This is a genomic window from Micromonospora sp. NPDC004540 (genome assembly GCF_040610095.1).
GTDB lineage: Bacteria > Actinomycetota > Actinomycetes > Mycobacteriales > Micromonosporaceae > Micromonospora.
Window position 1 is genome coordinate 1 of record NZ_JBEXLR010000032.1, and the last position, 56,160, is coordinate 56,160.

General features: G+C 73.9%; 49 protein-coding genes and 1 pseudogene. 30 read left to right on the plus strand and 20 right to left on the minus strand.

Features of this window, described 5'->3' with window-relative positions:
- Positions 1-1,679, plus strand: a 1,679-nt coding sequence (locus ABZV78_RS13625; RefSeq protein ID WP_355638352.1) for a sulfatase-like hydrolase/transferase, incomplete at its 5' end; no start/stop codon positions are given.
- Positions 1,680-1,873: 194 nt separating this feature from the next.
- Positions 1,874-3,157, plus strand: coding sequence for a citrate synthase (locus tag ABZV78_RS13630; protein WP_355638354.1), 1,284 nt, complete (start codon positions 1,874-1,876; stop codon positions 3,155-3,157).
- A gap of 72 nt (positions 3,158-3,229) precedes the next feature.
- On the opposite strand, the gene ABZV78_RS13635 is transcribed toward ABZV78_RS13630, so the two are convergent.
- The 7 genes from ABZV78_RS13635 to ABZV78_RS13665 all read right to left on the minus strand — a co-directional run bounded on the left by ABZV78_RS13635 (position 3,230) and on the right by ABZV78_RS13665 (position 12,333).
- Positions 3,230-6,046 carry a M14 family zinc carboxypeptidase gene (locus tag ABZV78_RS13635; protein WP_355638356.1) on the minus strand — a complete coding sequence of 939 codons (2,817 nt, stop codon included), beginning with the start codon at positions 6,044-6,046 and terminating at the stop codon, positions 3,230-3,232.
- A gap of 89 nt (positions 6,047-6,135) precedes the next feature.
- Entirely contained in the window at positions 6,136-6,651 is a 516-nt protein-coding gene (locus ABZV78_RS13640; RefSeq protein WP_355638358.1) for a fasciclin domain-containing protein, read from the minus strand.
- Between the two features lie 262 nt (positions 6,652-6,913).
- Positions 6,914-9,016 (minus strand): M14 family metallocarboxypeptidase, encoded by a 2,103-nt coding sequence (locus ABZV78_RS13645; RefSeq protein ID WP_355638360.1) that lies wholly within the window; start codon positions 9,014-9,016, stop codon positions 6,914-6,916.
- A gap of 108 nt (positions 9,017-9,124) precedes the next feature.
- Positions 9,125-9,781 carry a response regulator transcription factor gene (locus tag ABZV78_RS13650; RefSeq protein ID WP_355638362.1) on the minus strand — a complete coding sequence of 219 codons (657 nt, stop codon included), beginning with the start codon at positions 9,779-9,781 and terminating at the stop codon, positions 9,125-9,127.
- Positions 9,782-9,876: 95 nt separating this feature from the next.
- Positions 9,877-10,305: an NUDIX domain-containing protein gene (locus ABZV78_RS13655; RefSeq protein WP_355638363.1), complete on the minus strand. Its 429-nt coding sequence runs from the start codon at positions 10,303-10,305 to the stop codon at positions 9,877-9,879.
- A gap of 93 nt (positions 10,306-10,398) precedes the next feature.
- Positions 10,399-10,593 carry an AlpA family phage regulatory protein gene (locus tag ABZV78_RS13660; RefSeq protein WP_355638364.1) on the minus strand — a complete coding sequence of 65 codons (195 nt, stop codon included), beginning with the start codon at positions 10,591-10,593 and terminating at the stop codon, positions 10,399-10,401.
- A gap of 342 nt (positions 10,594-10,935) precedes the next feature.
- Entirely contained in the window at positions 10,936-12,333 is a 1,398-nt protein-coding gene (locus ABZV78_RS13665; RefSeq protein ID WP_355638365.1) for a glycosyltransferase family 4 protein, read from the minus strand.
- Between the two features lie 318 nt (positions 12,334-12,651).
- On the opposite strand from ABZV78_RS13665, the gene glgX reads away from it, so the two are divergent.
- From glgX to ABZV78_RS13685, 4 genes are read left to right on the plus strand one after another with little or no spacing between them, the layout of a single operon-like run.
- Positions 12,652-14,772 carry a glycogen debranching protein GlgX gene (gene glgX, locus ABZV78_RS13670; protein WP_355638367.1) on the plus strand — a complete coding sequence of 707 codons (2,121 nt, stop codon included), beginning with the start codon at positions 12,652-12,654 and terminating at the stop codon, positions 14,770-14,772.
- A 3-nt stretch (positions 14,773-14,775) separates the two neighbouring features.
- On the plus strand, positions 14,776-17,109 hold the full coding sequence (treY, locus tag ABZV78_RS13675) for a malto-oligosyltrehalose synthase (protein WP_355638369.1): 2,334 nt from the start codon (positions 14,776-14,778) through the stop codon (positions 17,107-17,109).
- Entirely contained in the window at positions 17,106-18,839 is a 1,734-nt protein-coding gene (gene treZ, locus ABZV78_RS13680) for a malto-oligosyltrehalose trehalohydrolase (protein ID WP_355638371.1), read from the plus strand. The genes treY and treZ overlap by 4 nt, the downstream gene beginning before the upstream one ends.
- Positions 18,840-18,892: 53 nt before the next feature.
- On the plus strand, positions 18,893-19,468 hold the full coding sequence (locus tag ABZV78_RS13685) for a GNAT family protein (protein WP_355638373.1): 576 nt from the start codon (positions 18,893-18,895) through the stop codon (positions 19,466-19,468).
- Here ABZV78_RS13685 and ABZV78_RS13690 read toward each other — a convergent pair.
- Positions 19,432-20,613 carry a hypothetical protein gene (locus ABZV78_RS13690; RefSeq protein WP_355638375.1) on the minus strand — a complete coding sequence of 394 codons (1,182 nt, stop codon included), beginning with the start codon at positions 20,611-20,613 and terminating at the stop codon, positions 19,432-19,434. The two genes, ABZV78_RS13685 and ABZV78_RS13690, sit on opposite strands and share 37 nt — an antisense overlap.
- A gap of 116 nt (positions 20,614-20,729) precedes the next feature.
- On the minus strand, positions 20,730-22,208 hold the full coding sequence (locus ABZV78_RS13695; protein ID WP_355638377.1) for a glutamate--cysteine ligase: 1,479 nt from the start codon (positions 22,206-22,208) through the stop codon (positions 20,730-20,732).
- Positions 22,209-22,370: 162 nt separating this feature from the next.
- Between ABZV78_RS13695 and ABZV78_RS13700 the strand changes: the two genes are divergently transcribed.
- Positions 22,371-22,709, plus strand: a complete 339-nt coding sequence (locus tag ABZV78_RS13700; protein ID WP_355638379.1) for a DUF3817 domain-containing protein — start codon at positions 22,371-22,373, stop codon at positions 22,707-22,709.
- Between the two features lie 9 nt (positions 22,710-22,718).
- On the opposite strand, the gene ABZV78_RS13705 is transcribed toward ABZV78_RS13700, so the two are convergent.
- Complete coding sequence (locus tag ABZV78_RS13705; protein WP_355638381.1) at positions 22,719-23,579, minus strand: alpha/beta hydrolase; 861 nt, start codon at positions 23,577-23,579, stop codon at positions 22,719-22,721.
- 37 nt (positions 23,580-23,616) lie between these two features.
- Positions 23,617-24,165 (minus strand): hypothetical protein, encoded by a 549-nt coding sequence (locus ABZV78_RS13710; protein ID WP_355638383.1) that lies wholly within the window; start codon positions 24,163-24,165, stop codon positions 23,617-23,619.
- Between the two features lie 142 nt (positions 24,166-24,307).
- Between ABZV78_RS13710 and ABZV78_RS13715 the strand changes: the two genes are divergently transcribed.
- From ABZV78_RS13715 to ABZV78_RS13730, 4 genes are all read left to right on the plus strand, one after another.
- Entirely contained in the window at positions 24,308-25,435 is a 1,128-nt protein-coding gene (locus ABZV78_RS13715; protein WP_355638385.1) for a Vms1/Ankzf1 family peptidyl-tRNA hydrolase, read from the plus strand.
- Entirely contained in the window at positions 25,428-27,188 is a 1,761-nt protein-coding gene (locus tag ABZV78_RS13720; RefSeq protein ID WP_355638387.1) for a thiamine pyrophosphate-binding protein, read from the plus strand. Before ABZV78_RS13715 ends, ABZV78_RS13720 begins: the two co-directional genes overlap by 8 nt.
- Before the next feature lie 270 nt (positions 27,189-27,458).
- Positions 27,459-28,868 (plus strand): hypothetical protein, encoded by a 1,410-nt coding sequence (locus ABZV78_RS13725; RefSeq protein ID WP_355638388.1) that lies wholly within the window; start codon positions 27,459-27,461, stop codon positions 28,866-28,868.
- 242 nt (positions 28,869-29,110) lie between these two features.
- Entirely contained in the window at positions 29,111-30,244 is a 1,134-nt protein-coding gene (locus tag ABZV78_RS13730) for a SigB/SigF/SigG family RNA polymerase sigma factor (RefSeq protein WP_355638390.1), read from the plus strand.
- Between the two features lie 81 nt (positions 30,245-30,325).
- On the opposite strand, the gene ctaD is transcribed toward ABZV78_RS13730, so the two are convergent.
- From ctaD to ABZV78_RS13755, 5 genes are all read right to left on the minus strand, one after another.
- On the minus strand, positions 30,326-32,332 hold the full coding sequence (gene ctaD / locus ABZV78_RS13735; protein WP_355638392.1) for a cytochrome c oxidase subunit I: 2,007 nt from the start codon (positions 32,330-32,332) through the stop codon (positions 30,326-30,328).
- 87 nt (positions 32,333-32,419) lie between these two features.
- The gene (locus ABZV78_RS13740) at positions 32,420-33,151 is read right to left on the minus strand and encodes an ATP-binding protein (RefSeq protein WP_355638394.1); all 732 of its coding nucleotides are present in this window, start codon (positions 33,149-33,151) and stop codon (positions 32,420-32,422) included.
- Between the two features lie 91 nt (positions 33,152-33,242).
- The gene (locus tag ABZV78_RS13745; RefSeq protein ID WP_355638395.1) at positions 33,243-33,707 is read right to left on the minus strand and encodes a DUF4383 domain-containing protein; all 465 of its coding nucleotides are present in this window, start codon (positions 33,705-33,707) and stop codon (positions 33,243-33,245) included.
- Between the two features lie 108 nt (positions 33,708-33,815).
- Positions 33,816-34,970, minus strand: coding sequence for a glycosyltransferase (locus ABZV78_RS13750; RefSeq protein ID WP_355638397.1), 1,155 nt, complete (start codon positions 34,968-34,970; stop codon positions 33,816-33,818).
- Between the two features lie 28 nt (positions 34,971-34,998).
- Positions 34,999-35,979: a glucosyl-3-phosphoglycerate synthase gene (locus ABZV78_RS13755; RefSeq protein ID WP_355638436.1), complete on the minus strand. Its 981-nt coding sequence runs from the start codon at positions 35,977-35,979 to the stop codon at positions 34,999-35,001.
- A 248-nt stretch (positions 35,980-36,227) separates the two neighbouring features.
- Between ABZV78_RS13755 and ABZV78_RS13760 the strand changes: the two genes are divergently transcribed.
- The 8 genes from ABZV78_RS13760 (at position 36,228) to ABZV78_RS13795 (ending at position 45,596) form a co-directional block, all read left to right on the plus strand.
- Positions 36,228-37,268 (plus strand): Gfo/Idh/MocA family oxidoreductase, encoded by a 1,041-nt coding sequence (locus tag ABZV78_RS13760; RefSeq protein WP_355638399.1) that lies wholly within the window; start codon positions 36,228-36,230, stop codon positions 37,266-37,268.
- Entirely contained in the window at positions 37,261-38,349 is a 1,089-nt protein-coding gene (locus ABZV78_RS13765) for a zinc-binding dehydrogenase (RefSeq protein ID WP_355638401.1), read from the plus strand. The genes ABZV78_RS13760 and ABZV78_RS13765 overlap by 8 nt, the downstream gene beginning before the upstream one ends.
- Positions 38,350-38,378: 29 nt before the next feature.
- Positions 38,379-40,127 carry an ABC transporter ATP-binding protein gene (locus ABZV78_RS13770; RefSeq protein ID WP_355638403.1) on the plus strand — a complete coding sequence of 583 codons (1,749 nt, stop codon included), beginning with the start codon at positions 38,379-38,381 and terminating at the stop codon, positions 40,125-40,127.
- A 108-nt stretch (positions 40,128-40,235) separates the two neighbouring features.
- The gene (secA2, locus tag ABZV78_RS13775; protein WP_355638405.1) at positions 40,236-42,530 is read left to right on the plus strand and encodes an accessory Sec system translocase SecA2; all 2,295 of its coding nucleotides are present in this window, start codon (positions 40,236-40,238) and stop codon (positions 42,528-42,530) included.
- A 214-nt stretch (positions 42,531-42,744) separates the two neighbouring features.
- Entirely contained in the window at positions 42,745-43,461 is a 717-nt protein-coding gene (locus tag ABZV78_RS13780) for a GAF and ANTAR domain-containing protein (RefSeq protein ID WP_355638407.1), read from the plus strand.
- 76 nt (positions 43,462-43,537) lie between these two features.
- A complete protein-coding gene (locus ABZV78_RS13785; RefSeq protein WP_355638409.1) occupies positions 43,538-44,041 on the plus strand; it encodes a DUF2231 domain-containing protein in 504 nt (167 codons plus the stop codon).
- A 43-nt stretch (positions 44,042-44,084) separates the two neighbouring features.
- Positions 44,085-44,843 (plus strand): class I SAM-dependent methyltransferase, encoded by a 759-nt coding sequence (locus ABZV78_RS13790; RefSeq protein ID WP_355638411.1) that lies wholly within the window; start codon positions 44,085-44,087, stop codon positions 44,841-44,843.
- 66 nt (positions 44,844-44,909) lie between these two features.
- Positions 44,910-45,596 carry a hypothetical protein gene (locus ABZV78_RS13795; RefSeq protein WP_355638413.1) on the plus strand — a complete coding sequence of 229 codons (687 nt, stop codon included), beginning with the start codon at positions 44,910-44,912 and terminating at the stop codon, positions 45,594-45,596.
- A gap of 73 nt (positions 45,597-45,669) precedes the next feature.
- Here the strand turns inward: ABZV78_RS13795 and ABZV78_RS13800 are convergent, their stop codons facing one another.
- Entirely contained in the window at positions 45,670-46,617 is a 948-nt protein-coding gene (locus ABZV78_RS13800; RefSeq protein ID WP_355638415.1) for a DUF3500 domain-containing protein, read from the minus strand.
- Positions 46,618-46,679: 62 nt separating this feature from the next.
- The gene (locus tag ABZV78_RS13805; protein ID WP_355638417.1) at positions 46,680-47,072 is read right to left on the minus strand and encodes an ankyrin repeat domain-containing protein; all 393 of its coding nucleotides are present in this window, start codon (positions 47,070-47,072) and stop codon (positions 46,680-46,682) included.
- 67 nt (positions 47,073-47,139) lie between these two features.
- Here ABZV78_RS13805 and ABZV78_RS13810 point away from each other — a divergent pair, with 67 nt between their 5' ends.
- The 9 genes from ABZV78_RS13810 to ABZV78_RS13850 all read left to right on the plus strand — a co-directional run bounded on the left by ABZV78_RS13810 (position 47,140) and on the right by ABZV78_RS13850 (position 53,208).
- Positions 47,140-47,517: a signal peptidase I gene (locus tag ABZV78_RS13810; protein WP_355638419.1), complete on the plus strand. Its 378-nt coding sequence runs from the start codon at positions 47,140-47,142 to the stop codon at positions 47,515-47,517.
- A 118-nt stretch (positions 47,518-47,635) separates the two neighbouring features.
- Positions 47,636-48,088, plus strand: coding sequence for a cysteine dioxygenase family protein (locus ABZV78_RS13815; RefSeq protein WP_355638421.1), 453 nt, complete (start codon positions 47,636-47,638; stop codon positions 48,086-48,088).
- A 50-nt stretch (positions 48,089-48,138) separates the two neighbouring features.
- Entirely contained in the window at positions 48,139-48,630 is a 492-nt protein-coding gene (locus ABZV78_RS13820; protein WP_355638423.1) for a rhodanese-like domain-containing protein, read from the plus strand.
- Between the two features lie 138 nt (positions 48,631-48,768).
- Entirely contained in the window at positions 48,769-49,272 is a 504-nt protein-coding gene (locus tag ABZV78_RS13825) for a winged helix-turn-helix domain-containing protein (RefSeq protein WP_355638438.1), read from the plus strand.
- 303 nt (positions 49,273-49,575) lie between these two features.
- The gene (locus tag ABZV78_RS13830; protein ID WP_355638424.1) at positions 49,576-50,184 is read left to right on the plus strand and encodes a winged helix-turn-helix domain-containing protein; all 609 of its coding nucleotides are present in this window, start codon (positions 49,576-49,578) and stop codon (positions 50,182-50,184) included.
- Between the two features lie 106 nt (positions 50,185-50,290).
- The gene (locus ABZV78_RS13835) at positions 50,291-50,920 is read left to right on the plus strand and encodes a uridine kinase (RefSeq protein WP_355638426.1); all 630 of its coding nucleotides are present in this window, start codon (positions 50,291-50,293) and stop codon (positions 50,918-50,920) included.
- A 246-nt stretch (positions 50,921-51,166) separates the two neighbouring features.
- A complete protein-coding gene (locus ABZV78_RS13840; RefSeq protein ID WP_355638428.1) occupies positions 51,167-51,565 on the plus strand; it encodes a TraR/DksA C4-type zinc finger protein in 399 nt (132 codons plus the stop codon).
- A gap of 45 nt (positions 51,566-51,610) precedes the next feature.
- A complete protein-coding gene (locus tag ABZV78_RS13845; protein ID WP_355638430.1) occupies positions 51,611-52,483 on the plus strand; it encodes a DUF72 domain-containing protein in 873 nt (290 codons plus the stop codon).
- A 296-nt stretch (positions 52,484-52,779) separates the two neighbouring features.
- A complete protein-coding gene (locus tag ABZV78_RS13850) occupies positions 52,780-53,208 on the plus strand; it encodes a DUF2267 domain-containing protein (RefSeq protein ID WP_091308935.1) in 429 nt (142 codons plus the stop codon).
- Here the strand turns inward: ABZV78_RS13850 and ABZV78_RS13855 are convergent.
- Positions 53,165-54,001 carry a DUF72 domain-containing protein gene (locus ABZV78_RS13855; RefSeq protein ID WP_355638432.1) on the minus strand — a complete coding sequence of 279 codons (837 nt, stop codon included), beginning with the start codon at positions 53,999-54,001 and terminating at the stop codon, positions 53,165-53,167. The two genes, ABZV78_RS13850 and ABZV78_RS13855, sit on opposite strands and share 44 nt — an antisense overlap.
- 9 nt (positions 54,002-54,010) lie before the next feature.
- Positions 54,011-54,754, minus strand: coding sequence for a PIG-L deacetylase family protein (locus ABZV78_RS13860; protein ID WP_355638434.1), 744 nt, complete (start codon positions 54,752-54,754; stop codon positions 54,011-54,013).
- A 203-nt stretch (positions 54,755-54,957) separates the two neighbouring features.
- On the opposite strand from ABZV78_RS13860, the pseudogene ABZV78_RS13865 reads away from it, so the two are divergent.
- Positions 54,958-55,179: pseudogene (locus ABZV78_RS13865) on the plus strand (hypothetical protein); the annotation flags it as partial.
- 12 nt (positions 55,180-55,191) lie between these two features.
- Positions 55,192-56,160, plus strand: a 969-nt coding sequence (locus ABZV78_RS13870) for a cupin domain-containing protein (RefSeq protein WP_355638440.1), incomplete at its 3' end; no start/stop codon positions are given.

The following is a 56,160-nucleotide window of genomic DNA, read 5'->3' on the forward strand; positions in this document are numbered from 1 at the left end:
CGGAAGAACTTCTCCGCTCGCTGGCTGACATCCGAGGTCCGTGCCGCCACGATCTGCGGCAGGTCGAAGAGCTCGGTGAGGGCCTTGCCCTCGGCTGGGTGGCCGCGGTCGGTCCGCTGGTCTTCGTCGGCCTGTTCGTCTTCGCCTCGCCGGCCTCGGCCGTGGTGCTGCCCCGGGGGCACGGCGGCGCCGCGGGGGTGGCCGGCGCGGGCGCCCACCCGCCGGTGGTCATGATCGTCCTGGACGAGCTGCCGCTGGTCTCCCTGCTCGGCCCGGACGGCAGGATCGACGCCACCCGGTACCCGCACTTCGCGGAGCTGGCCGGCGGCTCGACCTGGTACCGCAACGCCACCGGCGTCAGCGGCTGGACCCCCTACGCTCTGCCGGCCATGCTCACCGGGCGCTACCCGGCCGAGCCGTTCGCCCCGCACTACTCGCAATATCCGGACAACCTGTTCACGGCCCTCGGCGGCCTCTACGACATCAAGGCCGAGGAGAGCATCACCCGGCTCTGCCCGCCCAGCCGCTGCGAGCAGCCGGCCAGCCCGGAGCAGGGGCTCGGCGTGCTGGTCCGGGAGAGTGGGAAGCTGCTGCGCCAGGTCACCGCCCCGGTGGACAGCCGGATCGACCCGGAGGACTCCTACCGGGAGCAGACCCGGGCCGAGGCGGGGCTGGACGCGGCCGAGCCGGTGCCGGTCGACCCGAAGTTCCGCTGGGACACCCTCGACGACAACCAGCCCGCCCGGTTCACCGCCTTCCTCGCCGGGCTGCGCCCGGCCGCCCGACCCACCCTGCACTTCCTGCACCTGCTGATGCCGCACTCGCCGTGGGCGTACCTGCCGTCCGGGGCGCACTACGCCGCCCCGGAGGACCTGCCCAACGACGGGGCCGGGTGGGTGGACCTGGCCCGGGCCCGGCACCTGGCCCAGCTCGGCTACACCGACCGACTGATCGGCGAGACGCTGCGCACCCTGCGGGCCACCGGCCTCTACGACAAGGCGCTTGTCCTGGTCACCGCCGACCACGGGGTGAGTTTCCGGAAGGACTGGCAGGGCCGGGGGCTGGACGCCATCAACCACGCGGCCGACGAGGTGGCCTGGGTGCCGATGTTCGTCAAGGAACCCGGCCAGCGAACCGGCCGGGTCGACGACCGGAACTGGGAGCACGTGGACCTGCTGCCGACGATCGCCGACGAGACGCACGTGCGGATCCCCTGGCGGATGGACGGCCGCTCGGCGAAGCGGGCCCCGCGCGAGCGCGCCGACAAGCGCTTCTACGACCGGCCCGGCCAGCCGCTGACGGTCACCGGCGGCGTCCCGTCCCCGCCCGGTGCGCCGGCCCCCGACCCGCTGGTCGGCACCCAGGTGGGTGACAGACCCCCCGGCGGTACGGCCACGGTGAGCGACCTCGCCGCGTTCCGCGCCGTCGACCCGGCGCACGGTGAACTGCCCGCGCTGGTCTGGGGGACGGTGCCGGACTCGGTGCCGGACGGGACGCGGCTCGCGGTGGCGGTCAACGGCACGGTCGGCGCGGTCGTCCCGGTGGTCCCGCCGGACTCCGCCGGCCGGCGCTTCGCCGCCCTCCTGCCCGACGACCGGCTCTTCGCCGCCGGGGCCAACCGCCTCGACCTCTACCGCGTGGACGCCGACGGGACGCTGCGCCGGCTCACCCTCTCGTGATCATCCACAGCGACGCCGGGTAGCCTTCCCAGCCCGGGGTGGTCGCGCTTCCACAGGGTTTCCGAGCCGGCAAGTCGGGAATCGGGTGACGCATACCTCACCACGGAACCATGACGAGCGGTGTCCTCCCCACCGTGATTACGGTAAAAGCGAAGGCAACTCAAAGAAGATCTTGCCGGCGAAGCGAGGAACAGATGACGGAAGTCAAGCTCGACCACCCCGGTGGGCAGCTGTCTATGCCGGTGCAGCCCGCGGTCGAGGGGCCCGCCGGAATCGGGGTGGGCAAGCTGCTGAAGGAAACCGGGATGACCACGTACGACCCCGGTTTCGTGAACACCGCGTCCTGCTCGTCCGCGATCACCTACATCGACGGTGACGCGGGCATCCTGCGGTACCGCGGCTACCCGATCGAGCAGCTGGCCGAGAAGTCCTCCTTCCTGGAGGTCTCCTACCTGCTGATCTACGGCGAGCTGCCGACCCAGGCGCAGCTGACCGAGTTCAGCGAGCGGGTCCGGCGGCACTCGCTGCTCCACGAGGAGATGCGCCGCTTCTTCGACGGCTTCCCGCGCGACGCGCACCCGATGGCCGTGCTCTCCTCGGCCGTGAGCGCCATCTCGACCTTCTACCAGGACAGCCTGGACCCGTTCGACTCCGACCACGTGGAGATGTCCACGGTGCGGCTGATGGCGAAGGTCCCCACCATCGCCTCGTACGCGTACAAGAAGTCGATCGGGCAGCCGCTGCTCTACCCGGACAACTCGCTGGGCTACGTCGAGAACTTCCTGCGGATGACCTTCGGCGTGCCGGCCGAGCCGTACGAGGTCGACCCGGTGATGGCCCGCGTGCTGGACATGCTCTTCATCCTGCACGCCGACCACGAGCAGAACTGCTCCACCTCGACCGTCCGGCTGGTCGGCTCCAGCAACGCCAACCTGTTCGCCTCGGTCTCGGCCGGCGTGAACGCGCTGTTCGGCCCGCTGCACGGCGGCGCCAACCAGGCGGTGCTGGAGATGCTCCAGAAGATCCAGGCCGACGGCGGTGACGTCCGCACCTTCGTGCAGAAGGTCAAGGACAAGCAGGACGGCGTGAAGCTGATGGGCTTCGGCCACCGGGTCTACAAGAACTACGACCCGCGCGCCGCGATCGTGAAGAAGGCCGCCCAGGACGTGCTCGGCCGGATGGCCAAGCCGGACCCGCTGCTGGACCTCGCCATGCAGCTCGAGGAGATCGCCCTCGCCGACGACTTCTTCGTCTCCCGCCGGCTCTACCCGAACGTGGACTTCTACACCGGTCTGATCTACAAGGCCATGGGCTTCCCGACCAAGATGTTCACGGTGCTCTTCGCCCTGGGCCGGCTCCCCGGCTGGATCGCCCAGTGGCGCGAGATGATCAACGACCCGGAGACCAAGATCGGCCGCCCGCGGCAGATCTACACCGGCTACGCCGAGCGGGACTACGTCCCCGCCACGGAGCGCTGAGCACGGTTCTGCCGACGAAGGCCGCCGACCCCGTGCGGGTCGGCGGCCTTCGTGTCGGTACGGGACGGGGCGTCAGCCCACCAGGGACCGGAGCGGGATCCGCGCGTCCCGGAGGGCGGCTACCAGGTCACGCAGGAACGGGTGCTCGTCGGCCTGCAGGCCGGCCGGATTCGGGATCACCAGGTAGGCCGACCCGTCCGCCACCGAGACGCGGGCGGTGTCGGTGTACCGGGCGACGACCGCTTCGGCACGACCGCGGTCGCCGGCCGCCACCTCGACGCTGATCGGGCGCCACTCGCCGCCCAGGTCGTCCGCCACCGGCTGGGCCGCCGCAGCCGCCCGGGCCGGGTCGACACCGGTCGTCCGCCGCCCGGCGCCGCGGTCCGCCGCCGCGCCCGACGGATAGAGCAGGGCGTTGGCCACCAGGTGCAGCCCGTTCTCGTTGTACGCCCGGAAGAGCGGGTTGAACGCGAACAGCACGGCCCGTCCGGCGCCGGTGGGCTCGTCCACCAGTGCGACCGTGCCCTTCAACACGTCGCTGCGCACGGTGTAGCCGTTCGCCCAGAAGGTGTCGTCGGACGGATAGCTGAGGACGTTGGTGCCGGTGCTGCTCGGGTTCAGGATCGAGTCGCTGTTGTTGAACTCGAAGTCCTCCGCCGGGCGGCCCAGCGCGACCGGGCTGCTGCCGTCGACGTCGACCCGCAGGTGCGAACCGATCATCCGGTAGTCCGCCGGCTTCGTCTTCTCCGTGGTGGAGGTGAGGCCGGCGGCCCGAGCCATCCGGGTGCCCTCGTTGCGCAGGCCGACGTAGGTGTGGCCCTGGGCGATCCAGTTCCGCAGGTTGGCCTGCCCGGCGGCGGTGAGCCCGCCGGTCGAGCTGCTGCCGTCCGGCACGAGCAGCACGGTGCGTCCGGTGAACGCCGGGGTGTTGTCGTTGATGTCGGCGGTGGTCACCGGCTTGAGGTCGAGCCCCCACCGCTTGCCGAGCACGTACCGGGCCTCGCCGTGTGAGCCGGAGGTGGTGGAGATGCCGGTGCCCTGGAACAGCCCGACATCCGGCAGGTCCATCGGGCTTCCGCTGGCCGCCGCGTCGCTCGGGCTCAGGGTCACCCCGAGCGACCGGGCCAGCCGGTCGATCTCCTGGGTCAGGCTCTTCGCGGGGAAGCCCACCACGCTGGTGTCGAGGTCACGGACGAGCGGCACGCCCTGGCCGAGCAGCCGGAAGGTGAGTTCGGCCGCCGCCGCCGAGTCCAGCGGGTACGCGTACGAACCCTTCGCCCCGGCCGCCGAGGTCGTGCCGCCGTTGATCTGCCGGACCAGTTGGGCGTGCGGGCGGACGTCGTCGCCGGTGTAGATGGTGTCCACGCCCATGAGCAGCGGGTTGCTCCAGGACGACACGTCGTAGAAGTAGGGGAACGGGACGTACGGGTCCTCGCCCATGATCGCCTGGATCCAGTGCTTCTGCGGCTGGTCCATCGGGATCCAGTACGCGCCCACCGGCACCGTGACGTCGCTCGCGGTGCGCCCGCCGAAGATCCGGGCGGTGGGCACCTTCGTCGGCTTGGTCACCTCGTAGACCTCGACGTCCATCCCGCGCAACCGCTCGACCAGCCGGCGCACGTCGCCGAGCTGCCGGTCGGGGAGCAGGAAGTACGAGCGGATCGTGACGTCCGGCACCGGGAACTGGACGGTGTTGGTCGGCTGGACCACCTCGTTCGGCTCCAGCGTCCCGGCCCTGCCCTCGGCGAGCGCGTCCGTCCAGATCTTGAAGTAGCTGGTCAGCACCTCGTGCTTGTTCGCGGCGGCCCAGCCGAGGGTGGACCACTGGGTGTGGAACTGCTGCTGGACCCGGTCGGCCACCGCCGACGCGCTGCCCTTCTCGAAGGTCATGCCGGCGGCGCCGAAGCCGGCGGCCGGGACGGTGTCGCCGTAGCCCATGAAGAACAGGTCGTACGTCGCGTAGTTGAAGTAGCACTCGGTGGTGACGGCGCCGCCACAGGCGCCGTTGAAGCCGAAGCCGGCCTTGTTGGCCTCGCCGATCCGGTTGATCCAGTCGACGTTCTCGCTGGAGATCTCGTGGTGGATCGGGTCGGCGTTGGGCGGGAAGAAGTACTGTCGGCCGCCCATCTCGTGCGCGTCGATGAAGACCTGCGGCGGGTACTGCCGCAGGAGTTCGATCTTGCCGTCGGTCTCCTGCTGGGTGCGGGCGAACCAGTCCCGGTTCATGTCGAAGCCGTACTCGTTCTGCCGGCGGCTGGCGTCGCGGCCGTCGGGGTTCTGGGTCGGCACGATGACGGTGACCAGGTTGTCGTTCCGCTCCGCGACCGCGCAGGACAGCCCGGATGCCAGCTCGTACAGGGTTTTGAGGGCGGCGTCCGTGCCGCTCTTCTCCCCGCCGTGCACGTTCGCGGTCACCCAGACGATGGCCGGGCGGTCGGTCGCGGTCTCGGCGGCCTTCTTCGCCTTGGTCCGGCGCGCGTCCCGCAGGTCGCGGATGTCGTCGGCGATCTGCTGCAACTCGCCCTGCCGGACGTGCCGCTCGTCGGAGACGATGGCGTACGGCAGCGGCTGGCCGAGCACGCTCGTCGCCATGACGCCGGTGACCACGCGGTCGGAGGCGGCGTCGACGGCCTTGAGGTAGCCACGGACCTCGTCGTTGGTGACGACCCGCTCCTGGCCGGTGCCGAGCGGGAACCCCAGCGCGGACTCGGGGCTGGGCACGGTGGACAGCCGGGCGGCAGGGTCGTTGCTGCAGCCGGGGGGCGTGGGGGCGGCGCCGGCCGGCGCGCCTCCGAGCAACGGCGTCAGGCCGGCGAGCAGGAGCAGCGCGGCGACGCCGGCCGTTCGTCTCGTGGGGACCGCCCTAAGCGGACGCTTCGACAGGCGCATCGGGATGCCTCGTTTCACTCGGGGGAGATCAAGTGATGAATCGAAACCTATGACCTGCGGTTTCGTGGGGCAAGCCTTGGTTCGTGCGGTCAGTGGGCGCGGTGCCCGCCCTCGCCGCCGGTGGTGGGCAGGCTGCCGAGCACGTGGTTGATGATGTGGATCCGCGCGTTCGCGACCCGGTAGTCGGCGCACACGGTGTCGGCCTGGTCGGCCAGGCGGGCGGTCCCCCCGCCCCCGGTGACCGTCACCGTGGTGCCGGCCAGCGTGGTGACCTTGCCGGCGGCCACCAGGTCGGACAGCGACAGCGACCCGGCGACCAGGTGTTCGCGGAGCAGGCCGCGGAGCTTGTCCCGGTCGGCCAGGAGCAGGTGGTCCAGGTCGTCCTCGGAGAACTTGGCCACGAACGCGTCGTCGGTCGGGGCCAGGATGGTCAACCCCGAACCGGCGTGCAGGTCGGCGGACATGCCGGACGCCCGCACCGCCGCCTCGAACGTGGTGAGGACGGGCAGCCACTGCAGGGCCGCCTCGGCCGGCTGACCGGTGAGCGCCGCCGGGTTGCCCGGGTCGCTGCCGGAGGGCAGCAGGTCGCACAGCGGGCCACTCACGACGGCCGCCGCCTTCGGTGCGGCGCCGCCGGCCGCATCCGGCGAAGCGGTGCCGGCGCCGGAGCAGCCCGTGCCGGTGAGCAGCAGGGACAGCGCGACCGCGGCGAGCGCAGCGGTCCGTCGCCGGCGGGCCGGCCACCGGAGCCGGGGGAGAGAGCGGGATCGCGGGGGGATGACGGGCCGTTCCATGGCGTTCTCCGGTCGAGTCGGGTCGTACCGGCAGGCCCGGGAGGCCGGACCTGCCGGTACGACGATCAACGGATCAGAGGCTCGCGCACTGGCCGCTCTTCGGGCCCTGCGCCGAGTTGCCCAGCCCGAGGTCGATCGGTACCTGGGTGTTGCCGCCGCAGCTCAGCGGGCCGGTCACGGTGTTGGCCGCCACCAGCGGCGCCTCACCGCGGTTGTCCGACACCTCGACCGGGCCGGTGACCTTCGTGTCGACGACCACCACCGGGCCACTGGACTGCGCGACCCGCACCGGACCCTCCACCGCGGTGTCGGTCAGGAAGACCCCGGCCGCGCCGTTGGCGTCCACCGGGCCGGTGATCGACGAGCCGGTGGCGATCAGCGTGCCGCCGGGCCGGACCCGGACCGGGCCGGTCACCGTGGCGTCCCGCAGGCAGGTGACGCCGGAGACCACCAGCGCGCCGTCGCGCGGGCCGGTCACCGTCGGGTACACCCGCTCGGCGTCGACCAGCTTCTCCACCGCCTGCCCGTCGAGCAGCAGCGGGATGAGCCCCCGCTCGGGCTGGGCCAGCGGCACCACGTACCCGTCGGCGACCTTGACCACCTGCCAGCCGTGCGCGGCGAGCCGCTGCGCCACGGTGGTCCGCTGGCCGGCCGGGCCGTCGGTGCGCTCCCCGTGGTACTGCTCCTCGGTGAGCCGGTAGGCGCACGGCGCCTCGGTGAGGATCTGGTCCTCGCGCGGGGCGTCCAGCGGCGGCGGGGCCTCGCCCGGGTGCGGCGCCGGGTGCGCCGCGATCGGCCGGGAGCCGCGGAAGACGATCCGCCCGGTGTTCGACACCTGGAAGGTGATCGCGTCGGCCCGCGCCGAGGTGATCTCCTTGAGGTTCGCCCGGTGGTAGTCGAGGAACTGGTGGAAGGTCCAGAGCGCCGAGTACGCCTTGCGCCGCCGGTTGTTCGCCGTGTTGCCCTCGTCCGGCCGGGTGGCGCCGCCCGCGCTGCGCAGCTCCAGCAGGGAGTTCACCACGTTCTTGAGCCCCAGCGTGTTGCGCAGGATGGTCTCCTCGCTGAGCCCCACGTTGCCGCCGCCGTTGCACCCGTACGGGCAGGGCCACCAGCCGTCCTTCGCGCCCTGGGTGTACATGTGACCCTCGATCATGTGCTGCGACTCGTCGAAGATCGACTGGGCGACGTTCTGGTGCCGCGGCGGCAGCATCGGCAGGTCGCCGGCGCTGGAGTTGCCGAACTCGTGCCCGTCGTAGCCGGCCACCGGCCGGTAGTCGCGCAGCATCCGCACCAGCGCGAAGGTCTCCGGCTGGCGGACCAGCGAGTAGTCCCGGTTGAGGTCCTGGCCGGTGGAGTTGCCCCGGGTGTTGGCCGCCCGGCCGTCCCCGTTGATGGTGGGCACGATCAGCACCGTGGTGTGCGACAGCAGGTCCAGCGTCCGCGGGTCGTCGCTGAAGGCCAGCTGGCGCGCCATGATGAGGCAGGCCTCCCGGTCACCGGGCTCGTTGCCGTGCACGTTGCAGTTGATCATCAGCGGCGAGGTCGCGGCCACCGCCGCCGGGGTGGCCGGCGGGGTGGGGTAGCCGATGACGAACATGTTGATCGGGCGGCCCAGCGCGGTCCGGCCGATCTCGGTCACCCGGACCCGGTCGCTCAACTCGTCGACCGCCGCGGTGTACGCGTACTCGTTGACGTCGCTGGTGTACTGGGCCGCGAGGGTGGTCTCCCACTGGGTCCGGAGGTTCTGGCCCGGCACCGCGGGGTCGCCCCAGGGGGCCCTGGTGGTGCCGGCCACCGGCGCCGAGTACGGCTCGGCGGTGGTGCCGAAGCGGGCGCGGACCCGCCACTGGAACCGGGCGCCCGGGTTGAACCCGGCGTCCGCGAAGGTGGGCGAGGAGTTGTCGACTTGGCGGTTCGGCCGCCAGACCCCGGTGATCACGGCCGGTCCGGTCGCGGTGCCGTCGGCGTCGACCGGGGTGCGCTCGATCTGGTAGTCGGTGGCGCCGTCGACCGGCGTCCAGGCGAGGGTGGCGTAGCCGTCGCCCGGCACGACCGTCAGGCCCTGGACCTGGTTCGGCTCGGCCGGGTCGGCCTGCGCGGGCACGGGCCCGGCGAACGCCGCGAGGCTGGCGGCGAGCAGGGCGGCGAGGAGGGCCGTCGTCCGTCTGTCTCTCATGGAAGCTCCAGAACAGGTGGGATGACTCGGTCCGGACAGCACACGCCAGCCACCCCGTCCTCGGTCGACGGTGCGCGATTTCTTGAGGTTGAAATGAGGATCGGCGGTTCAGTCCGGCCGGAGCCGGTAGCCCACCCCGCGTACGGTCTCCACCAGGCCCGCGTCGTCGAGCTTGCCCCGCAGGGCCGCGACGTGGACATCGAGGGTGTGGCCGGCGCCCCAGGTGGTCTGCCAGACGTCCATCAGCAGCCGCTCCCGGGGCACCACCGTCCCGGCCTGCCGGGCCAGCGCCATCAGTAGAGCGAACTCCTTGCGGGTCAGCACCACCTCGCGGGCGCCGAGCCAGACCCGCCGGGCGTTGAGGTCCAGCCGCAGGTCACCGACCTCCAGCGCCGCCTCGACCCGGGAGGCGCGGGCGGTGCGCCGCATCACCGCCTCGATCCGGGCCTGCAACTCCGCCATCGAGAACGGCTTCACCACGTAGTCGTCGGCGCCGGCCCGCAGCCCTGCCACCCGGTCCCGCTCGTCGGAGCGGGCGGTCACCGCGATGATCGCGATGTCCTCGTTGTGCCGGCGGATCTCCCGGCACAGCGCCAGGCCGTCCCGGTCGGGCAGGTTGAGGTCGAGCAGCATGAGGTCCACCGGCCCGGCCGCGGCCGCCTCCGATGCGGTCGTGGCGGTGATGACCGAGTTGCCCCGGCGGCGCAGCGCGGCGGCGAGCGCGGACGCGACTCGCAGGTCGTCCTCCACCAGAAGCACCCGCACCGCGTCTCCTCGAACCTCGTCGCGTCAGGTTCACGCGAGTCTGTCCGATCGGGACCGGCAGCGACCAGTCCGAACGGAGGATCACGACCGGACGATCATGCGGGTCGAGCCGTCGGGCCGATCCCGAGGTGAAGCGGGAGGACCAGCGCGGAGGAGACCGCCAGCTCCCGGTCGAGCACCTCGTCGCGGGGGACGAAGACCATCGCCCGGCCCTCGCCGAGCACCACGTCCTCCTGGGTCGCGTCGGTCGTGCCGCGGAAGACGTGGATCGTGACCGTGTGCTGGAAGCCCTCCTCGTACGGGCGCGGGCCGGCCCAGAGGAGGTGCAACTCGCCTGCGGTCAGACCGGTCTCCTCCAGCAGTTCCCGGCGGGCGGCCTCCTCCGGCGTCTCCCCGGGCTCGATGTGACCGCCGGGCAGACCCCACTGGTTCGGCGAGACGGGTGCGTGCTCGTCGCGGTGCTGCAGGAGGATCGCGCCCGAGGGGTCGACGAGCAGGACGAGCGCGATCTCATAGCTGGCCATCGCGAGATCATGCCATCCCGCATTCGTGGCGGAGGGCCACTACCTGAGCGTGGTCAGTGCGGCCAAACCACTACGCGATCGGCAGGACAGGGCCTAGTCGATTTCGGGGCGCTTCGCGGCGATCCACTTCTCGACGTCTTCGGCGAGCCAGACGTTGCCCATCTGGAGCATGGCAACGGGCTCGGGGAAGTCGCGGCGGCTGGTGATCTGGTACGCCCGCTGTCGCGACACGCCCCCGAGGAGCACGCGGATCTCCGCCGAGCCGACCAGCCGCAGCTTCTTGGCCATGTATCGGACGCTAGGTGCCCGACAACTAGTCATGTATCAGCTTGACGCACGCCTAGTAGTCGAAGGCGCTAGTCATCTACTATTGTCAAGTGACTAGTAGCTGGGAACCTGAGCCGTCATTCCTCGTCATGGCCGCCGGCTTCATGGTGGATCTCCACACGCGGAAGCGCTGCCCGCACTGTCGCGCCGACGGGACATGCCCCCGCGTACAGCACGCCAAGAGGCTGCTCCGGGCCTGGCGCCTGACGGTCGAGGCGCGACGGAGACAGCGCTACTTCCGCTGTCCGTGACCGCGACGACGGCCGCCGCCCGCATGGGGGTCGGCGGCCGTCGTGGTTCGGGTCAGCGGAGGCCGGCGGCGGCGAGCAGGTTGCCCTCCGGCAGTGCCGGCAGGGCCCGGCCGGCGGTCATCCGCTGCTCGGCCCGCTCCGCGGTGAACGCGGTGTCCTGGGCGATGGCCGCGGCGTAGGCGGCGGCGGTGCGGGAGGCGATGGCCGACCAGCCGTACTGCTCGTGGACCATGGCGCGGGCGCGCCGGGCGAGCAGCCGCGCCCGGTCCCGGTCGGAGAGCAGCGCGTGCACCGCCTCGGAGAGCCCGTCCGGGTCCTGCGGGGCGAACGTCAGGCCGGTGACGCCGGGCTCGACGATCTCGGCCAGCCCGCCGGTGCGGGACACCGCGAGCGGCGCGCCGGCGGCGGCCCCCTCCAGGGCCACCATGCCGAACGGTTCGTAGATGCTCGGCACCGCGAAGCAGTCCGAGGCGGCCATCACGGCGGGCAGGTCGGTGCCGCCGAGGAAGCCCGGCATGCTCACCGTGGCGCCCAGTCCCAGTCGGTGAACCTCGGCCTCCAGGGTCGCCCGGTACGGCCCGTCGCCGACGATCACCGCGCGCAGCCCGGGGTGCCGCTCGCGCAGCCGGGGCAGCCCGGCCAGCAGGTGCTGCACGCCCTTCTCGTAGACCAGCCGGCCGGCGAAGGTGACCAGCGGTCCGTCCCCGGCGAACCGGGCCCGGGCGGCGGCGACGGCCGAGTCGGGCACCCGCCAGCGGTGCGGCTCCACCCCGTTGGGGACCACGTCGACCCGGGTCGGGTCCACTCCGAACAGCGCGCCCACCTCGTCGCGCATGTAGCCGGAGCAGACGATCACCCGGCCGGATTCGGCGGCCAGCCAGTGCTCGACGCCGTGGATGGTGCGGTTCATCTCCTCGGGCAGCCAGCCCTGGTGCCGGCCCGCCTCGGTGGCGTGGATGGTGCTGACCAGCGGCACGTCCAGGTGCTCGCGCAGGGTCATGGCGGTGTGCGCGACCAACCAGTCGTGGGCGTGGATGACGTCGTACGCGCCGGACTCGGCGGCGCGCAGGGCGGCCCGGGTGAGGGTGTGGTTGAACGCCATGGTCCAGGCCAGCAGCGAGTCGGTGGCGAGCGGGAAGGTGACCGGGTCCTCGGCGGCGCGGACGATCCGCACGCCGTCGGCGTACTCCTCCAGCGGCGCGCCCTCGGCGTGCCGGGTGACGACGGTGACCTCGTGGCCGGCGGCGGCCAGGGCGACGGAGAGCGCGTGCACGTGGCGGCCGAGGCCACCGACGAGCACCGGCGGGTACTCCCACGACAGCATGAGGATGCGCCGGGTCCGGGGCGGCACGCCGGGCTGCGGTGGGATGGTCGGGCGGGAGGTGAGGGTGGGCCGGTGGGTCCGGTCCGTCGCGGTGGCGGGCTGCGCGCCGACCCGCAGGGTGGTCACATCGATCTCCGTCCATGCATGCTGGTATGCGCCGACGTCACTGGCGGCGTGGGGAGTGTGGAGGGCGGCCGAACGGCCGGGCGGACCCGCGTGGGCACGCGTGTCCGCAGTCAAGGAAAAGCCATCCGGCGCGAACCCGCATCTCGAAAAGGGCGATCGTGACGGACAACACCTGACGGTCCGGCCGGACTCAGGCGGGTGGATTTCGGTTACCGTCCGAACGGGTGGATTGGCGGAGCGTGCGGCGGGGCATTAGCGGCGTGCGCACCGGCCGGCCCGCCCGTCCGGTGCGCTCATGATCATGGCCGAAGGAGCGACATGCAGGTCTGGCCGGGCGAGAGCTACCCCCTCGGCGCCACCTACGACGGGATGGGGACCAACTTCGCGATCTTCTCCGAGGTGGCGGAGAAGGTCGAGCTCTGCCTGTTCGACGAGTGGGACACCGGCGCCGAGCGCCGGGTCGAGCTCCGCGAGGTCGACGCGTACGTCTGGCACGCCTACCTGCCGGGCATCGAGCCCGGGCAGCGCTACGGCTACCGGGTGCACGGGCCGTGGGACCCGGCCAACGGGCTGCGCTGCAACCCGCACAAGCTGCTCCTGGACCCGTACGCCAAGGCGGTCGACGGGGAGGTCACCTGGGATCCGGCGGTCTACGACTACGAGGTGGGCGGCGACCCGGACCGGCGCGAAGAGACCGACTCCGCCCCGTTCATGCCGAAGTCGGTGGTGGTCAACCCGTACTTCGACTGGGGCAACGACCGGCCGCCGCGCACCCCCTACCACCACTCGGTGATCTACGAGGCGCACGTGCGCGGGCTGACCATGCGCCACCCCGACATCCCGGAGGAGCTGCGCGGCACGTACGCGGCGATCGCCTCACCCGTGATGATCGACTACTTCAAGCGGCTCGGGGTGACCGCGGTCGAGCTCATGCCGGTGCACGAGTTCGTGCACGATCACCGGCTGGCCGACCTGGGGCTGCGCAACTACTGGGGCTACAACACCATCGGCTTCTTCGCCCCGCACCACGGCTACTCGGCGCTGGGGCGCCTCGGCCAGCAGGTGCAGGAGTTCCGCGGCATGGTCAAGGCGCTGCACGCGGCCGGCATCGAGGTGATCCTCGACGTGGTCTACAACCACACCGCCGAGGGCAACCACCTCGGGCCGTCGCTGAGCTTCAAGGGCATCGACACCCCGAGCTACTACCGGCTCTCCGAGGAGGACCGGCGGTACTTCGTCGACTACACGGGCACCGGCAACAGCCTCAACGTGCGCAGCCCGCACTCGCTCCAGCTGATCATGGATTCGCTGCGCTACTGGGTGACCGAGATGCACGTCGACGGCTTCCGCTTCGACCTCGCGGCCACCCTGGCCCGGGAGTTCTACGAGGTGGACCGCCTCTCCACCTTCTTCGAGGTGGTGCAGCAGGACCCGGTGGTCGGCCGGGTCAAGCTGATCGCCGAACCGTGGGACGTCGGCCCCGGCGGCTACCAGGTCGGCAACTTCCCGCCGCAGTGGACCGAGTGGAACGGCAAGTACCGGGACACCGTGCGGGACTTCTGGCGCGGCGAGCCGGCCACCCTGGCCGAGTTCGCCTCCCGGATCTCCGGCTCCGCCGACCTCTACCAGGACGACGGGCGCCGCCCGTTCCACAGCATCAACTTCGTCACCTGCCACGACGGGTTCACCCTCAACGACCTGGTCTCCTACAACGACAAGCACAACGAGGCCAACGGCGAGGAGAACCGGGACGGGGAGAGCCACAACCGCTCCTGGAACTGCGGCGTCGAGGGGGAGACCGACGACCCGGGGGTGCTCGCGCTGCGCGCCCGGCAGCGGCGCAACTTCCTGGGCACCCTGATCCTCTCCCAGGGCGTGCCGATGCTCGGCCACGGCGACGAGCTGGGCCGCACCCAGTGCGGCAACAACAACGCCTACTGCCAGGACAGCGAGCTGGCCTGGGTGGACTGGGCGCGGGCCGACGAGGAGCTGGTCGCGTTCGTCCAGCGCCTCACCGACTTCCGCAAGCGGCACCGGGTGTTCCAGCGGCGCCGCTTCTTCACCGGGCTGCCGGTCGGCGGCCGGGCCGCCGGCACCGCCCTGCCCGACCTGGCCTGGTACACCCCCGACGGCCGGGAGATGACCGGCGAGGACTGGGGCAACGACTTCGGCCGCTCGGTGGCCCTGTTCGTCAACGGCGACGGCATCCCGGAACGCGGCCAGTACGGCCAGCGTCACCGGGACGACTCCTTCCTGCTGCTGTTCAACGCGCACGACGCGCCGCTGGACTTCACCCTGCCGCCCGCCGAGTTCGGGCAGCGGTGGGAGCAGGTCATCAGCACCGCGGACCCGGATCCGGAGAAGACCCTGGCGGTCGAGGCGGGCGGGAGCGTGTGCGTCCCCGACCGCTCGCTGCTGGTCCTGGAGAGGACGGCCTGACCCATGCCCGACACCCCTCACCCCGACGACACGACGGCGACGACGCGGGTGGGGTCGACCTACCGCGTCCAGATCCGCCCCGGCTTCGACCTCGACGCCACCGCCGGCCTCGCCGGCTACCTGGCCGACCTGGGCGTCACCCACCTCTACAGCGCGCCGCTGCTCACCGCCACCCCGGGCTCGCAGCACGGCTACGACGTGGTCGACCACCGCGCGGTCAACCCGGAACTCGGCGGCGAGGGCGGCCGGCAGCGCCTGGTCCGGGCGCTGCGCGCGGCCGGGCTCGGCCTGGTCGTGGACATCGTGCCCAACCACGCCGGGGTGGCCCGGCCGGCGGCCAACCCGGCCTGGTGGGACGTGCTGCGCCGGGGCCGGGCCTCGGCGTACGCGGACTGGTTCGACATCGACTGGGACCGGGGTCGGCTGCTGCTGCCGGTGCTCGCCGACACCCCCGACGCCCTCGACGACCTCAAGGTGGTCGACGGTGAGCTGCGCTACCACGAGCACCGCTTCCCGATCGCCGACGGCACCGGCGGGGGGACGCCGCGCGAGGTGCACGACCGGCAGCACTACGAGCTGGTCAACTGGCGGCGCGGCGACACCGAGCTGACGTACCGCCGGTTCTTCGCCGTCTCCGACCTGGCCGGGCTGCGGGTGGAGGACCCGGAGGTCTTCCGCGCCACCCACGCGGAGATCCTGCGCTGGGCCGCCGCCGGCGACCTCGACGGCATCCGGGTCGACCACCCGGACGGGCTGCGCGACCCCGCCGGCTACCTGGCCCGGCTGCGCGCCGCCGCGCCCGGCGCCTGGCTGGTGGTGGAGAAGATCCTGGAGTACGGCGAGGAGCTGCCGGACTGGCCGGTCGACGGCACCACCGGCTACGACGCCCTGGCCGCGGCGGGTGGGCTCTTCGTCGACCCGGACGCCGAGGCGGACTTCACGGCGCTGGACGGCCGGCTCACCGGCCGGCACACCTCGTGGCAGGACCTCACCCACGACACCAAGCTGGCGGCGGCCACCCGGCTGCTCGCCGCCGAGCTGTGCCGGCTCGCCGCGCTCGTCCCCGACCTGCCCGCCGAGCAGGTCCAGGCGGCCCTCGCCGAGCTGGCCGCCGCGTTCCCGGTCTACCGGGGCTACCCGCCGGAGGGCGCCCGGCACCTCGCCGCCGCCCGCGCCGAGGCCGGCCGCCGCCGCCCCGACCTGACCAACGTGCTCGACGCGGTCACCGCCCGGCTCCGCGACCCCGGGCACGAGCTGGCCGCCCGCTTCCCGCAGCTCTCCGGCGCGGTGATGGCCAAGGGGGTGGAGGACACCGCCTACTACCGGTGGAGCCGGTTCGTGGCGCTCAACGAGGTGGGTGGCAGCCCGGCCCACTTCGGCGTGCCGCCGGCCGAGTTCCACCGCTTCGCCGCCGCCCGCCAGGTGCGCTGGCCGGCGAGCATGACCACGCTCTCCACCCACGACACCAAGCGCGGCGAGGACGTCCGGGCCCGGCTCGCGGTCCTCTCCGAGCTGCCCGGGCGCTGGGCCGAGCGGGTGGCCGACTGGATGTCCCGCGCGCCGCTCGCGGACCCCGCGTTCGCCCACCTGCTCTGGCAGACCGCCGTGGGGGCCTGGCCCATCGAGCGGGAGCGGCTGCACGGGTACGCGGAGAAGGCCGCCCGGGAGGCCTCGGCGTCGACCAGCTGGGCCGACCCGGACCCGGCGTTCGAGCACGAGCTGCACGCCCTGGTCGACCGGATGTACGACGACCCGGAGCTGCACGCCCAGCTCACCGCGTTCGCCGACGAGATCACCCCGGCCGGCTGGTCCAACTCGCTCGGGCAGAAGCTGGTCCAGCTCGCCATGCCGGGCGTGCCGGACACCTACCAGGGCACCGAGCTGTGGGAGAACTCGCTCGTCGACCCGGACAACCGCCGCCCGGTCGACTTCGCCGTACGCCGGGAGCTGCTGGCCCGGCTCGACGGCGGCTGGCGGCCCGCGGTGGCCGCCGACGGCGCGGCCAAGCTGCTCGTGGTCTCCCGCACCCTGCGGCTGCGCCGGTCCCACCCGGAGCTGTTCACCGGCTACCGGCCGGTGCCGGCGCGGGGGCCGGCCGGCGGGCACGTGGTGGCCTTCGACCGGGGCGGCGCGATCGCGGTGGCCACCCGGCTGCCGCTGCGGCTGGCCCGCGCCGGCGGCTGGCGCGACACGACGCTGGCGATTTCCGGCAACAGTGTTACGGACCTGTTCACCGGTCGGGTCTACAGTGGGTCTGAGCTGCTGATGCACGATCTTCTGAGCACCTATCCCGTCGCCCTCCTCGCTCCCACCGACTCCGTGGAGGCTGCCGCATGACCGAGTTCACGGTGTGGGCGCCCGAAGCCGCCCGGGTGCGGCTGCGCCTGTCCGGCGTCGCCGACCACGACATGCGTCCCGGGCCGGCGGGCTGGTGGCGGGTCGAGGTGCCCGGCGCCGGACCGGGCACCGACTACGCGTTCCTCCTCGACGACGACGAGCGGGCCCTGCCCGACCCCCGGTCGGCGTGGCAGCCGCAGGGGGTGCACGGGCCGAGCCGGCGCTACGACCACGCCGCGTTCGGCTGGACCGACGAGGGCTGGACCGGGCGGCAACTGCCCGGCAGCGTCCTCTACGAGCTGCACATCGGCACCTTCACCCCGGAGGGCACCTTCGACGCGGCGATCGGCCGCCTCGACCACCTGGTCGACCTCGGTGTCGACCTGGTCGAGCTGCTCCCGGTCAACGCCTTCAACGGCGAGCACAACTGGGGCTACGACGGGGTCTGCTGGTACGCGCCGCACGAGCCGTACGGGGGGCCGGACGGGCTCAAGCGCTTCGTCGACGCGGCGCACGCGAAGGGGCTGGGGGTGATCCTCGACGTCGTCTACAACCATTTCGGGCCCTCCGGGGCCTACGCGCCGCGCTTCGCGCCGTACCTCACCGAGCAGAGCAACACCTGGGGCCGCACCGTCAATCTGGACGGGCCGCACTCCGACGGGGTGCGCCGCTACATCGTCGACAGCGTGCTCATGTGGCTGCGCGACTACCACGTCGACGGGCTGCGGCTGGACGCCGTGCACGCCATGCCCGACTCCCGGGCCACCCACTTCCTGGAGGAGGTGGCGGCCGAGGTGGAGGCCCTCTCCACCCACCTGGGCCGGCCGCTGTCGCTGATCGCCGAGAGCGACCTCAACGACCCGAAGCTGATCACCCCGCGGGAGGCCGGCGGGTACGGGCTGCACGCCCAGTGGAACGACGACGCCCACCACGCGCTGCACACCCTGCTCACCGGGGAACGGCAGGGCTACTACGGCGACTTCGGCTCCCTCGAATGCCTCACCGACGTGCTGACCGGCGCGTTCTTCCACGCCGGCACCTGGTCCAGCTTCCGCAACCGCAGCCACGGCCGGCCCGTCGACCGGCAGCGCACTCCCGGGCACCGGTTCGTGGCGTACCTGCAGAACCACGACCAGATCGGCAACCGGGCCACCGGCGACCGGATCTCCCAGACGCTCTCCGCCGGGCTGCTCCGCGTCGGCGCCACCCTGCTGATGACCGCGCCCTTCACCCCGATGCTGTTCATGGGGGAGGAGTGGGCGGCCAGCACCCCGTGGCAGTTCTTCACCAGCCACCCGGAGCCCGAGCTGGCGACCGCGGTGGCGGCCGGGCGCCGGCGGGAGTTCGCCGCGCACGGCTGGCCGCCGGGGGACGTGCCCGACCCGCAGGACCCGCAGACCTTCGTCCGGTCCCGGCTCGACTGGGCCGAGTTCGACAAGCCCGAGCACCGGGAGATGTACGACTTCTACCGGCGGCTCATCGCGCTCCGCAAGCGCCGCCCCGACCTGTCCGACCCCCGCCTCAACCACGTCGAGGTACGCCACGGCGACCAGTTCCTGCTGATGCGCCGGGGTGGCTGCCTCGTGGTGGCGAACCTGGCCGGCAAGCCGCAGCGGATCAACCTGCCGGGCGTGGTGCGCCGGGTGCTGCTGGCCACCTCCGAGGGCGTCACCGTGATGCGGGACGGGATCGAGCTGCCGCCGGAGTCCGCCGCGATCGTGGCGCTCTGAGGTCGCAGCGGCCGGGGCGGCGGAGCGGGCCGCCGGCCGCTAGCGTGCCGGGCATGGACGAGGTCGAACCGCCGGCGACGCTCGCCGGCATCGCGCACGAGGCGGGCGGCGGCACCGTCCGGCTGCGTCCGGTGGCCGAGCCGGACCTGGCGATGTTCCGCCGGTTCGCGACCGAGCCGGGCCTGATCGGGCTGGACTGGGCCGGCTACCGCGATCCCGGTGCGCCCGCCCGCCGGCAGGCCGAGGACGGCTGGCTGGGCGAGCGGGACGGCCGGCTGATCGTCCAGGTCGAGCCCGAGCAGGCCGCCGCTGGCTTCGTGAGCTACCTGTGGGGCATCTACGGCGGACGCGCGCCGTACTGGGAGATCGGCATCGCCCTGCTGCCCGAGTGGCGCGGTCGGGGCATCGGCTGGCGGGCCCAGGCGCTGCTCTGCGACTACCTGTTCGCGCACACCCCGGCGCAGCGGATCCAGGCCGGCACCCACCCGGAGAACGTCGCCGAGCAGCGGTCGCTGGAGAAGGCCGGCTTCCAGCTCGAAGGGGTCGTCCGAGCCTGCGAGTTCCGGGCCGGCGCCTGGCGCGACGGCTGGCTCTACAGCCGGCTGCGCGACGACCCGTCCCCGCTCTGATCCTCGCCCTCGGCGAGGGCCGGGAAGGCGCGCCGGACCTCCGCGAGGAACGCCGGCGCCTCCGTCCCGTACGCGGTCGCCGCCGCCGAGAGCGTCTCCAGGGCCGCCTGGAGCGGATCGGGCACCGCGGCGGCGGCCAGTGCCGGCAACGCCATCGCGACCGGGTCGACGGGCCCGGAGAGCAGCCCCGCCCGTGCGGTGTCCGTCGCCTGACTCAGCCCCAGCCGCCGTGCCCGGGCCTCCAGGCGGGCCTCGCCGCCGGTGATTCGCCGCCACATCGCTGTGACGTCGGTGCACCAGTCCGGCATCGGCTCGCCGCGCTCCAACGCCCGCCAGGCCGGCGCCAGCCAGTCGAGGTCGGCGATCCCGGCGAAGGCGTACGCGTGGCGGGCGGCCCACCGCGCGATCCGCCGCTGCGTGTCCGGGTCCGTCCCGGCGACCGCGTCGACCAGGTCACGGTCGAGGGCGGCGATCCCGGAGACGTTGCCGACGACCCGGCGCAGCCGCTCGGACGGTGGCCGTCCACCCCACCGGCGCGCCTCCTCCCGCCGGACGAACTCCGCGTGCCGCCGCTCCCGCTCCTCCCGCGCGCGGCGTTCCGCCTCGGCCCGCTCCTCCGGCGTCGGTGGCGGCGGCAGGGAGCGCGCGTAGTCGTGCCAGTACGCGGCGGCGGTGGTGGTCTGCCGGAGCACGACGTCCGGGCGGGCCGGGTCGTCCGGCCAGAACTGGAGCAGGTAGCGGTCGGGCGTCGGCTCCCCGAAGGGGGTGTGCGGGGCCTCCGCCAGGCCGGTGGCGCAGTACCGGACCCGGTAGCCACGGCCCTCCCCGCCCAGCTCCAGCGGCCGGGACCGTTCGCCGGCCCACTCGGTGAGGTGCACGGTCGGGGTGGCCGGCGCGTAGGACGTCTCCACGACCTCCTCCCAGCCGTCGCCCGGCGCCGGCGGCTCGTGGTCGTGCCACTCGACGCGCATGCCCACCGTGCCGGTGTGCGTGCCGGTCAGCAGGAAGAGGGCACCCGGCACACCGGCTCCGCAGAGGCCGTTCGACTGCCCGGCGAACGCCTCGGTCATGTCCACCAGGTCGTCGACCGTGACGTAGAACTGTCCGTAGTGCACGCCGACGCCGCCGTCGAACAGGGTGCGCACGCCGCCTCCAGGGTCGACCGGGAGCTGACCCGCCGAAATGGTGCGGGGCGGCGGTCAGCGTGGAGATCGCGGCCGACGCTAGCACCGAGGCGCGTGCGCCGGCTGCCCCGCGACGGTCAGGGCAGCGGCCACTCGTGGACCGGGCGGTTGCTGTGCATGAGGTCGACGTAGTGGCGGACCACCTCGCGCAGCGCCTCCGGCCGGTCCAGGTGGTCGGCGGACTCCAGCCGGTGCAGCGTCTCCACCTGCCAGGTCGCCCCGTTGCGGCCGGTCAGGCAGCGCTGCTCGATGATGCCGAGCAGCCGGTCCCGCTCGGCCGGGTCGAGGCCCCACCGGTCCAGCCCGTGGTGGGCCAGCGGCAGCAGCCGCCGCAGCACCAGCTCGGTCACCGGCAGGTAGCCCAGCCCGGGCCAGAACACCTGAGCGTCGATGCCGTGCCGGGAACAGTTGGTGAAGTTCTCCTCGGCCGCGCTGAACGACATCTGCGACCAGAGCGGCCGGTCGGACTCCGCGAGGGCGCGGACCAGGCCGAAGTAGAAGGCGCCGTTGGCGACGGTGTCCAGCACGGTCGGCCCGGCCGGCAGCACCCGGTTCTCCACCCGCAAATGCGGGCGTCCCTTCAGCACGTCGTAGACCGGGCGGTTCCACCGGTAGATCGTGCCGTTGTGCAGCCGCAGCTCGGCGAGCTTCGGCACGCCGCCGGCGGCCAGGGTCTCCGCCGGGTCCTCCGGCTCGCAGACCGGCAGCAGCGCCGGGAAGTAGCGCACGTTCTCCTCGAACAGGTCGAAGACGCTGGTGATCCATCGTTCCCCGAACCAGACCCGGGGGCGTACCCCCTGGGCCTTGATCTCCTCGGCGCGGGTGTCGGTGGCCTGCTGGAACAGCGGCACCCGGGTCTCCCGCCACAACTCCCGGCCGAACAGCAGCGGGGAGTTCGCGCCGAGCGCCACCTGGACGCCGGCGATCGCCTGGGCGGCGTTCCAGTAGTCGGCGAACTGGGCCGGGCTGACCTGGAGGTGGAACTGGGTGCTGGTGCAGGCGGCCTCGGGGGTGATGGTGTCCGCCGTGGTGGCCAGCCGCTCCACCCCACTGATCGAGATCCGCAGGTCCTCGCCGCGGGCGGCGAAGATCTGCTCGTTGAGCAGGGCGTAGCGGGGATTGGCCGAAAGCGTGGCGGCGGTCAGGTGCTCCGGGCGCAGGGTCGGCAGGATGCCGATCATCACCATGTGCGCGCCGACCGTGCGGGCCTTCTCCTCGGCGGCGTTGAGGCTGGCCCGGACGTGCTCCTCGAACTGCGCCGTGCCGGTGCCGGTGAGCCGCCGCGGCGCGACGTTGATCTCCACGTTGAACTGCCCCAGCTCGGTCTGGAAGCTGGGATCGGCGATCGCCTCCAGCACGTCGGCGTTGCGCATGGCCGGCTGGGACTCCTCGTCGACCAGGTTGAGCTCGATCTCCAGCCCGGTCATCGGCCGCTCCACGTCGAAGCGGGACTCACGCAGCATCTCGGCGAACACGTCCAGGCAGCGCCGCACCTTGTCGCGGTAGCGGGCCCGGTCCTCCCGGCTGAAGGTGCGCACGCCGACGTCCTCGCCCATGGTCACCACCCTGTCACCGTTGGTCCCCCTAACCTCGCACGCCACCACGGCGCGGGGAAAGAGCCGGGGGATCCATTACTACCCAGCCGTCCCGCCGGTGATCCCTGTCGCGTCGCCGGTTTCCGCGGCCGATCCGGCGGTCCGGGTGGCTAGCATGGCCGGATGCGCGAGATCACCATCCGGCTGTTCGTGGCGGCGGCGATCGCCGAAGCCTGCTCCTGGGCCGCCCTGCTGGCCGGCATGGCCGTCAAGTACGGCCCGCCGCGCAACGAGATCGGCGTGCACGTGTTCGGCCCGGTCCACGGCGCGCTCTTCGTGGCGTACGGGCTGCTCGTGCTGGTGGTGGCTCGGCAGCGGCGCTGGTCGCTGTGGCACACCGCGATCGCGCTGGCCTGCGCCGTGCCGCCGTTCGCCACGGTGCTCTTCGAGCGCTGGGCCCGCCGCCGCGGCCTCCTCGCCACCCCCGCCGCCACCGACCGTCCCCTCACGCCGGTCGGCTGACCGCCGGGGTCACCCGGCCAGGAAGTCGCCGAGCAGGGCGGCCAGCTCCGCCGGGGCCTCCTCGGCCATGTGGTGGCCGGAGGGGATCGAGGCCGCCCGCACGTCGTCGGCCCAGTCCCGCCAGATCGCTGCCGGGTCGCCGTAGAGCTCGACCAAGTCGTCCCGCTCGGACCAGGCGAAGAGGACCGGGCAGCCGATCCGCCGGCCGGCGGCCCGGTCCGCGTCGTCCGCCGCCCGGTCGGGGCCGAGCCCGGCCCGGTAGTCCTCGCACATGGCGTGCACCGTGGCCGGGTCGTGGATGGCCCGGCGGTAGTCGGCGTACGCGTCCGCGCCCATGGCCTCGGGCGAGCCGCCGTACCAGGCGTCCGGGTCGGCGTTGATCACGCGCTCCGCCGGCTTGGCGAGCTGGCCGAGGAAGAACCAGTGCCACCAGCGGGCCGCGAACCGGGCGTCGCAGCGGGCCAGGGCCTCGCCGATCGGCACCCCGTCCAGCACCCCGAGCCGGGTCACCCGGTCCGGGTGGTCCAGGGCGGTCCGCATGGCCACGTACGAGCCGCGGTCGTGCCCGACGACCGCCGCCCGGGAATGGCCGAGCGCGTCGAGCAGCGCCACCACGTCGCCGGCCATCGCCCGCTTCGAGTAGACCGTGTGCGCCGGGTCGCTCGGCGGCTTCGACGAGCCGCCGTACCCGCGCAGGTCCGGGCAGATCACGGTGTGCCGGTCGGCGAGCAGCGGCGCGACCCGGTGCCAGGTGGCGTGGGTGCGCGGATGGCCGTGCAGCAGCACCACGGGCGGGCCGGAGCCGCCGTGCCGGACCCGCAGGCGGACCGGGCCGAGGTCGATCTCCTCCAGGGTGAATCCGGGGAACATGGGCGAGCCGGTGCCCCGGCCGGCGGGGGCGGAAACCTCAGCGGAGCGCCGAGCCGGCGGCGAGCCCGGCCACCAGCAGCACGCCGAGCGCCGCCTGGAGCAGCAGCGCCGGCCCCAGGTGCGACCAGAGCGTCGCGGTGCGCGGGGTCAGCAGTTGGCCGGTGGTCAGGTTGACGATCCGCTCGATCCGGGGCGGCAGGTCGGCGTCGCGCTGCGGGCGCAGGGTCAGCTGCACGTGGTCGCCGGGGTGCAGCGCGCTCTGCGGGAGGTGGCCGTGCAGCTCGACCTCCACGAGCCGGCCGGCGGTGTCGCGCACCCGGACCGGGGTGACCAGGAACTCGGGTCCCTGCTTGAGCTCCTTGAAGCTGCGCCGGGCGCCCCCGCCGCCGCTGCTGAGCAGGGCCCGCGCCACCCGCAGCAGCAGCCCCACCACGCCCGCGGCGGTCAGCACCGCGACCAGCGCCGGCTGCCCCACCCGCACCTCGCGGGCGTAGCCCTCCAGGAGGCGGACCAACCGGCCGGTGACGATCCGTTCCGTCGGGTGGACGGTGCGCCGAATGTGCAGCTCCGTGTCCATGTTCACCACCGAGGGTTCCGTTGCGTTCACTGATCGTATCGATTCCCCGAGTTGAACGACGTGAATGAACGCCGGTCACGCTGTCCGGCCCACAAGGTGACATCCGGAGCGGCGCGGGTATGCGTGCGGCCGAGCTGGAAAGGGGTCGAGCATGCAGCTGTCCTTCCTGCGCCCGCTCTACAACCGTCCCGGGCCCTGGTGCTCGGTCTACCTGGACGCCTCCCGGGACACCCACGACGCACGTCCGCAGGTCGACCTGCGTTGGCGCGCGCTCAAGGGGGACCTGATCGGGCAGGGCGCCGACCAGGCGACCGTCGAGGCGGTCGAGGAGGTGGTCCGCCGGCACCAGCCGATGCCCGGCGACTACGGCATCGCGGTCTTCGCCAACCGAGGGCGCGTGGTGCTCACCGAGTACCTCTCCGCGCCGCCGCTGCGCGACCTGGCGAGCTGGTCGGCGCTGCCGCACACTATGCCGCTGGTCGCCCAGCGCGGCGAGCAGATCGCCTGGGTGCGGGTGCTGGCCGACCGGACCGGGGCGGACGCCGTCGCGGTCAGCGCCGGCGGGGTGCCGCGCCGGGCCACGGTGAAGGGGCGGGAGAGCTGGCAGCTGCGCCGGGTGCAGCCGGGCGGCTGGTCGCAGTCCCGCTACCAGCGGGCCGCCATGGAGGCCTGGCACCACAACGCCGGTGACGCCGCGGCGGCCACCGCTGAGCTGGCCGACCGGGTCGGGGCGGACGTGGTGGTGGTGGCCGGGGACATCCGGGCGACCGGGATGATCGCCGCCCAGCTGCCGGAGCGCTGGCAGGACGTGCTGGTCCGCACCGACGCCGGCTCCCGCGAGAAGGTCGGCTCCGACGACATGCTGATGGACGACATCACCGTGCAGACCATCGCGGAGGTCGCCGACCAGCGGATCGCCACCGCGCTGGACCGCTTCGGCGTGCAGGAGGACGTCGGCGCCGGGCTCGACGCGGTGGTCTCCGCCCTGCAACGCAACCAGGTCGACACCATGCTGATCGTCGACGACCCGTCCGCCAACGGCGAGCTGTGGGTAGGCCCCGAGCCGACCGAGATCGCCACCGACCCGCGGCAGCTGGCGGCCATGTCCGTGGCCGACCCGCAGAAGGTACGCGCCGACGCCGCGCTGCTGCGCGCGCTGATCGGCACCGACGCCGAGCTGACCGTGCTCGCGCCGGAGGAGGCGCCGGAGCTCACCGACGGGGTCGGCGCCGTGCTGCGCTACGTCGACGCCAGCACGCCCGGGCGGGGCAATGGCTGACCGTACGGTGGCGGACCTGGTCGTCGAACGGCTGAGGGCCTGGCGGGTGCCCCGGGCCTTCGGCTACCCGGGGGCGGCCATCGCCCCCCTGGTCGGCGCGCTCGACGCCGCGGGCGGGGACCCGGAGTTCGTCCCCGCCCGGCACGAGGAGACCGCCGCGTTCATGGCCACCGGGCACGCGAAGTTCACCGGTGAGATCGGGGTGTGCCTGGCCACCCAGGGGCCGAGCGCGGTGCACCTGCTCAACGGCCTCTACGACGCCAAGCTGGACAGCAAGCCGGTGGTGGCGATCGTCGGCGAGGACGTCACCGGCCCGCTCGGCGGGGCGCACGAGGAGATCGGGCTGAGTCGCCTCTTCGGCGACGTCTGCAACCAGTTCGTCCGCTACGGCCGCACGCCCGACCAGGTGCCGGGCCTGCTGGACCAGGCGTTCCGCACCGCGGCGGCGACACGCAGCCCGACCTGCGTGGTGCTGCCGTACGCGTTGCAGGTGGCCACCGTGCCGGACCTGCTGCCGCAGACCGCCGGCGTGGTGTCGGCGACCCCCGGCGAGCCGTTGGCCCGGGTGCTGCCGCACGACGCCGACCTGGACGCCGCCGCCTCGCTGCTCGGCACCGGCCAGCGGGTGGCGATCCTGGTCGGCCAGGGCGCGCACGGCGCCGCCGAGGAGGTGGTCGCCCTCGCCGACCGGCTCGGCGCGGGCGTGGCCACCTCGCTGCTGGGCAAGCCGGTGCTGGACGAGCGGCTGCCGTTCCACACCGGAGTGCTCGGCGAGGTCGGCACCACCGCCGCCGCGCAGCTCATGGGGGGCTGCGACACCCTGCTGCTGGTCGGCACCAACGACCCGTGGACCGACTGGTTCCCGATGCCGGGCCAGGTCCGCACCATCCAGATCGACATCGACGGGCGGCGCATCGGCGCCCGCTACCCGGTGGACGTGCCGCTGGTGGGCGACGCCGGCGAGACGTTGCGCGCGCTGCTGCGTCGGGTGCCGGACCGGCCCAACGCGCAGTGGCGCGGCGTGGTGGAGGGTTCGGTCGACCGGTGGCGGGAGGCCGCGGCCGAGCGGGCCGCCGCCCCGGCCGAGCCGATCAACCCGCAACTAGTGCTGCACGAGCTCTCCGCCCGGGTGCCGCACCGCGGCTCCCTCGCGGTGGACGTCGGCTCGGTCATCTACTGGTACGCCCGGCACCTGGAACTGCCACCGGGCATCCGGGCCCAGCTCTGCGGCACGCTCGGCTCGATGGGCTGTGCGCTGCCCTACGCGGTGGCCGCCAAGCTGGCCCGCCCGGACGAGCCGGTGATCGCGCTGCTCGGCGACGGGGCCATGCAGCTCAACGGGCTGGCCGAGCTGATCACCGTGGCGCACCACTGGCAGGAGTGGCGGGATCCCCGGCTGGTGGTGCTGGTGCTGAACAACCGCGACCAGTCCGGCATGGGCGGCGGGCGCCCACCCGGCGCGTTCGCGGACCGGCGGCCCGACGTGCCGTACGCCGGTTGGGCCCGGCTGCTCGGCCTGCACGGGGTGCGGGTGGACCGCCCCGACCTGGTCGGTCCCGCCTGGGACGAGGTGCTCGCCGCCGACCGGCCCAGCGTGCTGGAGGCCGTGGTCGACCCCGCCGTGCCGCTGGACCCGCCCGAGCCGGCCCTGGCCGACCTGCGCGGGCTGTTCGCCGACGGGGACGCCGCCCGGCGGGTGCGGGAGCGGGTGCTGGAGACCGGGACGACCGTGGAGGCGGAGGACCTGGTCTAGCGACGACGCACGCTATGTCGGCACCGTCCTCACCGAGGGCGGTGTCGACCGCTGTCGTGGGCCTCGCACCGCTGCCCGCGCTGCTTTCGCCCCCGTTCCGCCCGCGACGGCGGGGCACGGTGGAACGGTGCGCCTGGGTGCGGTGCGTGTCGCGCGCGGTGCCGCCGCCCACCCGCTGATTGGTCCGACCCGTGGGGGGATGCCCCGTTTAGACCCCAGAGGGACGGGAAGCCGGGCCGCGTGGTGAGCGAACGAGGCAAGGTGGGGCCGGTGCGCAAGGTGCCCGTGGGGTCGGCGACCGGCGCGGGGCTGACCGGCGACCGGGTGGTGGCGGTGGGCAGCGCCGCCCGGCTCCTGGTCGCGGTGACGGCCCGGGCGCTGCGCGGCGACGACTGCGGCGACCTCGGCCACCCGGGCCCGCTGTCCCGCTTCACCGGGGCCCCGGAGCCGGTGCGCCGCGCCGCTGCGGCGCGGGCCGCCGGCCGGGCCGCGCTCAGCCCCGCCCAGGTCGCCGAGGTGGACGCCGAGCGGGTGGCCGGCTGGTTCGTCGGCCAGTACCCGACCCGTCGCTGGCCCGGGGCGCTGCTCGGCTCCCCGCACGGCGCGACGGCCCACCTGGCGGCGGCGCTCGGGGTGCCGTGGCTGCCCGCCGGCTTCGAGGTGGCCGCGCACTGGACCCCGGGTGCGGTGGACCGCCCGGACGCCGCGCTCGACCACGGCGCCGCGCTCGCCGGCCGGCTCCTCGCCGGCAATCCCCGCGTGCACGTGCGGCAGGTGCACTGCCCGGCCAGCCGCGGCGCGTCGGCGGGTGCCACGGTGACCCTCGCGCTGCGCTGGCGGACGCTGCCCCGCGCGTACGCCCGGTTCCTGGCCGAGGGGCTGGAGCCCGGGGCGCCGGTCCTGCTGCTGCACGACGCGCGGACCTGGCCGGTGCGGGACGAGGGGGGCGGGCACAGCTTCCAGGTCGGCTGCCCGGCCAGCGGTCTCGACCCGGTCGACTTCCACCCGGACGCGCACGTGCTGCGCCAGGTGCTCCGCTCGGCCGGCGGGGACGGGGCGCGCTGGACGCCGCCGGACGTCACCTCCCCGGCGGCCTTCGCCGAGAACGGCGTGGAGTCCGGTTTCGAACACGACGCCCGGGAGTGGGCCGGCCGGCACGGGCACCCGCTGCACCGGGTCGTCGTCCCGCAGCCGGACGCCCTCAGCGCGGCGACCGCCGACCTGTACCGGCGCTGGCTGCGCCGGGCCGGCAAGACCGGCAATCGCCTGGTGGTCGAGTGCGGCCGGCTGCTCGACCCGTGGCAGGTGGTCCGGGCCGGGCTGGTGCCCTACTGGTGCGAGAACGCCACGCGCCGGCGGGTGCAGGGGGTGGAGTGGTGGCTCGCCGGCAGCGAGCCGTTCAGCTCGGTGGACGTGCTGCCCGAGCCGCCCGGGGTCCGCTCGCCGGCCCTCGCGGGGCTGCCGCAGTGGCTCGCGGTGGCCGGGTTCGGGCGCCGCCGGCGCGCCCTGGACCGGGGCTCGGCGCGCGGCTACCCGATCGCCGCGGTGCCCACCCGTCGTGCCACGGAGGTGTTGCGCAACCAGCCGTACGACCTGCCCGCGCCGCCGCCGCTGCGGATGGCCGAGGCCCTCGCCGCGCTCCGTGACGCGGGCGCCCACCAGGGGTTGCTGGTCTGCTGAGGCCGGCGGTCGGCGGGGCGCCGACCAACCTGGCGAAACATCCTCGCGATCCTGCGGTCCGTGATTGAGTACCTACGGAGCGGGAACACCGCTCGCCGCGGAACGGCCCACGACGCCGTGCGGCGGGCGGCCGCCGCTTCCGGCGTTCCGTCACGTAACCCAACTTCCGGCCCGGTGCGTGGCCCGACCACGCGCACGACCGGTTCCGATCCGGGCGGGGGACCTTCCTGAGGGAGGCGCGGATGTTCGGACAGACCACCACACCCACACCACCACCCACCGAACGGGGCCTGGAGGACCTCGACGCGGCGGCGCTGGCGTACGCGGCACGGATCGCCGGCCTGCCACCCGAGCGGCGGCAGGAGGCGCGGGACGACCTGGTCCGCTTCGCGCTGCCCTTCGCCGGGCGGCTGGCCCGCCGCTACCGGGGGCGCGGGGAACCGCTGGAGGACCTGGAGCAGGTGGCCCGCCTCGGCCTGGTCAACGCCGTCGACCGCTACGACCCGGAGCGCGGCTCGTTCACCGCGTACGCGGCGATCACCATCGTCGGCGAGATCAAACGGCACTTCCGGGACCGCACCTGGGGCGTGCACGTGCCACGCCGGCTACGCGACCTGATCCTGGAGGTCGGGCAGGCGACCGCGGCGCTGACCAGCGAGCTGTCCCGGGCGCCCACCGTCGCCGAGCTGGCCGAGCGGCTGGAGACGCCGGAGGAGGAGATCCTCGCCGCGCTGGAGTCGGCCGCCGGTTACAGCCCGGCCTCGCTCAACGCGCCGGTCGGCGGAGAAAGCTCCGCCGAGTTCGGCGACCTGGTCGGCGAGTCGGACAACGCCCTGGAGTCGGTTGACGACCGGGTCACGGTCAGCGGCCTGCTGCACCGGTTGCCCTGGCGCGAGCGGCGGATCCTCGCCATGCGCTTCTACGGCAACCAGACCCAGGCGGAGATCGCGGCCCGGTTCGGCATCTCGCAGATGCACGTGTCCCGGTTGCTCTCCCGGGCGCTGACCTGGCTACGCCAGGCGATGCTCGCCGACGCCCCGCCACCCTGGCAGAACGGCGCGGCCGAGTCCGAGCCGGCCAAGGCCCGGATCTCGGTGCGGCAGAACGGCGACCGGGTGGTCGTCGAGGTCGGGGGAGAGGTCGACCGGGACGGCGCGGACCAGCTCCGCCGGGCCATGTTGGAGGCGGTCACCGGGCAGCCCCGCGAGGTGGTGGTCGACCTGGTGGGCGCCGGTGGCTTCGACGCCGGCGGGATCGCCGCGCTGATGGCCGGCCGGGACGCCGCCGCCCGCACCGGGGTGCCGCTGCGGCTGACCCGGGTGCAGCCGGCCGTGCGCCGCTCGCTCGCCGCCGCCGGGCTGCCGGCGGCCGACTGACTGACCGACGTACGACGAGAGGAAGGGCCGGCGCCCGACGGCGCCGGCCCTTCCTCCTCCTGTCCTGGCCCGCTCAGTCAGTCAGTCCTCCGGGGTGTCTTCCCCGTGCCCGCGGGGGTGTTCCCAGCGGGGGTTCGACGGCTTGGTGCGCTGCGGACCCAACTGGGTCTCGTCCGGCTCGATGGTCTCCTCGAAGCTGGGCCGGCGCACCTCCTCCGGCTCCGGCACGTCGACCGGCCGCGCGCCGGACTGCGGTGCGGGCTGGTATTCGACGGCCTCGCGGGCGCCGTGCGCGCCCTCGGCGGCCGGCGACTCCGGATAGTGCCGCTCGTGGCGCAGCTCCTCGGCGAAGTGCTGTGGCGGCTTGGTGGTGCGCTGCGGCAGGTCGCGGCCGAGATCGGCGACGAGCGGGCCGTACTTGGCGTCGAAGGCCGGCCGCTCGGAGCGGATCCGGGGCATCCGGTCGAAGTTGCGCAGCGGCGGCGGGCAGGTGGTGGCCCACTCCAGGGAGTTGCCGAAGCCCCAGGGGTCGTCGACGGTGACCAGGGCGCCGTACCGCCAGGTTTTCCAGACGTTGTAGATGAAGAACAGGGTGGAGGCGCCGAGGATGAACGACCCGATGCTGGAGATCTCGTTCAGCCTGGTGAAGCCGTCTCCGGGCAGGTAGTCGGCGTACCGGCGGGGCATGCCCTCTGCGCCCAGCCAGTGCTGCACCAGGAACGTCATGTGGAAGCCGACGAACATGGTCCAGAAGTGCATCTTGCCCAGCCGCTCGTCGAGCAGCCGCCCGGTCATCTTGGGGAACCAGAAGTAGACACCGCCGAAGGCCGCGAACACGATGGTGCCGAAGAGCACGTAGTGGAAGTGCGCCACGACGAAGTAGGTGTCGGAGACCTGGAAGTCGGCCGGCGGGCTGGCGAGCAGCACGCCGGTCAGGCCGCCGAACAGGAAGGTGACGAGGAAGCCCACCGAGAAGAGCATCGGCGTCTCGAAGGTGAGCTGGCCCTTCCACATGGTGCCGATCCAGTTGAAGAACTTCACCCCGGTGGGCACCGCGATGAGGTAGCTGAGAATGCTGAAGAACGGCAGCAGCACCTGCCCGGTGGCGAACATGTGGTGCGCCCAGACGGTCATCGACAGCACGGTGATCGCGATGGTGGCGAGCACCAGACCGGTGTAGCCGAAGATCGGCTTGCGGGCGAAGACCGGGATGACCTCGGTGATGATGCCGAAGAACGGCAGCGCCACGATGTAGACCTCGGGGTGGCCGAAGAACCAGAACAGGTGCTGCCAGAGCATCGGCCCGGCGGTGGTCGGGTCGAAGACGTGCGAGTGCAGGATCCGGTCCGAGCCCAGCGCGAAGAGCGCGGCGGCGAGCAGCGGGAACACCAGGATCACCAGGACGCTGGTGAGCAGCAGGTTCCAGGTGAAGATCGGCATCCGGAACATGGTCATTCCGGGGGCGCGCAGGGTGATGATCGTCGTGATCATGTTGACCGCGCCGAGGATGGTGCCGAGTCCGGAGACCGCCAGCCCGACCACCCACAGGTTCCCGCCGACGCCCGGGCTGTGCTGCGACGTGCTCAGTGGTGTGTACGCGAACCAGCCGAAGTCCGCCGCGCCCCCCGGCACGGCGAAGCCGCCCACCACCATCGACCCGCCGAACAGGTACAGCCAGTACGCGAGGGCGTTCAGCCGCGGGAACGAGACGTCGGGTGCGCCGATCTGGAGCGGGACGATGTAGTTGCCGAAGGCGAAGACCAGTGGCGTGGCGAACAGCAGCAGCATGATCGTGCCGTGCATGGTGAACAGCTGGTTGTACTGCTCGGGGGAGAGGAGCTGCATGCCGGGCCGGGCCAGCTCGGCGCGGAGCAGCAGCGCCATCACGCCGCCGACCAGGAAGAACACGAACGAGGTGGCCAGGTACATCAGGCCGATCAGCTTCGCGTCGGTGGTGCGCAGCAGCCGCCACAGCGTGTTGCCCTTGACGGCCTCCCGGACCGGGCCGGGATAGCCGCCGAACCGGGCCGGTGCGAGGATCGCCGGCCCACGGTCTCGGGCCGGCTCCGTGACTACCCGCTTGCGCATGGCTTCTCACCCCGTGTGACGGCAGACAGAACGGGCAGGCGTGCCCGACCCTCTACCCATGAAACCAGGCGAGAGCGGAGAATTCGGTCAGTTCGCCGGTAGCATGGCCCAGACCACCTTGCCCGCGCCCGCCGGGGCGCTGCCCCAGCGCTGGGTCAGCTCGCGCACCAGCATGAGCCCACGCCCGCCCTCGGCCCGCAGGTCGCGGTCGGTCGCCGCCCGCGGATCGGCCGGGCTGCCGTCCATCACGGCCACCCGCAGGTACGGCCGGCGCAGGGTCAGCGTCACCTGCATCGGGGTGCCGGCGTGCCGGACGACGTTGCCGACCAGTTCGCTGAGGACCAGCGAGGCCGGGCCGGCCAGTTCCGGGATGTTCCACCGCGCGCACGCGTCGGTGACCAGCTCGCGGGCCCGCCGGCAGGCCCCGGCCACCGGCTCCAGCCGGGCCCGCAGCCGCGGGGCCGCAGCCGCGCCGGCCAGCGCCGTCGCCTCGGCGCAGTCGCGACGGACCGGCACCACCCGGCAGGCGGTGGACTCGGCGAGCCAGGCCGCCGTCTCCGGCGGCGGCGCGGACAGCACGACCGGCACGGCCGGCCAGTCCGCGGCCCGGCGGGCCGCGGCGGCGAAGACGGAGAGGGCGAGCGGGTCCATGACGTCGAGCTGTTCCAGGTCGACCACGAGGGCGTCCGGCTGCGCGGCCAGGCACCGGTCCAGCACCGTGTGCACCGAGCGCATCGTGCCCAGGTCGAGCGCGCCGGCCAGCCGTACGACGGTGACCGGCGACTCGTCGCGGACCTCGCACCTGATCCGGGTCGACATCCAGGCCCTCGTTTCCGTCTCGTCGGGGAACCTGGGAAATACCCGTGGCCGGGGCGGCGAAACCGGACATCCGCCCGGCGAAGCGGTCCGGTCAGCGGCGGTTCCGGCCCCGGGTGGTGAGCAGCCCGAGGGCGATCATGCCGACGCCGAGCAGGAGGTGCAGCCAGTTGTCCGCGCCGTTGAGCGGGATGAAGTTCGCGCCGCTGTTGTGGTCGACCACCACGCCGTAGAGCCAGAGCACCAGGTAGATCGCGCCGCCGCCGATCAGGAACGTCCGGGCTCCGGAGACCGTCCGGGCCAGCAGCAGCCCGGCGACGCCGAACAGCAGGTGCACGATGTTGTGCAGCACCGAGGTCTGGAACAGCCCGAGCAGCTTCGCGTCGGAGTCGTGCCCGGCGAACTTCAGATCGCTGTAGTTGGAGGTGATGCCGGGGATGAAGCCCAGCGCACCGATCACCAGGAAGATCACGCCGACGGTCGCCGCGGCCCGGCGTACCGGGGCCCGGCCGTCGGCCGGGTTGCGTCGCCCGCGGGAGTGCGCCATCGAGTTCGTCATGCCGGCCTCCTAGCTGACAGGAACCGCGCGGCTTTCCCCGCGCCGCAGGGGGCAAACACGCGTCCGGCCCGGACCGCGCGCGGACGGTCCGGGCCGGGACGGTACGGCTCAGGCGGGCTGCAACGGCCGGGCGGCGGGCTGGCGGACCCGCTGGTACAGCTCCACGTACCGCTGGGCCATCAGCTCGGGCGTGAACCGGGCGGCCGCCTCGCGCCGGCACTCGTCCTCCTCGAGCAGCCCGGCGGCCAGCACCAGGTCGCCCAGCTCCTCCTCGTCGGTGGTGAGCAGCCCGGTCCGGCCGTGTTCGATCAGCTCCGGCAGGCAGCCCCGGGCGGTGGCGACCACCGGCGTGCCGAGCGCGAGCGACTCGACCACCGCGGTGCCGCCCGGCTCCTCCCAGCGCAGCGGGAACAGCGAGGCCCGCGCCCCGGCCACCAGGTCGTCGCGCTCCTGCCCGGCGACCGTGCCGACCCAGCGGACCAGGTCGCCGTCGACGTGCGGGGCCACGTGGTCGTAGAAGAACCGCACGTCCGGGTTCTGCCGGGCCTCGTCGCCCGCCGCGGCCAGGTCCTCGGGCCGGTGGTACGGGCCGACCGGGCCGGCCAGCACCAGCGGGAAGCCGACCTGCCGGGCCAGCCGGGCGCCCAGGTCCTGCCCCTTGCCCGGGTTGATCCGGCCCAGGATGACCACGTGCTCGCCCTTGCGCGCCGCCGGCCGGCGGTCCGCGCCGACGGCCAGCGGGGTGGACAGGTGCACGTGGCCGACCGAGTGCTCCTGCAGGGCCCGCGGCGCCCGGGCGAGCTGCGAGGCGGAGACGCCGTTGACCCGCACCCGTTCGCCGCCGTCGAGGTTGCCGTACAGCTCCGGGTGCTTGGCCAGGTCCCAGTGCAGGGTGTGCAGCGCCGGCGGGGCGTCCGGGCCCATCGCGGTCAGGGTGGCCAGCCCGACCGCCTCCACGTGGTCGTGCACCAGGTCGATGTCGTCGCGGGCGTGCAGCGCGCGGACCACCCCGTTCAGGTGCGCCTGGGACACCCCGCAGACCTGGTTGTACGGCCGTTGCAGGGCGTGGAACTGCCCGTCGGCGAAGACCGAGATCTTCTCGTCGACCGGCAGCGTGCTGCTCTCCACGGAGGCGAGCACCACCCGCACGCCGAGCTTGCGCAGCTCCGGCACCAGGGTGGCGACCACGTTCTCGATGCCGCCGTAGCCGGGCGGCGGCACGGACAACCAGGGACCCGCGTTCATCAGGACGGTGAGAGTCATCGTGCGCGGTCCCTTTCCTCGGCGGCGCTCATGCCGCGACCCGCCGCCGGGGTACCCGGTGGCGCAGTTCCGCCAGCGGCGGCCGTTCCTCGATCGAGACGTCGCTGACCACGATCTCGCGGTCCAGGTTGGGCAGCGCCTCCGAGCCGCCCCGCCGGAACTGGGTGAGCAGGGCGGTGGGTTCCAGGCCCGGCGCCGCCCAGCCGCGCCGCTGCAACCGGGACCAGGCGGTCAGCATGATCTGCGCCGACATCCGGCCCAGCGCCGCGGTGTCCTGGTGGCGGTGCTTGCGCTCACCCAGGTCCACCTGGGCCAGCGCGTCCAGCCCGACCAGCTCCAGCAGGTCGATGAGCATGGCCGTCTCCACACCGTAGCCGGAGACGAACGGCACCCGCTCCAGCACCTCGCGGCGGCCCGCGTACTCGCCGGCGAGCGGCTGCACGAAGCCGGCCAGCTCCGGCCAGAACAGGTTGAGCAGCGGGCGGGCCATCAGCTCGGTCACCCGGCCCCCGCCGTCGGCCTCCACCCCGGCGACACCGACAAGCGGCCGGTGGTAGAAGCCCTTCACGAAGTCGACCGACGGGTCGGTGAGCAGCGGCCCGACCAGCCCGGTGACGAAGTGCGGCCGGAACTCCCGCAGGTCGGCGTCGACGAACGCGACCACGTCGCCCTCCGCCGCGGCCAGCCCGGCCCAGAGCGCGTCCCCCTTGCCGGTGAGCCGCGGCAGCCCACGCGTCATCGCGTCCTGGCTGACCACCTCGGCGCCGGCCGCCCGGGCCACCTGCGCGGTCCGGTCCGTGGACCGGGAGTCCACCACGATCAGCTCGTCCACGAGCGGCACCCGGTCCATCAGGTGCCGCCGGATCGTCGACACGATCGCGCCGACGGTCGCCTCCTCGTTGCGCGCCGGCAGCACCACGCTGACCCGGCTCGCCCCCTTGGCCCGCACCAGCCGCTGCACCGGCCAGTCGCCGGCGGTCGTGGTGCGGTATGTGGCCCACGCCTCCACCACAGGTGAGACGATCGAATCTGTTTCCCGCACAGGCACACCCCCAGGTTGTGGCGGAACCACGGGCTTCTGGTTTTCCCAGTTCGCCGCCCGTGCTAACCGGATCATGCCTAACAGCTTGATCACGGCCCGCGTACCGCCCGGTTCCCGTCCGGTGAACGTTTGATTGCGCGTCCGTCCGCGTTTGACCGAGGGGCCGCCAGGGGAGTGCTTCCGCAGTATGTCGTCGCGGTGAGAGGGTCGAGAGCATGCGCACGTGCCGGGTGGGACTGGTCGGAGCCGGCGGGGTGGCGCAACGCCATGCCCGGGTGTTGACGGGCTTCGAGGACGTGGAACTGCTCGGGGTGACCGATGTCGCCCCGGACGCGGCGGAGGCCCTGGCCGGCGCGCACGGCGCCCGGGCCTTCCGCGACGTGGACGACCTGCTCGCCGCCGGTCCGGACGCCGTGTACGTCTGCGTGCCGCCGTTCGCGCACGGCCCCGTGGAGGAGGCGGTGATCGCCGCCGGCGTGCCGATGTTCGTGGAGAAGCCGGTGGCGGTGGACCTGGAGACCGCGGAGCGGGTCGCGGCGCTGGTCGAGCGACGCGGCCTGCTCACCGGGGTCGGCCACCACTGGCGCTACCTGCACGTGGTGGAGGAGGCCCGGCAGTTGCTCGCCGGCCGTCCGGTGCGGATGGTCAACGGGGCCTGGCTGGACAAGGTCCCGCCGGTCGCCTGGTGGGCCCGGCGGGACCGCTCCGGCGGGCCGGTCGTCGAGCAGGCCGCGCACGTGCTGGACCTGGTCCGGCTGCTGGTCGGCGAGGCGACCGAGGTGACCGCGTACGGCGACGGCAGCCCGCCACCGGTGGAGGGCGCGGACATCGACTCGGTAACCGCGGCCACCCTGCGGTTCGACACCGGGGCGGTCGGCACCCTCGCCGCCGCCTGCGTGCTCGGCTGGAAGCACCGGGCCGGCCTGGAGATCCTCGCCGACGGGATGGCGCTGTCGCTGGCGGAGGACGGCCTGACCATCTGCGACGGCGAGGGCGAGCGGCACCTGCCCGCCGACCCGGACGGCGCCCGGGTCGCCGTCGACCGGGCCTTCGTCGACGCGGTCCGGGGGATCGGCGACGACGTCCGGGTCCCGTACGCCGAGGCGCTGCGCACCCAGCGGCTCGCCCTCGCGGTGGCCGAGTCGGCGCGTACCGGGCGGGCGGTGGCGCTGCCCACCGGGCCGGCCGCACGGCTCACCGCCGCGGTCGCCGACGCCACGCCGGCCGGGCCGACGGGGGTGACCGTCGATGCGTGACCGGGTGGTGGTGGTCAACGGACCGGGCCGGGTCGAGCTGGTCGAGCAGGACGCGGCCGAGCTGCGCGCGGGCACCTTCCGGGTGGAGACCCTCTACAGCGGAGTCTCCGCCGGCACCGAGCTGAGCTACGTCAAGGGCACCAACCCCTACCTCAACGTCACCTGGAACGCCGACCTGGGGCTGTTCCAGCCGGGAGAGGCCAGCACGCCGTACCCGGTCACCCGGCTCGGCTACATGCAGGTCGGCCGGGTGGTGGAGAGCCGCACCCCGGCCGTCGCCGTGGGCACCGTCGGCGCGATGACCTACGGCCACCGCAGCGGCTACGTCGCCGACCCGGTCGCCGAGCGGTTCGTGCCGCTGCCCGACGACCTCGACCCGCTGCTCGGCGTCTACGTCGCGCACATGGGCCCGATCTGCGCCAACGGCCTGCTGCACGCCGCCGCCGACCTGTGCGGCACCGACGTCCGCTCGCTCGGCGACGGGGTGCGCGGCCGGCGGGTGGCGGTGGTCGGCAGCGGGGTGGTCGCGCTGCTCACCGCGCTGTTCGCCCGGCGGCACGGTGCCGCCTCCGTGGTCGTGCTCGACCCCACGCCGGCCCGTCGCGAGGTGGCCGAGGCGCTCGGCCTGGAGACCCTCGACCCGGACGCGGACGACCCGGCCGTGGTGCTCAAGACCCGCTGGAACCACGCCGCGGGCGACCGGGGCGCGGACGTGGTCTTCCAGTGCCGGGGCCAGGACTGGGCGCTCCACCTCGCGCTGCGCCTGGTGCGCCCCCAGGGCACCGTGATCGACCTGGCGTTCTACCAGGCCGGCGCGGACGCGGTCCGGCTGGGCGAGGAGTTCCACCACAACGGGCTGTCGCTGCGCTGCGCCCAGATCGGGCGGGTGCCGCGCGGGCTGACCCCGACCTGGGACCGGGAGCGGCTCTCCGCGGAGACCATCGAGCTGCTGCGCCAGTACGGCGACCTGATCCGCAAGCACCTCGTCTCGGCGGTGGTGCCGCTGGAGGAGGCGCCGGCGCTGCTCACCGACCTGGCCGAGCGACGCCGGTCCGAGCTGCAGGTGGTGCTCACCGGCTGAGCCTGGGCGGGCCCGGTTACGGTGCTGCCATGACCACCGAAGCCGGCCGCCCGCCCGGGCTCGCCGCCCTGCTGCCGTATCTGCGCGCCCACCGCGGCACCCTCGTCGCGGTGGGCGTGCTGTCGTTCACCGGCGCGGCGGCGGCGCTGGCCCAGCCCCTGCTCACTCGGGCCGTGCTCGACCGGATCACCGCCGGCCGCCCGGCGGTCACCCTGGTCGCCGCCCTGGTGGCCCTCGTGGTGGCCGGCGCGCTGCTCGGCGGGCTCCGCGACTACCTGCTCCAGCGCACCGCCGAGGGCCTCGTGCTGGGCACCCGGCGGCGGCTCGCCGGTCACCTGCTGCGGCTGCCGATCGCCGAGTACGACCGGCGCCGCACCGGCGACCTGCTCTCCCGGGTCGGCGCGGACACCACGCTGTTGCGGGCGGTGGTCACCTCGGGCCTCTTCGAGACCGTCACCGGGGCGGTCATGGTGCTCGGCGCCGGCGTCGCCATGCTGCTGCTGGACCCGCTGCTGTTCGGGGTGACCCTGGCCGCCGTCGCGCTCGGGGTCGGCTTCGCCCTCACCGTCGCCCGGCGGGTCCGTGGCCTGGCCCGCCGGGCCCAGGAACGGGTCGGCGAGATGACCTCCGCCGTCGAGCGGGCCATCTCCGCGGCCCGGACCATCCGGGCCAGCCGGGCCGAGCGCCGGGAGACGGACACCGTGGTGGCGAGCGCGACCGAGGCCTTCGCGGCCGGGCTGCGGGTGGCCCGGGCCCAGGCGGTGGTGGGTCCGGCCGGCACGGTCACCACGCAGGGCGCCTTCCTGCTGGTGCTGGCCGTGGGCGGGGCGCGGGTGGCGGCCGGGGCGATCAGCGTCGGCGACCTGGTGGCCTTCGTGATGTTCCTGTTCTTCCTGGTGCTGCCGCTGGGGCAGGCGGTGCACGCGTACACCCAGTTGCAGACCGGGCTCGGCGCGCTGGCCCGGATCGAGGAGATCCTCGCCGTGCCGGGGGAGGGGGCGGACGAGCGGCCCGCGCGGGTGCCCTCCCGGCCCGGCGCGGGCGGGCCGGCGGTGATCGAGTTCGACCGGGTGGGCTTCGGCTACCCGGGCGGCCCGCCGGTGCTGCGCGAGGTGAGCTTCACCGTGCCGGCCGGCACCCGCACCGCCCTGGTCGGCCCGTCGGGCGCCGGCAAGTCCACCCTGCTCGCCCTGGTCGAGCGCTTCTACGAGGTGACCGGGGGCGCGCTGCGGCTGGACGGGGTGGACGTGCGCGACCTGCCCCGGGACGCGCTGCGGGCCCGGCTCGGCTACGTCGAGCAGGAGGCCCCGGTGCTCGCCGGCACCCTCCGGGACAACCTGCTGATCACCGCGCCGGACGCCACCGACGACCGGCTGCGCGCCGTGCTCGACGAGGTCAACCTCGGGCACCTGGCCGAGCGGACGGCCGACGGGCTGGACGTGCAGGTCGGCGAGGGCGGCGTTCTGCTCTCCGGTGGGGAACGGCAGCGGCTGGCCATCGCCCGGGCGTTGCTGGCCGGGCCGCCCGTGCTGCTGCTCGACGAGCCGACCAGCAACCTCGACGCCCGCAACGAGGCCGCGCTGCGCCGGGCCATCGACGCCGTCGCGGTGCGCCGCACCCTGCTGATCGTGGCGCACCGCCTCTCCACCGTGGTGGACGCCGACCAGATCGTGGTGCTGGACGCCGGCCGGGTGGTCGCCGTCGGCACCCACGACGAGCTGACCTCGACCAGCCCGCTCTACCGCGAGCTGGCCACCCACCAGCTCCTCGTCGGGTGATCCGGAAAACGCCCTGACCTGCGGAAACAGGCCGAATTTCGGACACCGCCCGGCACGCCCGCCGGGCGGGGGTCACAATCGGCTCCGGTTCGCGTACCGTTGCCGCTCATGGGTGTGTCGCAACGTCTGAAGAGCAGGTTCCGGCGGTTCCTCGAGCGCCCGGGGACGACCGTCGACCTGGCCCCGCTGGAGAAGCTGCTGCCGGCGATCGAGGCCCGCGAGGCGGAGCTGGAGAAGCTCTCCGACGCGGAGCTGACGGAGGCGGCCGGGCAGGCCACCGGCTACGAGGAGATCTGCGCGATCGGCCGCGAGGCGGCCCGCCGCGGCCTCGACCAGCGGCCCTACGACGTCCAGCTGCTCGGCGCCATGGCGCTGCTCTCCGGCAAGGTCGCCGAGATGGCCACCGGTGAGGGCAAGACGCTCACCGCGACCATCGCCGCCTACGGGCATGTCCGGATGGGCAACGGCCCGGTGCACGTGCTCACCGTCAACGACTACCTGGCCCGCCGCGACGCCGAGTGGATGGGCCCGGTCTACACCCTGCTCGGGCTCACCGTCGGCTGGGTCAACGAGGCGTCCACCCCCGAGGAGCGGCGCGCCGCCTACGCCTGCGACGTCACCTACGTGGCGGTCAGCGAGGCCGGCTTCGACTTCCTCCGCGACCAGCTCGTCACCGATATCGACGACCGCGTCCAGCCGCCGCTGAAGACCGCGATCGTCGACGAGGCCGACTCCATCCTCATCGACGAGGCCCGGGTGCCGATGGTGCTCGCCGGAGCGGTCCCCGGCGAGCAGGACCCGGTGCACGCCGCGGCCGCGCTGGTCCGCGGCCTGCGCAAGGGCCGGCACTACACGATCGCCGAGGACGGCCGCAGCGTCGCCTTCACCTCGGCCGGCCTGGCCACCGTCGAGGCCAAGCTCGGCGGCATCGACCTCTACGACGAGGAGCACGTCGCGCAGCTCTCCGCGGTCAACGTGGCGCTGCACGCGCACGCCCTGCTGCACCGCGACGTCGACTACATCGTCCGGGAGTCCTCGGTCGAGCTGATCGACGAGATGCGCGGCCGGGTGGCCCAGCGCCGCCGCTGGCCGGACGGGCTCCAGGCGGCGGTCGAGGCCAAGGAGGGCCTGGACGCCACCGCCGAGGGCGAGGTGCTCGGCACCGTCACCGTGCAGGCGTACATCGCGCTCTACCCGAAGGTCTGCGGGATGACCGCGACGGCGGTCCTCGTCGGCGACCAGCTCCGCGAGTTCTTCGGCCTCGAGGTGGCGGTGATTCCGCCGAACACCCCATGCATCCGGGAGGACGAGCCGGACCGGATCTACGCCACCCGGGCCGAGAAGGAGGAGGCGCTGATCGACGAGATCAGGCGCTGCCACGAGGCCGGCCGTCCGGTGCTGGTCGGCACCCTCGACGTCAAGGAGTCCGAGGGCCTCGCCGCCGGCCTGCACGCCGCCGGGGTGCCCTGCGTGGTGCTCAACGCCAAGAACGACGACGAGGAGGCGGGGATCATCGCCGAGGCCGGCGCGTACGGCGCGGTGACCGTCTCCACCCAGATGGCCGGCCGGGGCGTGGACATCCGGCTCGGCGGCAGCGACCAGGCCGACCGGGAGCGGGTCGCCGAGCTGGGCGGCCTCTACGTGATCGGCAGCGGCCGGCACGACAGCCGCCGCGTCGACGACCAGCTCCGTGGCCGGGCCGGCCGGCAGGGCGACCCGGGTGGTTCGGTCTTCCTGGTCAGCCTGGAGGACGACCTGGTCGTCCGGCACGCCGGCGACACCGTTCCGGCGTCGCCCCGGATGAACGCCGACGGCCTGGTCACCGATCCGCAGGTCGACTACGCGGTGGAGCACGCCCAGCGGGTCGCCGAGGGCGTCAACCACGAGATCCACCGCAACACCTGGCGCTACAGCGTGGTGATCGAGCAGCAGCGCAAGGCGCTCGCCGAGCGCCGGGAGCGGCTGCTGACCAGCGACGTCGCGGCGCTCATGCTGCTGGAGCGGATGCCGGAGAAGGCCGGCGAGATGGACGAGGACCTGCTCGCCGAGGTGGCCCGCTCGATCGCCCTCTACCACCTGGACCGGCTCTGGGCCGAGCACCTGGCCGAGCTCTCCGAGGTGCGCGAGGGCGTGCACCTGCGGGCGCTGGGCCGGCTCGACCCGCTGGACGAGTTCCACCGCAGCGCGGTGCCGGCGTTCAACGCGCTGGTCCCCGAGATCGAGACGCGGACCATCGCGACCTTCGAGGAGACCGAGTTCTCCGACGGGTGGGAGCCGGACGCCTCCAAGCTGGTGCGGCCGACCGCCACCTGGACCTACCTGGTGCACGACAACCCGTTCGGCTCCGAGCTGGACCGGCTGATCGCCGCGGTGGGGCGGCGGCTCATCTCCGGCTCCCGCTGACCGTCCGCGAGGGGTCCCTTCCGGCGCGTACCCGCGCCGGAAGGGACCCCTTTGCGCGGTTTCGATCCCGGTTTGGGAGGGTAGTAGGCCGAGGCTTCGAGTCAGGGAGAAGAGCGACCATGGGACAGGCAACGGCGCCGGACGGGTACACCGCGTGGACGGACGCGGAGGTGGCGGAGGCCGTGGCCCGGTGAACCTCGACACGCGGGAGCCCATGATCGACACGCTCGGGGTGCTGGAGACCGCCGCGCTGCTGCGGGAACTGACCGCCGGCCTGATCGCGGTCGACACCTTCGACGAGGCACTGGCCCGGCTGGTCCGGATCGCCCGGGACGCCGTACCCGGGGTGGACTGCTGCGGCTTCACGGCGCTGCGCGCCGGCGAGCCTGCCGGGGTGGCCGCCTCCGACCCGGAGCGGGCGGAGCTGGACGACCTGCGGCACGGCCCGGACACGCCGGCCATGACCGCCATCCAGCGCCGCGAGATGATCACCGCAGCCGACCTGGCCGAGGAGTCGCCCTGGCCGGCCTGGGCCGAGCGGGCCCGCGGCCTCGGCGTGCACGGGGTGATCTCCGCGCCGGTGGACGTGGACGAGCAGGTGATCGGCGCGATCAACCTCTACGCCGAGTCGGCCGCGGCGCTCACCCCCCGGCACCAGCTCACCGCCATGCTCCTCGCCGAGCACGCCGGGCTGCTGCTGGCCGCCACCCGGGACCGGGAGCGGCAGGCTGCCCGGGCCGGCCACCTCGACACCGCGCTGCTGGCGGAGGGTGTCGTCGGGCAGGCCGTCGGCGTCATCATGACGCAGCGCGGCTGCCCCGCCCCGGAGGCGCTGGACGTGCTCCGCAGCGCCGCGTCCTCGTTGGACATACCGCTGCGCGAGGTGGCCGAGCGGCTCGTGCTCACCGTCTCCCGGCCCCGGGACAACTGAGCGACATTCGTTTCGTCCCGTTCGGCCTCGGGTAGCACCCTGGACTGGTGAGCTGCTCCGACCTGGGGAGGAACCGATGGAGAGCCGGCTGCGGGTGCAGGGACACCCCATCCAACCGATGCTGGTGACGTTCCCGTTCGGACTCTTCGTCAGTGCCACGGTCTTCGACCTGGCCGACGTCGCCGGCGGTCCGGACTTCCTGGGCGAGGTGGGCTACTGGACGGCGGTCGCCGCCCTGGTCGCCGCCGCCCTGGCGACGGTCGCCGGGATGGTCGACCTCTGGGACGTCCGGGCCAGCCGGACCCGCCGGACCGCCATCACGTTCAACCTGGTCAACGCCGCGATGTCGGCGCTGTTCCTGCTCACCTGCCTGATCCGGGCGCGGGCGCCGCAGCGCGGCGCGACCGGCGGCGAGGTGGCCACCGAACTGCTCGCGTTGGCGGTGGGCTCGGTGGGGGTGTGGCTGGGCGCCCGCCTGATGCGCCAGTACGACCGGGGCCGGGCCGCCGAGCCGACCGGCTTCGAGGCGCTGCGGGACATCCCCGGGGCCACCGTGGAGATCATCCGCCCCAAGGCCTGAAAACGCCTTGCCGGCGGCCACCCCCGGTCGCCAGGCTCTGCCGGTGGACACGGGACAGGACGCCGACGAGCTGATCGCCGAGGGCGCGGCGGCGCCGGTCGAGGGCTGGGACTTCTCCTGGCTCGCCGGGCGGGCCACCGAGGAACGCCCGCCCTGGGGATACTCCCGCCTGGTCGGCGCCCGGATGGCCACCGTCCGGGCCGCGCTGGACATCGACACCGGCGGCGGCGAGGTGCTGGCCGAGGTCCCCGTCCCACCGCCGCTGCTGGTCGCCACCGAGGCGTGGCCGCCGAACGTGCCGGTCGCCCGGCGGACGCTGGGCCGGATCGGGGCCGCCGTGGTCCAGGTGGCCGGCCGGCCGCCCCTGCCGTTCCGCGACGCGTCGTTCGACCTGGTGGTCAGCCGGCACCCGGTGGACACCTGGTGGGACGAGATCGCCCGGGTGCTGCGCCCCGGCGGCAGCTATCTGTCCCAGCAGATCGGCGCCGGCACGGTCCGCGAGCTGAGCGAGGCCGTCCTCGGGCCGCTGCCACCGCCGGCCAGTCGCCTACCGGAGCAGGCGGTCGCCGCCGCCGAGGCCGCCGGGCTGACCGTGGTGGACCTGCGCACGGCCACCCTGCGGACCGTCTTCCACGACATCGGCGCGGTGGTCTGGTTCCTGCGCAAGGTGGTCTGGACCGTGCCCGGCTTCACCGTCGACCGGTACCGTGCCGAGCTGCGCCGCCTGCACGAGCGCATCCGCGCCGAGGGCCCGTTCGTGGCGCACGCCCGGCGCTTCCTCATCGAGGCCCGCCGCCCCTGACCCGGCGTTCCGCACCCCCACCAGCAGCTTCCTCCCGTGACACGGAGCAGGACGGAGATGCATCGCATGAACGTCGTTACTCGACTGGCCCTGGTTGGCGACCACCATCTTGACGATGCCGCGCACGCGCCGGTCGTCCGGGCGATCAGGGGTCTGACGGCGAGCAGCGGCATGACGATCGACGCCACCTGGATCCACACGGCGCAGGTCGACGGCAGCCTCGACGACTACGACGGGGTCTGGCTCGTCGGCAGCCCCTATGAGACGGAGTCGGGCGTCATCGCTGCCGCAGGTGCCGCCCGCCGAGGCGGGATTCCTCTCCTGGGAACCTGCGGCGGCCTCCAGTTGGCGGTCATCGAGTTCGCGATGCAGGTGGCCGGCCTCGCGGAAGAGGACGTCCTGATTCCGTTGTCCTGCAGCGTGGGCGGCGACGAGTGCGTCGTCCTCGCCACCAGCGGATCGCTCTTCGAGCGAGCCCTGGGCGCGCGCCGAACCGTGGAGCACTACCACTGCTCGTACGGCCTGAACCCGGCGACCATGCAGGCGCTGACCGCGCACGGGATGCGGTTCACCGGCGTCGACGAGGACGGCTTCATCCGGGTCGCGGAGCTGCCCGCGCATCCCTTTTTCCTGGGCACCCTCTTTCAACCCGAACTCGCCGAGCGGGCCGATCCCCACCCGATCATCAAGGCATGGGCCGACGCTGCCCTGGCCCGGGGGCGCTCACGAGCCCGTCGACAGGCCCAGGGTTGATCACGGAGTTTGCGTCTGATTGAAGATCAACTGCGACGCAGACTTCTTGATCAACCACGCGGACGTGGGGCCGTCAGTGTGCGGCGGCGTGGTGGGCGGCCAGCACGTCGGCGCCGAAGTCGCTGGCCGGGCGGCGCAGCACAGTGTGCGCGTGGTTGCCGTCCTCGGTGGTGTTGTCGTACTCGATCAGCAGGTCGTCGCCCTGGATGCGGTAGTAGTGCCGCTGCCCCGGCCCGGCCGGGCCGGCCCAGGCGAAATGCAGCTCGCCGTCGGTGAGTCGGCCCGCCTCCCGGTCCGCCAGCTCCGGCGGGAGCCGGTCCAGGTAGAGCGCGACGAGCCGGTCGAGCAGCGCCCGGCCGGTCGGGGTGAGCCGCCCCCGGGGTACGCCGAGCGGGTCGAGCCGCCCCGGCGCGGTGGGCCGGGTTGCGCTGATGATGTCGGCCGGGGCCTCGTCGGCGACGATCGCGGCGGCCCGGCCCGCCGGGCCGAGCGCGTCGAGCAGCTCGCGGGCCAGGTCCTCCTCCGGTCCGAGCGGCCGGGAGACCGGCCGGCCGGCGTGCCGGACCGTGGCCGGGTGGGCGCCGAGGAAGATCGGGGCGGGGGAGACCTGGTCGTCGACCACGGTCATGCTCACCGAGAGGTGGTGCCCCTCGAACCGCCACGCCCACCGGTCGTCGCGCGCCGGGTCGCCGAAGACCGCCACCCAGTAGTCGCCGCTGTGCCGGCCGCGCCGCCAGCCCTCAACCCGGTCCAGCACCTCCTCCAGCGCCACCACCGCCATGGCCTGGGCGTACGCGGCGGGGCTGAGCGCGGTGGCGAGCAGCCGGTGGGCGGCCTTGCGGGCGGTGCCGTCCAGGTCGGCGAGGCTGACGCCGGGGCGGGGCCGGGGCCGGTACTCCAGCCACCGGCGCGCCGGCTCGTCGTCGAAGTCGTGCCGAGCCTGCTGCCGGGCCGGCTCGTCGAGCGCGGCCAGCAGCGCGCCGGCCGCCGTGCGCATCTGCTCGGGTACGGGATCCTCCACCGCCCCTGTATACCGTCCCGCCGCCGGTCGCGTCGGGCGCGCCGGCACCTCGCCCCGACCGGTCAGCTCCGGCCGAGGAGGGCGAGCATCTCGGGCAGGTCGAAGAAGCGGGCGGTCTCGACCGCCAACGGATTGCCGTGCCCGGGGTCGGCGCCGGCGCCGAGCAGCGCCCGGACCGCCTCGGCGTTCCTGCGGAACACGGCCGCGGCGAGCGCGGTCTGCCCCCGGTCGTTGGTCCGGGCGGGGTCGGCGCCCCGGGCGAGCAGCGCGGCCACGGTCTCCGGGTGGGCGTGGTAGGCGGCCAGGATGAGCAGCGTGTCGCCCTTGCCGTTGGTGAGGTTGACCGGCAGCCCCGCGTCCACGTTCGCCGCCAGCTCGTCGGTGGTCCCGGCGCGCGCCAGGTCGAACATGCGGTGGGCGAAGGCGAGCGCCTCGGCGTCGAGTTCGTCGGGCATCCGCCCAGGCTAGTAAAAGGTCCGCCGGTCCGCCTGGTAGCTTGCCGAGCCGGCACGGGAGGCGCGGATGGACGATCGGGTGTACGTCGGCAACGCGGCGGTGGACGGGGCGACCGACGCGGGCTGGCTGCTGGGCCACTTCAAGCCGCCCGGCGACGTCCGGCACAGCACCGAGGTCGAGGTGAAGTGGGGCGTGCACCCGGCGGGGGAGACCCGCTCGCGGTGGGCCACCGGCGAGCGGCGTACCGCCCTGCTGGTGCTGATCAGCGGGGCGTTCCGGATCGAGCTGGCGGACCGCACCGTGGTGCTGCGCACGCCCGGCGACTACGTGGTCTGGGGCCGGGGCGTGGACCACTCCTGGTACGCCGAGCGCGAGTCGGTGGTGCTCACCGTCCGCTGGCCGTCGGTCCCCGGCTACCGGGTGGACCTGCCCGTCCTCCGCTGACCTCCCGAGGCGCGCACCGAAACCGTCCCAGCATCCGGTATTACCTACTAAACCTATAGGGTTTAAAGCCTATAGTGAGGGGCACGAGCCGCTCCCGTACCGTGAGGACGCCCCGCCGATGATCAGCTCCGACCCGTCCGACCTGCTCGCCGTCGCCGCCCGCTGGGCCGACCCGGCCGGCTGGCCGGTGCCGCTGCGCTTCGACCGCGCCGAGCGGTGGTACGCGCGGCTCGCCGCCGACGCCGAGCACGAGGTGTGGGCGCTGAGCTGGCTGCCCGGGCAGGGCACCGACCTGCACGACCACGGCGGCTCGTCGGGCGCCTTCCTGGTCGTCGCCGGCACCCTCACCGAGGAGACCGTCAGCGGCGGGCGGCTGCGTCCGCACCGGCTCGCCGCCGGCGCCGGCCGGCGCTTCGGCCCCCGCCACGTCCACGTGGTCACCAACCGGACCGACCAGCCGGCGGTCAGCGTGCACGTCTACCGGCCCGCGCTGCGCCGGATGACCCGCTACCGCCTCGCCGCCGGGCGGCTCCTGGTCGCCGAGGTGGCCGAGGCCGGGGTGGCCTGGTGAACCGGCCCGCACTCCCGCCCCCGACCTCCGCCGCACGGAAGGACGCCACGATGGCGCAGACACCCATCCGCACCGAGAGCTGTCCGGTCCCGCCCCCCGGCTCCCGGAGCATCGACGAGATCCTCGCCGCCGCCCGCGCCCGGCTGCGCCGGCTCGACCCCGAGCAGGCCCACCTGGCGGTCCGGGGCGGGGCGCTGCTGGTGGACATCCGGCCGGCCGGCCAGCGCGCCGCGCACGGCACCGTCCCGGGCGCCCTCGCCGTCGAGCGCAACGTCCTGGAGTGGCGCTTCGACCCGCGCTGCGCGGCCCGGCTGCCGCAGGCCGTCGACTACGACGTGCCGGTGATCGTCCTCTGCCAGGAGGGCTACACGTCCTCGCTGGCCGCCGCCGCGCTCCAGGACCTCGGCCTGCACCGGGCCACCGACGTGGCGGGCGGCTTCGCCGCCTGGCGCATCGCCGGCCTGCCCACGCTCGGCCCCACCCCGCCGCTCCGACCCTCGTCCACCGCGCCCCCGGTCACCGCCGGCCGGGCACCCCGCTGACCGCCCCGCCGCACCCGGTGGGGCGGGGCGACCGCCCGCACAGGAGGCCCCATGTCCGTCGTCGCCATCTCCTCCCGTCCGGCCCGGCCGGGCCGCCCCGACCGCGCGGTCCCGCCCCGGCCGCGTGCCGCCCCGACCCTGACCATCACCCTCGACCTGGGCGCCGGCGCGCTGACGCCCGGCCTGGCCCGGTTGGTCGACCTGCTCGACGAACTCGCCGCCTCCGGCGAGGGCCTGCTCCGGCCCGAGGAGCACCAGGCCGCCCGCGCGGTGCTCGACCTGCGCCGCGCCGCCGCGCCGCCGGAGCCGCCCGCGCCGCCCGTCGGGGCCGAGGAGCCCGGCACGGTACGCATCCTCACCGGCACCCGCCGGGTCCGGCACGACGGCGTCGAGGTGATCCTCACGCGGATCGAGTACGACCTGCTGCTCTTCCTCGCCGAGCATCCCCGTCGGGTGTTCACCCGGCTGCAACTGCTCGCCAACGTCTGGGGCTACGAGCACGCGGTGGCCCGCACCGTCGACGTCCACGTGCGCCGCCTGCGGGCCAAGCTCGGCGTCGACACACCGCTGGTGACCACCGTGTACGGCATCGGCTACCGGCTCGCCGACGAGGCCCTGATCGTGGTGGACCGCGAGCGCTGAGACCCCGTCGGCCGGTGCGCGGCGTACCCGAATCCCGGGTGCGCCGCGTTCACGTTGCCGCGCCGCCCGGCCCGGCACCGGCCAATGTGAACCGGGCGGGGACCCCCCGTACCGGGTCATCTCGTCGCTCTGCTGTAATCAACGGGCCTCGTACGCAGAGCGAGCATTCGGCTCCGATGTGTTCGTCAATTGTCACATTCATGCAACGCAGCCGCCCCTTGACCCTCGCACAGGCGCCGGGAAGCATCGATGAAGCGGCGTTCCCGGGCCGTGGGGAGATACCCGGACCAGCCAAGGAGGACCATGTCGGTCAGCCCCGCCTCGTCGCGCGCCGGATGGCATACGTCCCAACCCGCGGTCCCGGGTCGTCCCCCCGGCGGCCAGCGTCGCCCCGCCAACACCACGGCACCCATGCTCACGGTCACCCTGAACATCCCGCTGGCCTGTGAGGAGTCGCTCACCCCGGCCGCCCGCCGGCTCCTGGATGCCGCCCGTGAGCTGCTCGAACGCGGCGACGCCGTGATCAGCACCGGCACCGCCCCGGCCGAACGCCGCCCCGACCCGGTGCCGGCCGGCCGCTCCCCGGGCCGCCCGCTCGCGCCGACCATCCCGACCCTGCACATCCTGGCCGCGTCCCGGTCCGTGCTCCGCGACGGCGAGCCGCTGCCGCTGACCCGGCTGGAGTTCGACCTGCTGCTGCACCTCGTCGCCCACCCCCGCCGGGTGTTCACCCGATTGCAACTTCTCAATGCCGTCTGGGGGTACGAGCACGCCGGCGTCCGCACCGTCGACGTGCACGTGCGCCGGCTGCGCGGCAAGGTCGGGGTGGACGTGCCGTTGGTCACCACCGTCTACGGCGTCGGCTACCGGCTCGCCGACGACGCCCGGGTCACCATCGACCGCACCGGCTGACGCCGCCCGGGTCCGGCCACCACGTGCCGATCGCCCTCCGGACGGAGCCCCGACCGCCCGGCCGATCGCCTGGTGACCCGTCCCGCCCGCCGGGCAGGATGGTCGGATGCGCGTCCGCCCCATCACGCCCGAGCTGCTCGTCGCCGAACTGACCGACCGGCTCGCCGGCGCCGCCGTGCCCGGCCGGCTGCGGGTGGCCGTGGACGGCCCGCCGGCCGCCGAGCCGGACGCCCTCGCCGCCGCGCTGGTCGACCCGCTGCGCGCCGCCGGCCGCCCGGTGCTGCACGTCCGGGCCGCCGACTTCCTCCGGCCCGCCTCGATCCGCCTGGAGCACGGCCGGACCAACCCGGACGCGTACTACGAGGGCTGGGTCGACGAGGTCGGCCTGCGCCGGGAGGTGCTCGACCCGGCCGGCCCGGACGGCTCGGGCCGGCTGCTCCCGTCGCTCTGGGACGCCGCCGCCGACCGGGCCAGCCGCGCCCCGTACGTCGACCTGCCGCCCGGCGGGGTGGTCCTGGTCAGCGGGGCGCTGCTGCTCGGCGGTGGCCTGCCGTTCGACGTCGCCGTCCACCTGGTGCTCTCCCCGGCGGCCCTGGACCGGCGGACCGACCCGGAACTGCGCTGGACCCTGCCGGCCTTCGCCCGGTACGCCGACGAGGTCGATCCCGCCTCCTTCGCCGACGTGGTGGTCCGCGCCGACGACCCGCGGCACCCGGCCCTGGTCGAGGCCGGCTGACCTGCGCCGACGGCCCCGATTTCGGACGACCGGCGCCGGAGCGGCCGGGACGGGGACGGTCCGGGCGGCGCAACCGCGCACGAACGGCCACGAAGAACGCGGAAATCCCCGGTTTGATCCGCGGAGCCTCCGGGTAATCGCCCGGCTCACAGAGCACGGGTGATCTCGCCCGCGCATCCATCGGACCACGATCCGGGGCGCTCGCCGCCCCGGACCGGTATGAGGCCCCAGGAAAGGCAGGCAGCGATGCTCGTCCACGACACGACAGCCACGGGCCGCTCCCAGGCGGAGGTCGACCAGATCCGGCAGTCCCTCAGGTCGCGGTACGACGAGCTGACCGCGGAGTACGAGCAGGCCGTGCTGCAGAGCCAGGTGCTCCGGCTGGTCGAGGTCGGCGACACCGCCGGCGACGACCAGGCCGACAGCGGCACCAAGACCGCCGAGCGGGACACCGCCCAGTCCCTGCTGCGCACCATCCTGGACCGGCGCGCCCAGTTCGAGCACGCGCTCACCCGGCTCGACGAGGGCACGTACGGCTTCTGCGAGGGCTGCTCGGCGCCGATCCCGGTGGAGCGGCTGGAGATCTTCCCGTCCGCGACCTCCTGCGTGACCTGCAAGCAGACCCGGGAGCGGCGGGCGGCCTGAGCCGCCCGGGTTGCCGGTCGGTCCCGGTAGCGGTGGACTCGCCAGATGGGTGACATCAAGGTGGGCACCGCCTCCTGGACCGACCGGACGCTACTCGACTCCGGCTGGTATCCGGCCACCGCCGACACCCCGGAGAAGCGGCTGTCCTACTACGCCCGGCAGTTCCCGCTGGTCGAGGTGGACGCCACCTACTACTCGCCGCCGGCGGAGCGGACCGCGCGGCTCTGGGTGGAACGCACCCCGCCCGGCTTCACCTTCAACGTCAAGGCGTTCAGCCTCCTGACCGGGCACCCGACCCGGGTGTCGTCGCTCTACAAGGACCTGCGCCCGGAGACGGAGAAGAAGAACCTCTACCCGGACGACCTGCCGCCGCAGGCGTACGAGGAGGTCTGGACCCGCTTCCTGTCCGCCCTCGACCCGCTGGTCGAGGCCGGCAAGCTGGGCGCCATCCTGTTCCAGTTCCCGCCCTGGTTCACCATCAAGCGGGACAACAAGCAGTACCTGCTCGAGGTGGCCCGGCGGTGCGACCCGCTGCGCCCGGTCTTCGAGTTCCGGCACGCCTCCTGGTTCGACGGCGACAACGCCGAGGAGACGCTGGGCTTCCTGCGCCAGCACGAGCTGCCGTACGTCTGCGTGGACATGCCGCAGGGGCACAAGTCGTCCGTACCCCCGGTGCTGGCGGCCACCGCGGACCTCGTGGTGGTCCGCTTCCACGGGCACAGCGACAAGTGGACCAGCAAGGACATCCACGAGAAGTTCGGCTACGACTACTCCAAGCGGGAGCTGCGCGACTGGGCCCCGAAACTGCGCGAACTGGCCGGCGAGGCCGAGCGGACCCACGTCCTCATGAACAACTGCTACCGCGACTACGCCCAGCGCAACGCCACCACCCTGGCCGGCCTGCTCGACGCCGACTGACAGTTCACCCGGACGGGGTGAGGCCGCCTCACCCGATGCCTCAGCAGCATGGACGGTGTGCGCGGTCCGTCGACCGACACGACCGCGCGGCCGAGGAGGAGGTGGGGTCATGACGGTGCGGGTCGTAGCGGATCGCCGTCGCGGCGGGGTGCTGCACGTGGTCGGGAGGTCCGACCTGCCCCGGCGGGGCGAGCGGCCCGGTCGGTTCAGCCCGACCCGGCTCTGGCGAGGGCCCAGTGGGCCGCCGGGGCGCACCGACGACCGACGCTGGGAAACCGACGCACGGGGGTGGGCAGATGGCTGAGCAGATGATTTCCGCGTTCGAGTCCTCGCTGGACAAGACGAACGTGATGCTCAAGGAGATCGAGTCGGCGTACGGCTGGCCGAAGGAGTGCCGCAACCAGTCCTACGCGGCGATCCGTACGGTGCTGCACCTGCTGCGGGACCGGATGCCGGTGGGGCAGAGTGTCGAGTTCGCCCAACAGTTGCCGGTGCTGCTGCGGGGCGTCTACTTCGACGGGTGGCAGCCGGAGAACGTGCCGATCAAGCTGAACCGCGAAGACTTCCTCTACGAGGTCCGCCAGGGCTTCCCGTACGACGTGGAGGGCGGTACGGAGCGGGTGGTGCAGGTGGTGCTGGACACCCTGCGCAAGCACGTGACCCAGGGCGAATGGGAGGACGTCAAGTCGGCGATGCCGAAGGACCTGGGCCGGATGATCCCGTGACCGCGCCGTCCCCGGCCCGTTCCGCCAACGTGGCGGGGCGGGCCGGCGGCGTGCGGGTGACCGGCAGCCCGGCCCGCCGGGCCAGTTCGGCGAACGCCACCGCGTCGACGATCGCCGCGCCACCCGGGTCGTTGTTGAAGTAGACGTACGCCGGCTCGCCGGCCGGGAAGGCGGCGGCCAGCCGGCGCACCCAGGTGGCCAACGCGGCGCGACCGTAGCGGGGCGAGGGCCGGGCCCGGCCCTCGTGCAGCCGCAGGTAGCCGAAGTCGGTGGTGCGCCACAGCGGGGTGACCGGGCGGCTGAGCCGGTCCGCCCAGACCAGCGCCGCCCGGTGGCGCTCCAGGACGCGCCGGGTGTCGTCGGTCCACCAGGACGGGTGCCGGGGCTCGACCGCCACCCGCACCTCGGCCGGGAACAGCCGCAACGTCGCGTCCAGCGCCGCCGGGTCGGCCCGCATGGTGGGCGGAAGCTGCACCAGCACCGGGCCCAGCCGGTCGCCCAGCCCGGTGGCCCGGTCCAGGAAGCGGGCCACCGGCTCGGCCGGTTCCCGCAGCCGCTTGATGTGGGTGAGGTAGCGGCTCATCTTCACCGCCACGCAGAAGTCGTCCGGCGTGCGGTCCCGCCAGGCCACGAAGGTGTCCCGCTCGGGCAGCCGGTAGAAGGCGTTGTTCACCTCGACCGTGGCGAACCGCGCGGCGAAGTGCTCCAGCCAGAGCCGCTGCGGCAGCTTCCCCGGGTAGAAGCGCTCCCGCCAGTCCCGGTACTGCCAGCCGGACGTGCCGACCAGGATCATCGCGGCCGCCTAGGCGAGGTCGATCCGGAACACCTCGAAGGCGGCCGCGTAGCGGACGCCCAGCCGGGTGCCGGCCGGCCGGGCCAGCCCCTCGAGGAACTCCTGGGCGTCGAATCCGCCGTCGCCGAGCCCGCTCAGGTAGGCCCCGTGCGCCCGCAGCGACGCCACGCCGCGGTCGAAGCTGGCGGTCACGTCCACCCCGTGCCGCGCCTGCGGGGAGCCGGCCGCCCACACCTCGCGGACCCCGTTCCACGGCCGCACTCCGTCGGTGAGCTGTTCCGGGAAGATCCACCGGTTGCCGGCGTCGCGGACGGCGTCCAGGGTGGCCCGGCCGCAGGCGATGTGGTCGGCCTGGTTGAGCGCGTACGCCCCGTCCCAGGTGTCGCGGAAGTTGTTGGTGAGCACGATGTCCGGCCGGTGCCGGCGCACCACCGCGGCGATCTCGCGGCGCAGCGCCACCCCGTACTCCAGCAGCCCGTCGGGAAGGCCGAGGAACTCCACCGTGTCCACCCCGACCACGGCGGCCGAGGCCCGCTGCTCCTCCTCCCGCAGCACCCGGCTGCGCTCCGGCGGCATCCCGTCGATGCCCGCCTCCCCGCTGGTGAGCAGGCAGTAGACGACCTGCTTGCCCTGCCCGGTCCAGCGGGCCACCGCGGCGGCCGCGCCGAACTCCAGGTCGTCCGGGTGGGCCACCACGGCGAGCGCCCGCTGCCAGTCCTCGGCCAGCGGCGTCAACGGCTCCGGCTGCCCCACGGCCACCCCCTTCCGGCGTGCTCCACTCCGCCATCCTGGCACCGGACGCGACCGCCCGCTTCCCGGCGACCCGTGCGGGCCCGGCGAACCGTCCGTGCGGCCCGGCCCCGGCGTCTACGGTGTGGTTAGGAAAGATCGGACGTGGGGTACCACCCGCTGCACACGGACCCCGGGCGACGGGGCGGCACACCGAGGGAGCACCCATGGCACTCAACGACGACGACATGCAGACCACCAGCGGCGGCGGTGCCGAGGGCCCGGCCGACGGTGGCGCGACCCGGGGGCAGCAGGACGGTGGCGCGGACGGCGGCGCCGACCGTGGCGCGGAGCGCGGCGCGGACCAGGGTGCCGACACCGGTGCGGAGGGTCCGGCCGACGGTGGCGCGACCCCCGGTCAGCGCGACGGCGGCGCCGACGGCAGCGCCTGACGGATGACCATGACGCACTTCGACCCGCCGGGCGGCCACGGCCGCCCGGCGGTTCCGTCTTCCGCGACCGACGCCCTCGCCCGGTGCGTCGCGGTGGAGCCGGCCAAGTTCGCCGCCGACCACTGGGGGCGCAGCCCGCTGCTGTCCCGGGCGGCCGAGCTGCCCAACCCGGCCGGCTTCACCGACCTGCTCAGCCCCGCCGACGCCGACGAGCTGCTCAGCCGCCGCGGCCTGCGTACCCCGTTCCTGCGGGTCGCCAAGGACGGCCAGCTGGTGCCGGCGGCGTGGTACACCGGCGGCGGCGGCGCGGGCGCCGAGATCGACGACCAGGTCCTCGACGAGAAGGTGCTGGCCCTGTATGCCGACGGCGCCACCCTGGTCCTCCAGGGCCTGCACCGCACCTGGCCGGCGCTGGTCGACTTCGCCCGCGACCTGGGCGCCGCGCTGGCCCAGCCGTTGCAGGTCAACGCCTATCTGACCCCGGCCGGCAGCCAGGGCTTCGCCACCCACTACGACACCCACGACGTGTTCGTGCTCCAGGTCGACGGGCGCAAGCACTGGCGGATCCACCCGCCGGTGCTGCCCGACCCGCTGGAGAAGCAGCCCTGGGGCGGCCGGGCCGACGAGGTCGCCGCCACCGCCGAGGGCCGGCCCGCGCTGGACGTGGTGCTCGAACCCGGCGACGCCCTCTACCTGCCGCGCGGCTGGCTGCACAGCGCCCAGGCGCAGGAGTCCAGCTCGCTGCACCTGACCGTCGGCATCCGGGCGCTGACCCGGTACGCCCTGGTCGAGGAACTGCTGGCGCTCGCCGCCGAGGACGCGCGGCTGCGCGCCGGGCTGCCGTTCGGCGTCGACGTGGCCGACCCGGACGCCATCGAACCGGAGCTGACCGAGACGGTGGAGGCGCTGCGCGACTGGCTGCTGCGGGCCGACCCGGCCGCCGTGGCCGCGCGGCTGCGCGCCCGCGCCTGGCCGGCC

Bases quoted from the DNA above. Each gene is read 5' to 3' on its own strand.
- ABZV78_RS13630 (WP_355638354.1), top strand. From the start codon at position 1,874: ATGACGGAAGTCAAGCTCGACCACCCCGGTGGGCAGCTGTCTATGCCG.
- ABZV78_RS13635 (WP_355638356.1), bottom strand. From the start codon at position 6,046: ATGCGCCTGTCGAAGCGTCCGCTTAGGGCGGTCCCCACGAGACGAACG.
- ABZV78_RS13645 (WP_355638360.1), bottom strand. From the start codon at position 9,016: ATGAGAGACAGACGGACGACGGCCCTCCTCGCCGCCCTGCTCGCCGCC.
- ABZV78_RS13655 (WP_355638363.1), bottom strand. From the start codon at position 10,305: ATGGCCAGCTATGAGATCGCGCTCGTCCTGCTCGTCGACCCCTCGGGC.
- ABZV78_RS13660 (WP_355638364.1), bottom strand. From the start codon at position 10,593: ATGGCCAAGAAGCTGCGGCTGGTCGGCTCGGCGGAGATCCGCGTGCTC.
- glgX (WP_355638367.1), top strand. From the start codon at position 12,652: ATGCAGGTCTGGCCGGGCGAGAGCTACCCCCTCGGCGCCACCTACGAC.
- treY (WP_355638369.1), top strand. From the start codon at position 14,776: ATGCCCGACACCCCTCACCCCGACGACACGACGGCGACGACGCGGGTG.
- treZ (WP_355638371.1), top strand. From the start codon at position 17,106: ATGACCGAGTTCACGGTGTGGGCGCCCGAAGCCGCCCGGGTGCGGCTG.
- ABZV78_RS13685 (WP_355638373.1), top strand. From the start codon at position 18,893: ATGGACGAGGTCGAACCGCCGGCGACGCTCGCCGGCATCGCGCACGAG.
- ABZV78_RS13695 (WP_355638377.1), bottom strand. From the start codon at position 22,208: ATGGGCGAGGACGTCGGCGTGCGCACCTTCAGCCGGGAGGACCGGGCC.
- ABZV78_RS13700 (WP_355638379.1), top strand. From the start codon at position 22,371: ATGCGCGAGATCACCATCCGGCTGTTCGTGGCGGCGGCGATCGCCGAA.
- ABZV78_RS13705 (WP_355638381.1), bottom strand. From the start codon at position 23,579: ATGTTCCCCGGATTCACCCTGGAGGAGATCGACCTCGGCCCGGTCCGC.
- ABZV78_RS13715 (WP_355638385.1), top strand. From the start codon at position 24,308: ATGCAGCTGTCCTTCCTGCGCCCGCTCTACAACCGTCCCGGGCCCTGG.
- ABZV78_RS13720 (WP_355638387.1), top strand. From the start codon at position 25,428: ATGGCTGACCGTACGGTGGCGGACCTGGTCGTCGAACGGCTGAGGGCC.
- ABZV78_RS13730 (WP_355638390.1), top strand. From the start codon at position 29,111: ATGTTCGGACAGACCACCACACCCACACCACCACCCACCGAACGGGGC.
- ctaD (WP_355638392.1), bottom strand. From the start codon at position 32,332: ATGCGCAAGCGGGTAGTCACGGAGCCGGCCCGAGACCGTGGGCCGGCG.
- ABZV78_RS13740 (WP_355638394.1), bottom strand. From the start codon at position 33,151: ATGTCGACCCGGATCAGGTGCGAGGTCCGCGACGAGTCGCCGGTCACC.
- ABZV78_RS13745 (WP_355638395.1), bottom strand. From the start codon at position 33,707: ATGACGAACTCGATGGCGCACTCCCGCGGGCGACGCAACCCGGCCGAC.
- ABZV78_RS13750 (WP_355638397.1), bottom strand. From the start codon at position 34,970: ATGACTCTCACCGTCCTGATGAACGCGGGTCCCTGGTTGTCCGTGCCG.
- ABZV78_RS13760 (WP_355638399.1), top strand. From the start codon at position 36,228: ATGCGCACGTGCCGGGTGGGACTGGTCGGAGCCGGCGGGGTGGCGCAA.
- ABZV78_RS13765 (WP_355638401.1), top strand. From the start codon at position 37,261: ATGCGTGACCGGGTGGTGGTGGTCAACGGACCGGGCCGGGTCGAGCTG.
- ABZV78_RS13770 (WP_355638403.1), top strand. From the start codon at position 38,379: ATGACCACCGAAGCCGGCCGCCCGCCCGGGCTCGCCGCCCTGCTGCCG.
- secA2 (WP_355638405.1), top strand. From the start codon at position 40,236: ATGGGTGTGTCGCAACGTCTGAAGAGCAGGTTCCGGCGGTTCCTCGAG.
- ABZV78_RS13780 (WP_355638407.1), top strand. From the start codon at position 42,745: ATGATCGACACGCTCGGGGTGCTGGAGACCGCCGCGCTGCTGCGGGAA.
- ABZV78_RS13785 (WP_355638409.1), top strand. From the start codon at position 43,538: ATGGAGAGCCGGCTGCGGGTGCAGGGACACCCCATCCAACCGATGCTG.
- ABZV78_RS13795 (WP_355638413.1), top strand. From the start codon at position 44,910: ATGAACGTCGTTACTCGACTGGCCCTGGTTGGCGACCACCATCTTGAC.
- ABZV78_RS13805 (WP_355638417.1), bottom strand. From the start codon at position 47,072: ATGCCCGACGAACTCGACGCCGAGGCGCTCGCCTTCGCCCACCGCATG.
- ABZV78_RS13810 (WP_355638419.1), top strand. From the start codon at position 47,140: ATGGACGATCGGGTGTACGTCGGCAACGCGGCGGTGGACGGGGCGACC.
- ABZV78_RS13815 (WP_355638421.1), top strand. From the start codon at position 47,636: ATGATCAGCTCCGACCCGTCCGACCTGCTCGCCGTCGCCGCCCGCTGG.
- ABZV78_RS13820 (WP_355638423.1), top strand. From the start codon at position 48,139: ATGGCGCAGACACCCATCCGCACCGAGAGCTGTCCGGTCCCGCCCCCC.
- ABZV78_RS13830 (WP_355638424.1), top strand. From the start codon at position 49,576: ATGTCGGTCAGCCCCGCCTCGTCGCGCGCCGGATGGCATACGTCCCAA.
- ABZV78_RS13835 (WP_355638426.1), top strand. From the start codon at position 50,291: ATGCGCGTCCGCCCCATCACGCCCGAGCTGCTCGTCGCCGAACTGACC.
- ABZV78_RS13840 (WP_355638428.1), top strand. From the start codon at position 51,167: ATGCTCGTCCACGACACGACAGCCACGGGCCGCTCCCAGGCGGAGGTC.
- ABZV78_RS13845 (WP_355638430.1), top strand. From the start codon at position 51,611: ATGGGTGACATCAAGGTGGGCACCGCCTCCTGGACCGACCGGACGCTA.
- ABZV78_RS13850 (WP_091308935.1), top strand. From the start codon at position 52,780: ATGGCTGAGCAGATGATTTCCGCGTTCGAGTCCTCGCTGGACAAGACG.
- ABZV78_RS13855 (WP_355638432.1), bottom strand. From the start codon at position 54,001: ATGATCCTGGTCGGCACGTCCGGCTGGCAGTACCGGGACTGGCGGGAG.